The sequence below is a fragment of the Psychrobacter sp. ASPA161_9 genome, from assembly GCF_051970275.1.
Lineage (GTDB): Bacteria > Pseudomonadota > Gammaproteobacteria > Pseudomonadales > Moraxellaceae > Psychrobacter.
Genome location: NZ_JBEFNI010000007.1, coordinates 115343 through 173013, shown reverse-complemented (window position 1 = coordinate 173013; position 57671 = coordinate 115343). Strand labels below are relative to the sequence as shown.

The 57671-nt window shown below is 42.2% G+C and carries 43 protein-coding genes and 1 pseudogene (1 of these 44 cut by a window edge); 14 read left to right on the top strand and 30 right to left on the bottom strand.

Annotated features, from left to right (window positions below; all coding sequences use genetic code 11):
• Nucleotides 1–1371, top strand: the 3' portion of a protein-coding gene (locus tag ACTQ9S_RS09745) for a formate--tetrahydrofolate ligase (protein ID WP_440454836.1). 339 nt of this gene lie to the left of the window's left edge; only the last 1371 of its 1710 coding nucleotides appear in the window; its start codon lies beyond the left edge, outside the window; its stop codon occupies nucleotides 1369–1371.
• Between the two features lie 12 nt (nucleotides 1372–1383).
• Here ACTQ9S_RS09745 and ACTQ9S_RS09740 read toward each other — a convergent pair whose 3' ends face one another.
• Both ACTQ9S_RS09740 and ACTQ9S_RS09735 read right to left on the bottom strand, forming a co-directional pair.
• Nucleotides 1384–2970 (bottom strand): YifB family Mg chelatase-like AAA ATPase, encoded by a 1587-nt coding sequence (locus ACTQ9S_RS09740; protein ID WP_440454835.1) that lies wholly within the window; start codon nucleotides 2968–2970, stop codon nucleotides 1384–1386.
• A gap of 359 nt (nucleotides 2971–3329) precedes the next feature.
• Entirely contained in the window at nucleotides 3330–3545 is a 216-nt protein-coding gene (locus ACTQ9S_RS09735) for a hypothetical protein (protein ID WP_440454834.1), read from the bottom strand.
• A gap of 68 nt (nucleotides 3546–3613) precedes the next feature.
• Between ACTQ9S_RS09735 and ACTQ9S_RS09730 the strand changes: the two genes are divergently transcribed.
• Both ACTQ9S_RS09730 and hemN read left to right on the top strand, forming a co-directional pair.
• A complete protein-coding gene (locus tag ACTQ9S_RS09730) occupies nucleotides 3614–6061 on the top strand; it encodes a penicillin acylase family protein (protein WP_440454833.1) in 2448 nt (815 codons plus the stop codon).
• 447 nt (nucleotides 6062–6508) lie between these two features.
• Nucleotides 6509–8047, top strand: a complete 1539-nt coding sequence (gene hemN, locus ACTQ9S_RS09725; RefSeq protein WP_440454832.1) for an oxygen-independent coproporphyrinogen III oxidase — start codon at nucleotides 6509–6511, stop codon at nucleotides 8045–8047.
• A gap of 88 nt (nucleotides 8048–8135) precedes the next feature.
• Here the strand turns inward: hemN and ACTQ9S_RS09720 are convergent, their stop codons facing one another.
• The 3 genes and pseudogenes from ACTQ9S_RS09720 to ACTQ9S_RS09710 all read right to left on the bottom strand — a co-directional run bounded on the left by ACTQ9S_RS09720 (nucleotide 8136) and on the right by ACTQ9S_RS09710 (nucleotide 10551).
• Nucleotides 8136–8996 (bottom strand): SPFH domain-containing protein, encoded by an 861-nt coding sequence (locus ACTQ9S_RS09720; RefSeq protein ID WP_068039533.1) that lies wholly within the window; start codon nucleotides 8994–8996, stop codon nucleotides 8136–8138.
• 341 nt (nucleotides 8997–9337) lie between these two features.
• Nucleotides 9338–9793, bottom strand: a pseudogene (locus ACTQ9S_RS09715) (NfeD family protein); the annotation flags it as partial.
• 227 nt (nucleotides 9794–10020) lie between these two features.
• Nucleotides 10021–10551 (bottom strand): porin family protein, encoded by a 531-nt coding sequence (locus tag ACTQ9S_RS09710; RefSeq protein ID WP_068038740.1) that lies wholly within the window; start codon nucleotides 10549–10551, stop codon nucleotides 10021–10023.
• Between the two features lie 292 nt (nucleotides 10552–10843).
• On the opposite strand from ACTQ9S_RS09710, the gene ACTQ9S_RS09705 reads away from it, so the two are divergent.
• Nucleotides 10844–12076, top strand: a complete 1233-nt coding sequence (locus ACTQ9S_RS09705; RefSeq protein ID WP_440454831.1) for an 8-amino-7-oxononanoate synthase — start codon at nucleotides 10844–10846, stop codon at nucleotides 12074–12076.
• A gap of 175 nt (nucleotides 12077–12251) precedes the next feature.
• The gene (locus tag ACTQ9S_RS09700) at nucleotides 12252–13061 is read left to right on the top strand and encodes a methyltransferase domain-containing protein (protein ID WP_440454830.1); all 810 of its coding nucleotides are present in this window, start codon (nucleotides 12252–12254) and stop codon (nucleotides 13059–13061) included.
• A gap of 98 nt (nucleotides 13062–13159) precedes the next feature.
• On the opposite strand, the gene dnaK is transcribed toward ACTQ9S_RS09700, so the two are convergent.
• Nucleotides 13160–15100 carry a molecular chaperone DnaK gene (dnaK, locus tag ACTQ9S_RS09695; protein WP_350657230.1) on the bottom strand — a complete coding sequence of 647 codons (1941 nt, stop codon included), beginning with the start codon at nucleotides 15098–15100 and terminating at the stop codon, nucleotides 13160–13162.
• Between the two features lie 300 nt (nucleotides 15101–15400).
• Nucleotides 15401–16006: a nucleotide exchange factor GrpE gene (grpE, locus tag ACTQ9S_RS09690; protein ID WP_068038751.1), complete on the bottom strand. Its 606-nt coding sequence runs from the start codon at nucleotides 16004–16006 to the stop codon at nucleotides 15401–15403.
• Nucleotides 16007–16251: 245 nt separating this feature from the next.
• On the opposite strand from grpE, the gene ACTQ9S_RS09685 reads away from it, so the two are divergent.
• The gene (locus ACTQ9S_RS09685) at nucleotides 16252–17799 is read left to right on the top strand and encodes an alpha/beta hydrolase (protein ID WP_440454829.1); all 1548 of its coding nucleotides are present in this window, start codon (nucleotides 16252–16254) and stop codon (nucleotides 17797–17799) included.
• Here ACTQ9S_RS09685 and ACTQ9S_RS09680 read toward each other — a convergent pair.
• From ACTQ9S_RS09680 to fmt, 12 genes are all read right to left on the bottom strand, one after another.
• Nucleotides 17776–18903: a metallophosphoesterase gene (locus ACTQ9S_RS09680; RefSeq protein WP_440454828.1), complete on the bottom strand. Its 1128-nt coding sequence runs from the start codon at nucleotides 18901–18903 to the stop codon at nucleotides 17776–17778. The genes ACTQ9S_RS09685 and ACTQ9S_RS09680 overlap by 24 nt on opposite strands.
• Before the next feature lie 148 nt (nucleotides 18904–19051).
• Nucleotides 19052–20146 carry a metallophosphoesterase gene (locus tag ACTQ9S_RS09675; RefSeq protein WP_351118961.1) on the bottom strand — a complete coding sequence of 365 codons (1095 nt, stop codon included), beginning with the start codon at nucleotides 20144–20146 and terminating at the stop codon, nucleotides 19052–19054.
• A 294-nt stretch (nucleotides 20147–20440) separates the two neighbouring features.
• On the bottom strand, nucleotides 20441–21403 hold the full coding sequence (locus ACTQ9S_RS09670; RefSeq protein WP_068038758.1) for a TIGR01777 family oxidoreductase: 963 nt from the start codon (nucleotides 21401–21403) through the stop codon (nucleotides 20441–20443).
• Between the two features lie 23 nt (nucleotides 21404–21426).
• Nucleotides 21427–21675, bottom strand: a complete 249-nt coding sequence (locus ACTQ9S_RS09665) for a hypothetical protein (protein WP_440454827.1) — start codon at nucleotides 21673–21675, stop codon at nucleotides 21427–21429.
• A 175-nt stretch (nucleotides 21676–21850) separates the two neighbouring features.
• Nucleotides 21851–22801, bottom strand: a complete 951-nt coding sequence (locus ACTQ9S_RS09660) for a fatty acid desaturase family protein (protein ID WP_440454826.1) — start codon at nucleotides 22799–22801, stop codon at nucleotides 21851–21853.
• Between the two features lie 121 nt (nucleotides 22802–22922).
• Nucleotides 22923–23441 carry a GbsR/MarR family transcriptional regulator gene (locus ACTQ9S_RS09655; protein ID WP_440454825.1) on the bottom strand — a complete coding sequence of 173 codons (519 nt, stop codon included), beginning with the start codon at nucleotides 23439–23441 and terminating at the stop codon, nucleotides 22923–22925.
• Nucleotides 23442–23568: 127 nt separating this feature from the next.
• On the bottom strand, nucleotides 23569–24198 hold the full coding sequence (locus ACTQ9S_RS09650) for an L-threonylcarbamoyladenylate synthase (RefSeq protein WP_440454824.1): 630 nt from the start codon (nucleotides 24196–24198) through the stop codon (nucleotides 23569–23571).
• Between the two features lie 159 nt (nucleotides 24199–24357).
• Nucleotides 24358–25608 (bottom strand): DNA-processing protein DprA, encoded by a 1251-nt coding sequence (dprA, locus tag ACTQ9S_RS09645; protein ID WP_440454823.1) that lies wholly within the window; start codon nucleotides 25606–25608, stop codon nucleotides 24358–24360.
• 35 nt (nucleotides 25609–25643) lie between these two features.
• The gene (locus ACTQ9S_RS09640; protein WP_068038776.1) at nucleotides 25644–26741 is read right to left on the bottom strand and encodes a LysM peptidoglycan-binding domain-containing protein; all 1098 of its coding nucleotides are present in this window, start codon (nucleotides 26739–26741) and stop codon (nucleotides 25644–25646) included.
• A 466-nt stretch (nucleotides 26742–27207) separates the two neighbouring features.
• On the bottom strand, nucleotides 27208–28629 hold the full coding sequence (thrC, locus tag ACTQ9S_RS09635; protein ID WP_440454822.1) for a threonine synthase: 1422 nt from the start codon (nucleotides 28627–28629) through the stop codon (nucleotides 27208–27210).
• Between the two features lie 200 nt (nucleotides 28630–28829).
• Nucleotides 28830–30404, bottom strand: coding sequence for a transcription antitermination factor NusB (locus ACTQ9S_RS09630; protein ID WP_440454821.1), 1575 nt, complete (start codon nucleotides 30402–30404; stop codon nucleotides 28830–28832).
• A gap of 85 nt (nucleotides 30405–30489) precedes the next feature.
• Entirely contained in the window at nucleotides 30490–31545 is a 1056-nt protein-coding gene (gene fmt / locus ACTQ9S_RS09625) for a methionyl-tRNA formyltransferase (RefSeq protein WP_440454820.1), read from the bottom strand.
• 462 nt (nucleotides 31546–32007) lie between these two features.
• On the opposite strand from fmt, the gene ACTQ9S_RS09620 reads away from it, so the two are divergent.
• Complete coding sequence (locus tag ACTQ9S_RS09620; RefSeq protein ID WP_440454819.1) at nucleotides 32008–34869, top strand: response regulator; 2862 nt, start codon at nucleotides 32008–32010, stop codon at nucleotides 34867–34869.
• Between the two features lie 143 nt (nucleotides 34870–35012).
• Here ACTQ9S_RS09620 and ACTQ9S_RS09615 read toward each other — a convergent pair whose 3' ends face one another.
• The 8 genes from ACTQ9S_RS09615 to rpmH all read right to left on the bottom strand — a co-directional run bounded on the left by ACTQ9S_RS09615 (nucleotide 35013) and on the right by rpmH (nucleotide 42557).
• Nucleotides 35013–35687, bottom strand: coding sequence for a riboflavin synthase (locus ACTQ9S_RS09615; RefSeq protein ID WP_440454818.1), 675 nt, complete (start codon nucleotides 35685–35687; stop codon nucleotides 35013–35015).
• A gap of 416 nt (nucleotides 35688–36103) precedes the next feature.
• A complete protein-coding gene (gene ribD, locus ACTQ9S_RS09610) occupies nucleotides 36104–37159 on the bottom strand; it encodes a bifunctional diaminohydroxyphosphoribosylaminopyrimidine deaminase/5-amino-6-(5-phosphoribosylamino)uracil reductase RibD (protein ID WP_440454817.1) in 1056 nt (351 codons plus the stop codon).
• Nucleotides 37160–37346: 187 nt separating this feature from the next.
• Nucleotides 37347–37805, bottom strand: coding sequence for a transcriptional regulator NrdR (nrdR, locus tag ACTQ9S_RS09605; protein WP_068329968.1), 459 nt, complete (start codon nucleotides 37803–37805; stop codon nucleotides 37347–37349).
• A gap of 107 nt (nucleotides 37806–37912) precedes the next feature.
• A complete protein-coding gene (mnmE, locus tag ACTQ9S_RS09600; protein WP_440454816.1) occupies nucleotides 37913–39376 on the bottom strand; it encodes a tRNA uridine-5-carboxymethylaminomethyl(34) synthesis GTPase MnmE in 1464 nt (487 codons plus the stop codon).
• Between the two features lie 184 nt (nucleotides 39377–39560).
• Nucleotides 39561–41243: a membrane protein insertase YidC gene (gene yidC, locus ACTQ9S_RS09595; protein WP_068329975.1), complete on the bottom strand. Its 1683-nt coding sequence runs from the start codon at nucleotides 41241–41243 to the stop codon at nucleotides 39561–39563.
• 242 nt (nucleotides 41244–41485) lie between these two features.
• Nucleotides 41486–41863 carry a membrane protein insertion efficiency factor YidD gene (gene yidD, locus ACTQ9S_RS09590; protein WP_440454815.1) on the bottom strand — a complete coding sequence of 126 codons (378 nt, stop codon included), beginning with the start codon at nucleotides 41861–41863 and terminating at the stop codon, nucleotides 41486–41488.
• A 1-nt stretch (nucleotide 41864) separates the two neighbouring features.
• A complete protein-coding gene (rnpA, locus tag ACTQ9S_RS09585; protein WP_068038808.1) occupies nucleotides 41865–42236 on the bottom strand; it encodes a ribonuclease P protein component in 372 nt (123 codons plus the stop codon).
• Nucleotides 42237–42422: 186 nt separating this feature from the next.
• Entirely contained in the window at nucleotides 42423–42557 is a 135-nt protein-coding gene (rpmH, locus tag ACTQ9S_RS09580) for a 50S ribosomal protein L34 (protein ID WP_007394757.1), read from the bottom strand.
• A 591-nt stretch (nucleotides 42558–43148) separates the two neighbouring features.
• On the opposite strand from rpmH, the gene dnaA reads away from it, so the two are divergent.
• The 5 genes from dnaA to ACTQ9S_RS09555 all read left to right on the top strand — a co-directional run bounded on the left by dnaA (nucleotide 43149) and on the right by ACTQ9S_RS09555 (nucleotide 51441).
• A complete protein-coding gene (dnaA, locus tag ACTQ9S_RS09575; protein WP_068038810.1) occupies nucleotides 43149–44594 on the top strand; it encodes a chromosomal replication initiator protein DnaA in 1446 nt (481 codons plus the stop codon).
• A gap of 149 nt (nucleotides 44595–44743) precedes the next feature.
• A complete protein-coding gene (dnaN, locus tag ACTQ9S_RS09570) occupies nucleotides 44744–45919 on the top strand; it encodes a DNA polymerase III subunit beta (RefSeq protein ID WP_068033534.1) in 1176 nt (391 codons plus the stop codon).
• Between the two features lie 186 nt (nucleotides 45920–46105).
• Nucleotides 46106–47326, top strand: coding sequence for a DNA replication/repair protein RecF (gene recF, locus ACTQ9S_RS09565; RefSeq protein ID WP_440454814.1), 1221 nt, complete (start codon nucleotides 46106–46108; stop codon nucleotides 47324–47326).
• Between the two features lie 583 nt (nucleotides 47327–47909).
• Nucleotides 47910–50537 carry a DNA topoisomerase (ATP-hydrolyzing) subunit B gene (gene gyrB / locus ACTQ9S_RS09560; RefSeq protein ID WP_440454813.1) on the top strand — a complete coding sequence of 876 codons (2628 nt, stop codon included), beginning with the start codon at nucleotides 47910–47912 and terminating at the stop codon, nucleotides 50535–50537.
• A gap of 277 nt (nucleotides 50538–50814) precedes the next feature.
• Nucleotides 50815–51441 (top strand): manganese efflux pump MntP, encoded by a 627-nt coding sequence (locus tag ACTQ9S_RS09555; RefSeq protein WP_440454812.1) that lies wholly within the window; start codon nucleotides 50815–50817, stop codon nucleotides 51439–51441.
• A 97-nt stretch (nucleotides 51442–51538) separates the two neighbouring features.
• Here the strand turns inward: ACTQ9S_RS09555 and rlmF are convergent, their stop codons facing one another.
• Both rlmF and ACTQ9S_RS09545 read right to left on the bottom strand, forming a co-directional pair.
• The gene (gene rlmF, locus ACTQ9S_RS09550; RefSeq protein WP_440454811.1) at nucleotides 51539–52597 is read right to left on the bottom strand and encodes a 23S rRNA (adenine(1618)-N(6))-methyltransferase RlmF; all 1059 of its coding nucleotides are present in this window, start codon (nucleotides 52595–52597) and stop codon (nucleotides 51539–51541) included.
• A 29-nt stretch (nucleotides 52598–52626) separates the two neighbouring features.
• Complete coding sequence (locus tag ACTQ9S_RS09545) at nucleotides 52627–53400, bottom strand: LysE family translocator (protein ID WP_440454810.1); 774 nt, start codon at nucleotides 53398–53400, stop codon at nucleotides 52627–52629.
• A gap of 340 nt (nucleotides 53401–53740) precedes the next feature.
• Between ACTQ9S_RS09545 and ACTQ9S_RS09540 the strand changes: the two genes are divergently transcribed.
• Both ACTQ9S_RS09540 and ACTQ9S_RS09535 read left to right on the top strand, forming a co-directional pair.
• A complete protein-coding gene (locus ACTQ9S_RS09540) occupies nucleotides 53741–54544 on the top strand; it encodes a crotonase/enoyl-CoA hydratase family protein (protein ID WP_440454809.1) in 804 nt (267 codons plus the stop codon).
• Between the two features lie 96 nt (nucleotides 54545–54640).
• Nucleotides 54641–55588, top strand: a complete 948-nt coding sequence (locus tag ACTQ9S_RS09535) for an AEC family transporter (RefSeq protein WP_440454808.1) — start codon at nucleotides 54641–54643, stop codon at nucleotides 55586–55588.
• Between the two features lie 239 nt (nucleotides 55589–55827).
• Here ACTQ9S_RS09535 and ACTQ9S_RS09530 read toward each other — a convergent pair whose 3' ends face one another.
• Nucleotides 55828–57453, bottom strand: a complete 1626-nt coding sequence (locus ACTQ9S_RS09530; RefSeq protein ID WP_440454807.1) for a hypothetical protein — start codon at nucleotides 57451–57453, stop codon at nucleotides 55828–55830.
• Between the last annotated feature and the right edge of the window lie 218 nt (nucleotides 57454–57671).

Here is a 57671-nt window from a genome sequence, read left to right as displayed (position 1 = left end):
AAAGGTGGCGCAGCTGGTGGCGGTTACGCGCAAGTACTGCCCATGGAAGATATCAACCTGCACTTTACCGGTGACTTTCATGCGATTGGGGCGGCAAATAACCTGCTAGCAGCGCTATTAGACAACCATATCTATCAAGGTAACGAGCTGAATATCGACCCCAAACAAGTCTTTTGGCGTCGTGCGGTAGATATGAATGATCGTCAACTGCGCAATATTATCAGCGGCATTGGCAAGACCACAGATGGCGTGATGCGTGAGGATGGTTTTGATATTACTGTCGCCTCTGAAGTGATGGCTATCTTGTGCTTGGCGACAGACTTAAACGATTTAAAACAGCGCCTAGGTAATATCTTAATAGCTTATAACAAAGACAAACAGCCAATCTACGCCAAAAACCTCAATGCTCATGGTGCAATGGCGGTACTGTTAAAAGAAGCCATTAAACCCAATTTAGTCCAAACGATTGAGGGTACGCCTGCCATCGTCCACGGCGGTCCATTTGCCAATATCGCCCACGGCTGTAACTCCGTTATTGCAACCCGCGTTGCCATGCATTTGGCAGACTATACGCTTACTGAGGCGGGTTTTGGTGCCGACCTTGGTGCGCAAAAGTTCTGTGATATCAAGTGTCGATTGTCAGGATTGAAACCTGATGCAGCCGTTATCGTCGCCACCATTCGAGCGTTAAAATACAATGGTTGTGTCGCCAAAGAAAATCTAACCATTGAAAACTTAGCAGCGCTTGAGCAAGGCCTGCCAAATCTAATGAAGCATATCGAAAATATGCAAGAAGTCTATGGACTGCCCGTAGTCGTCGCCATTAACCAGTTTGTCAGTGATACTGACTCTGAGATTGAGTTGGTACGACAAGCTTGCCTAGAAAAAGGCGTGGAAGTTGCCCTAACGCAAGTATGGGAGAAAGGTGGCGCTGGCGGTGAAGATTTAGCAAATACTTTACTAAATTTGCTCAATGACAACAGTCATAAACCCAGCCAATTTCGTTTAGCTTATGACAGTGACAACAGTATTGCGGATAAAATTCGCACGATTGCGCAGCGAATCTATGGGGCAGATGATATTGATATCAGCAGCGCAGCTCAGTCCAAAATACGACGCCTAGAAGAACTCAATCTCGATAAGATGCCAGTTTGTATCGCCAAAACCCAGTATTCGCTTAGTGATAATGCCAAACTACTGGGTCGGCCTACTGGTTTTGATATTCATGTGCGCGATATCAGCATTTCCTCTGGCGCAGGGTTTATCGTGGTGATTTGCGGCCCTATTATGAAAATGCCTGGATTGCCTAAACGCCCTTCAGCGGAGCATATTGATTTAGACGATGCTGGTAATATTACTGGGTTATTTTAATTTAAAAATAAACTACTTGCTCCGATAACTCAGCGCTTCAGACACATGGGCGCTCGTAATATCAATACTATCGGCAAGATCGGCAATGGTGCGTGCCACTCGTAATACGCGATGGTAACCACGCGCAGATAGATTCAAGCGTTGCTGAGCTAGCTGTAATAGCTGCTGCTCACCCTCGCCCAACTGAATATATTTATCAATCTCGCTAGGGCTCAGCTCATTATTTACTTTCTGTTGTCGCTTTAATTGATTTTTATGCGCGGCAGCGACTCGAGTGCGTACCTGCTCAGATGTTTCGCCAGCCTGAGCATCTTGCAGGTCTGCAATCGGTAACGCTGGCACGGTAATATGCAAATCAAGACGATCAAGTAGCGGGCCTGATAGTTTGTCTTGATAGCGTTTAATCTGTTCAGGTCGACAACGACAACGGCCTGATGTATCGCCATCATAGCCGCAAGGGCAAGGATTCATCGCCGCCACCAGTTGAAAGTTTGCTGGAAAGGTCATCTGCGAGTTGGCACGACTAATGGTGATTTGCTTGGCTTCTAACGGCTGACGCAATACTTCTAATACGGTACGATCAAATTCAGGTAATTCATCGAGAAACAAAACGCCCTTATTCGCAAGGGTAATCTCACCAGGTTTCGGACGTGAGCCACCACCAACCAATGCCACGGCTGAGATGGTATGATGCACTTGTCTAAATGGCCGCGTACCATAATCATAATCACTGTCTGCCACTGAATAGGTACTAGCAACCTCTAACGCGTCCTCATCACTTAGATCCGGCAGGATAGTCGGTAGCCGCGATGCCATCAACGTCTTGCCCGAACCAGGTGGCCCTGTAAACAATAATGAATGACCACCTGCAGCGGCGATTTCTAAAGCACGTCTAGCATGATGTTGACCTTTGACATCTGCCAAATCTACTTTATAACCTGCATGTTGCTGTGTCGGACTGGGCTGAACGACCTCTAAACGCTCATAAGTAGCATTTGGATTTGTTAGTGATTGCAAATGATCGCAAACGGCTTTTAGACTATCCGCCGCCAATATCTCTACCCCTTCGACACGGCTAGCCTCAGCACCATTATCCATCGGTACTATTAACTGCGCTGCTTGTGTTTCTTGCAGTTGCTCATTCAGTTGTTGTCCATTGCTCTTTAACGCCTTTGATATTTTTGACGCTTTTAATGCTAATGCTTCCGCTTTTATGGCTCGAGCGACAGCCAAGCTTCCTGTTACTTGCCGAAGATTTCCATTTAGCGCAAGCTCACCGATAAACTCAAACCCTGACAATACTTCTGGATCCAATTGATCGCTGGCTGCCAAAATACCGATGGCAATCGGCAAATCTAGCCTCGCACCATCTTTTGGTAAGTCTGCTGGCGCTAAATTAATCGTCAGGCGGCGATTGGGAAATTGAAAACCTGAATTAAGAATCGCCGAGCGCACTCTATCTTTGCTCTCGCGTACGGCGGCTTCTGGTAGACCCACAATCGTTAACGCTGGCAGGCCTTGCGACAAATGAACTTCAATGATGACCTTTGGGGCATGCAAACCGACGACTGAACGGGTATAGACTTGGGCAAACGACATCAGCGTTTCCTAATATAGAGAGCTATTGATAATAGAGCATTATTTATCAACGCGCAAATGTCGTGTTTTATTGTTTATAAACGTATCAAGTTGCAATGGTCTGAAATTACGAGTTTGGAATTAAGATAATTCATTAGTTACTGTATGAAATGCGTGATAGCAGTCTAAGTTTTTGTTGTTTAACATTTTAGAAAAGAAACTCGCTTCTAGATATAAGCCAAACGATAGAAAATTTATACCCTAAATAGCTTCATTAATTTGCTAGCAAAGACAATTAAAGTTGGTATATGATAAACAAGTGCTCTTATGCTTAATCTTATTTAACAAAGACTTACGGCTTACACTTCATTGATAACTTCTTATGACTGTTGGTACTGGTATAAGGACATTCTAAAACCTGAACCTGAACCTGAACCTGAACCTGAACCTGAACCTGAACCTGAACCTGAACCTGAACCTGAACCTGAACCTGAACCTGAACCTGAACCTGAACCTGAACCTGAACCTGAACCTGAACCTGAAATATTGAAGACCAGCAAGAGCATTATTGGCAATAAAAGGAATGTATTGATCATGTAAAGCTTAATGGTTAGCTTTTGCCACAGCTTTACATAACACCAATTAACCATGGATGGGTAAGCTTATGAGCATCAAAGTGCCTAATCAGCGTGTATGCACACTCACGCTATTGACGGTAGCAGTATCATTAGGATTGTCCGGCTGTTTCGGAGATGACGATGATAACTCTTACATTCCTTCTGTGACGTATTCAGCAGATATCCAGCGTACTGAATTCGGCATACCACATATCACTGCTAAGAATTATAAAGGTCTAGGCTACGGTGTAGGCTATGCTTTTGCTGAAGATAATATCTGCTCGTTGGCGCGTGAAATTGTGATTGCCAATGGTCAGAGCATGCTTTATTTAGAAGATGACGGTAACGTCGCTAGTGACATCTTTTATACGTGGTATAACTCCCAAACCCGACGTGCTGAATTCTTAGCGGCTCAAGACCCAGAAGTAATCGACGCTGTCAAAGGCTATGCTGCTGGCTATAGTCGCTATTTACGCGATAAAGGCGTGGCGAATCTTGACCCTGATTGTGCCGGAGCTAAATGGGTACGTGAAATCAGTGTCGATGATTTGCTAGCTCTTTATGGTAAAGCCAACTTGCGCGGTGGATTATCCAACTTTGTCGGTCCAATCGTTGCAGCAACGCCACCAGCACAGAACAGCATAATGAGTAGCTCTAGAATGCGTTCTATTGGCCCAGAACCCGAAGTTGAATTTGATATGACCACCATCAATGTACTAGATGGCGGCAGTAATGCTTATGCGTTAGGCAAAGATGTGACCGATACCAAAAGCGGTATACTATATGGCAATCCACACGAGCCGTGGAATGGAGTCCAGCGCTTTTATCAATTCCATCTTACCTTACCCGGTGAGCTTGATGTCATGGGTGCTGCCCAACAAGGTCAACCGTTCCCCAATATCGGCTTTAACAAAGATGTCGCTTGGAGTCATACTGTTTCTACCGCCAAACGCTTTACTCTTTATCAGTTGAGCCTAGTGAACGGCGACCCCATGAAGTACAACTATAAAAATAGTGACGGTAGTGTCGAACAACGTGACATCGAGAAGGTCGATGTGACTATCCAATTGCCTAATAATGAAACGTTGGTGCAGCCCATCTATCTTTCGCATTTTGGTCCTATGCTAGCGGTTGATAAGGTTAACGGTGGCTTGCCAGCTTGGGGTGCTAATAATTTGGCATTTACGATTCGTGATGCAGCATCGGAGAACCCACGATCACTTAATCAATGGCTGGGCATGAACAAAGCCACCAGTGTTGAAGATTTAAAAGATAGTATGCAAGATATCGTGGGCTTAGGGTTTGTTAATACCATTGCCACTGACAGAAATGGCAAAGCACTTTACGCTGATATCTCGACAGTACCTCATGTTACGGCACAAAAATTAAATACCTGTATTACCAATCAACCATATCTACAAGCGTTGGTTAGCTTCGACTTGCCAGCACTAAACGGCAGCACGGCTGACTGTGAATGGGGTAATGATGCAGACTCACCACAAGCGGGCATCTTTGGACGCTCAAACTTGCCATTCTTAATTCGTAATGACTATGTCGCCAACTCAAATGACAGTTATTGGTTGAGCAACCCTGAAGAGCCACTAACTGGTTTTTCACCACTGCTACGTCGACGCTTGCAGCCATTTGTAGGGCCTAATCCTGTAAACGGTGTGCCGCTGCTGATGCGTACTCGCATGGCATTTGAGCAGATACTAGATCGACTCGACAATTCGGACGGTCTTGGTGGTACTAAATTTACTGTAGACAACCTTCAAGATGTCGTTTATGGCAATCGCAGTTATGTTGCCGAGTTGGTACTTGACGATGTATTAGCGGATTGTAATGCCAATCCAATCATGCCGTTAACTAGTGGTGCAACCATCGATGCTACTCAAGCTTGTAACGTGCTAACCAACTGGGATCGTCGTGACAACCTTGATAGCAAAGGCGCTCACGTATTTAGAGAGTTTTGGCGTAATGTCAACTTCACTGAAACAACTGATGCTGCGTTTAATGTTAAATTTGATATGAATGATCCGCTCAATACGCCTCGCGATTTAATCATCGATAGTGATACGCGTAAAGCTTTAGGTGATTCAATCGCGTTTTTTAATGGCAAAAACATAGCCCTTGATGCCAAGTTAGCGGATCTACAATATGTAATCGATGCAGGCATGAACAACGCAAAAATCCCTATGCATGGCGGGCTGGGACGTGAAGGAATATTCAACGTTGCACAAGGTCAAGGTTTAAATGAGGATGGTACCTATAAACCAATTAGTAACGGTCCAACTTATATGCAGACAGTGACCTTTGATGATAAAGGGCCTGTTGTAGAAGCGTTGCTGGCCTACTCGCAATCGGCGGATACCACAAGACCGTATCACCGTGACCAAACGCGTCGCTACTCGAATAAAGAGTGGATTCGCCTACCTTTTAGCGCTAGTGAAATCTCCAATCAAGCGGTTGGTAATAAGATTAAATTAAGAGAATAGCTCTAGAGTAAATTGAAGTAAGTATTATAAAGACATACATAAGACCTCAGATAAACTCTGGGGTTCTTTGCTTATTATCGAAAAATTATATCTAATAACTGATCAACAACGTCCGTAGTTTTCTAAAAACTAAATAGACTATTAGCCCTTATTCTATGCTATGAGGTTAAATCAGAGTGGCAGAAGACGAATTGACAATCAGTGAGCGCCAACATTTACAGTCTTTTTTGGACAATAATTTTTTAAACAATTAATTCATAGCTATCGAGTCAAGTGTGGGGGTACAAAAACCAATCAACCACCACAATAATAGTAAGGATTTGCTATAATAGTCGCTATATATTTAGCCATTAATACCCTATCAAAAACTTTGATAGACCATGTTTTAGCCTTTAAAGTATGGCTATTTTTATCTTAGATAGATGGATTTGGTATAAGGAATGCCCCATGAGTGAAGTGAACATTAACACCCAGCAGCCTTACAACCATGCTAATGAGCAGCCGACTACGGTACGCCCTGTCATGCAGCCTGACAATCCGTATGCCAGTACGCGCGGCAGCATCATGACTAAGCAGCTACCCGCATTCGATGAAGCGATTATAAATAAATACAACCGCTCAGGGCCGCGTTATACTTCTTACCCGACCGCTTTAGAGTTCTCACCGATGCCAGAGGGACTTGAGACAAAAATCCTGCAGAATCGTGAAGCTCGTGCCCCACTATCACTATATTTCCATATTCCATTCTGTCGTCATCTTTGCTACTACTGCGCCTGTAATAAAATTATCACCAAAAAAAATAGCGACTCAGGCGATTATCTGCAGTATTTAATCGCTGAGATTAAGCACAAACGTCGCTTATTAGCTACGCCAGATGATAGTGATAAACCACTCGTCAAGCAGCTACATTTAGGCGGTGGTACGCCAACGTTTTTGCGTGATGCAGAGATGGTACAGCTGTGGGAGTTTTTGCAGACGCAGTTTGAGTTTTTACCTGAAGATGAAGGCGACTACTCTATTGAGATTGATCCACGTGAGCTAAGTGGTGAGACCTTAAAAGTATTACGCAACCTCGGTTTTAACCGAGTAAGTTTAGGGGTGCAGGACTTAGATGAGATGGTACAAATCGCGGTCAATCGCGTGCATTCAGCAGAGTTGATTGAAAACGTGCTCACTGAAGCGCGCGAATTGGGCTTTCACTCTATTAATATTGACCTGATTTATGGTCTGCCGCATCAAACGCCTGCTACCTTGGATAAAACGGTACGCCGCATTATCGAGATGTCGCCAGATCGTCTGTCGGTATTTAATTATGCACATCTGCCTGAGCGCTTTAAAGCCCAACGTCAAATTAAAGATGATGATTTGCCAGATCCAGCTGCGAAGCTCGCTATGCTTGGCAACACCATCAATACGCTGACCGAAGCTGGTTATCAATATATCGGTATTGACCACTTTGCTAAGCCTGATGACGAGCTGGCTGTCGCACAGCGTGAAGGCAAATTACATCGTAACTTCCAAGGTTATACCATCATGGGCGACTGTGATTTGCTAGGTTTTGGCGTCTCATCCATCAGTCAAATTGCCAATACCAACACCCGCTATATCCTACAAAACGATACGGATCTACAAGCTTATCAAGCCAGTATCGATGCGGCGCAAAACAACCCTGCTATCATGCCGGCGGTAAAAGTTATTAAAACGTCAATAAAGGATCGCTTACGTGAATATGTGATTATGAACTTACTCTGTCACGACTATATCGACTTTAGAGACGTCAATCAAAAATTCGGTATCGATGCTATTACTTACTTTATTGATGAAATTCAACAGTTGGGCGAGATGCAAGAAGATAAGCTCATCGATATGGATGCCGCCGGTATTCGCGTATTACCAAAAGGTCGTCTGCTTGGTCGTAACGTGGCCATGGTGTTTGATGAATATCTTGATAAGAAGCATAAAAATCGCTTTTCTAAAGTTATTTGATTTTATTATCTTCTAAATTAAAAAGTAGCCATAAAAAAGACCTCAACTGAGGTCTTTTTCGTGTACGTTTATAGTCGTCTATCGTCTGTTAAACTTTCAATTTATCACCAACCATACCCTTAACCGTACTTAGGATATCAGCGGGTAATACTACCATTTTCGAATTATTAGATTCAGCCAACTGACGAATCGACTTGATATACTGCTCACCAAGCAAGTAGACAATCGGCATCTCTTCATCTCCCATGGCAGCGGTAATAAGACGAATCGACTCTTCAGACCCTTTAGCCAGTACGACTTGCGCTTCCGCATCACGACGTGAAGCCTCTAGGCGACCATCCGCTTCCAAGATAGCAGCCTGCTTTTGACCATCGGCACGCGTCACTGTCGCACGACGTAGACGCTCTGCCGCCGCTTGCTCTTCCATAGATGCTTGCATGGTTTGTGAAGGGTTAATATCTTGAATCTCTACCGTTTTTAGCGTGATGCCCCAGTCAGCGATATCTTCTGAAATCGCATGCTTGAGCAATGCTTTGATCTCATCACGACTAGATAATGCGCTGTCCAAATCCATCTCACCGATGATTGAACGCAATGAGGTTTGTACTAGATTGCGAATACCATATTCATAATCTTCGATACCATAAACTGCTTTATCAGGACGTACGATATTAATATAAGCAACCGCGTTAGCAATAATTACCACGTTGTCGCGGGTAATCACTTCTTGTGACGGAATATCTAATACAATATCTTTTGTCGTTACTTTATAGGACACCGTATCAATAAAAGGAATAATCAGCGTTAAACCAGGCTCTAGCGTTTGATTATATTTGCCTAAACGCTGCACGATCCATTTATAGCCTTGCGGTACGATACGCACTCCCTTAAAGACGGTCAGGGCAATTAAAGCAACTAATACCAGCATAACGATACTAATACTATTCATGCTACTCACGATGCTATTCATAATGCTCTCCTTGAACCATTGCCATAAATGGTGCAGCAATGTCTTATTTATTTAATCTCTACAACTCCGATGTATCTTACGATCTTGCAAGTAATTGCTATGCTGAAAAGAAAACAATATCTCATGCTACTAAATAAACGTTGCCAATAAAGTGCTGAGACCGCTTACTTATCTGTAAACTTTTTTTTAAGACGATCTCTATCAAGACCAGGTTTATTAAGATTTAACCTATTAACCTGAGCTTTACTTGCGACAGGACGACTGCCAACAACAGGGGCAATATTAGGCTGATTAACGATAGGTGCTTCTATACGCTTAGTTGGCGCGACGATCAACTCATTACCACTGATATCAGTGACAATAACTCGATCACCTACTTCGACCGTTTCATCATGTGTCCGGCATGGCCATTCATCTGCACCCACAATAGGTACATTGAAACGTACCATTCCAAGTTTACCCGCTTGCGGCTTAACGACAATCATACCAGTTTCACCGATAATCACACTGCCACCCAATCCAGCTTTTGTACGGTCTATCGATAATGGCTTAATATATTTAACCCAAGCAAACATGAACAATACCGACAAAGCTAGCCAAATAATAACTTGTAATATTAAGGGGACAGGTAATAACCATGACAGAGCAGCAACGATAATAGCAGCAGCGCCAAACCAAAGGCTTGCAAAGGTAGGGATAAATATCTCAGCAATCATTAATAAAAAGCCCAATACCAGCCAGTGCCAAGGTTCAATCATCCAAATAGTCTCAATCATCAGCGTACCCTCCTTTGCAGTTCTAGCTTTTAATGTAGCACATTTTGTCGCTTAATAATGTCTTAAAAATCAATACAGTATTGTCATTCATGGGAATGATGTAGCTTGGTTTATGAAGATATAGTTTTCAAATAAATTTAAACAAAAAAAACGACCACATTGAGTGATCGTTTTTTTGTTTTACTAAATCTTGAAGCTTATACTTTTTGGTTTATTCGCTAACAAGCTTAGAATTTCAATTGAGCGCCGACTGTCATAAGGTCTGCATCATTACCTAGCATGTCGTATTCAGCTTCGACACTAAAGTCTGAGTTAACTGAGTAACCAAGACCTACACCACCAGCAATACTGGTATCACTATCAGAGAAATTACGTGTCAAAGTACCTTTGCCTTCTACTTCAGTTTTAGCGACACCTAATTTACCTTTGGCATATAAGCCGGTATTTGGGAAAGCATAACGATAAGTACCATATGCGCCATAAGTTTTGGCATCAACTTCACCGTTATAGTAATCAGCATCATCTGAACCTACATATTCAGCTTCAATACCGAAGTTAGGGTCAAAGTTATAACCGCCATAAACACCGTATGCTGTTGGATCATCTGTACCAGAACGATCTAAGTCGAACTGACCAACTTTCACACCAACGTATGGTTGACCAGTGTAGCCATTACCATAAGATACAGCGGCTTGTGCGCTCACGCTTAATAAAGAACCAGCTGCTAACGCAAGTAGAGTTTTTTGTAGAGTTTTCATTGTTATCTCCTTGAAACGAAATTTGACAAACAAGTTAGTTATTAGTGTTGGCTGTTATAGCCATATCGCCTTGTTTGCTAACGATGAGTACATAGTAACAAACTATTTCAAAGACTCTGTCAGTGTTTAATAGTATGAGGGTTAAGATTTGCAAGTGTTTATCATCACTCTGGTTACAAACACCAAGATATGAAATTTTTTGTTACAAGTAGCTATTTTGTGCAATACTTCCCACTTATTAGTTAGATAATTAATGCCAAAAATTATAAGTAAGGTAAAGGAATATATAAATATGGCAAGTTTTATAGTGGCGCAATTGCAAGAATCATTGACACACTTGAAATCCCAGCAGCAATATCGTCGTTTACCAAGCCTAGAACATCAGGGACGTTACGTAATTAACCAAGGCAACACTCTACTTAATATTGCCAGTAACGACTATCTAGGCCTAGGCTGCGACATTGAGTTGCAAACTGAGTTCCTCAATAAAGTAGAAAAGTTGCCATTGGCACAGCTACCTAAGATGAGTGCCACTTCCTCACGGTTGCTCACAGGGAATGATACACAGTTGCAAGCACTAGAATCTGAGTTGCAGAATTGGTATCAGGCAGCCGTCCGCAAACAAAATGCAGATAAGTTAAAATCGGTGTTGGTATTGAACAGCGGCTATCATGCTAATATTGGTATCTTGCCAGCACTAACGGCGCTACCAATCAAGACCCTTATTTTGGCAGACAAACTGGTACATGCCAGTATCATCGATGGACTACGTTTGAGCCAAAGCAAGATGGTCACTTATCGTCGCTACCGTCATAATGATTATGAGCATTTAGCTAAATTTATTGCGCAAGCAGATCCAACTGTTGAGCGCATTATTATTGTCACTGAAAGTATTTTTAGTATGGATGGTGACCGTGCTGATTTGCTTCGGTTAGTGCAATTAAAAGCCAAAGATTCTCGCATTGAGCTTTATGTCGATGAAGCACATGCTGTTGGAGTATTGGGCGATACAGGTCTAGGATTGGCAGAAGAAACACATACCTTGGCTGATATTGATTATTTGGTCGGTACCTTTGGTAAAGCATTTGCTTCAGTTGGTGCTTATATAATGTGTGATGATGTCGTCAAGCAATGGCTGATTAACACCATGCGCCCGCTGATTTTTAGTACTGCGCTCCCTCCTATCAATCATGCATGGACACGCTTTATCTTGGCAAAGATGCCAAAACTAAATGATCAACGCACACATCTAGCACAGTTATCTATGAAACTTAGTCAAGCCATCAATCACCTACATCCTGTGTCGTCAACTACCCAAAATATAAGCTATGATTCACCTATTGTTCCCTATATATTGGGCGATAATGGGCGTGCTCTGGCCAAAGCGCAACAACTGCAAGCGGCGGGATTTTACGCATTGCCTATCAGACCGCCTACCGTTCCTGCAAACACAGCTCGTATTCGTTTAGTCATGAATGCCAAACTGACGAATGAAGACTGCGATCGGTTGATACAACAATTATGATTCTATTATGCAGTAGAAGGCTAACTATATAGAGTCGCTCAAAGATAATTTGAATACTAGGAAGGCGAGTACAAGTACTGCTAATAGTAGACTGAGAGCGCCTGACACCGTATCCGATTTAGATAGGATTGACTATATCAAGCGACAATTGACTTACTTGGATGTGATAAACAATATGGAAATGCTCGCCACACCTTATAACTTCAGCGCCAGAAAACAGACCATCGCTCGTCATTTTTCTAATGCCAGCGACTATGACCAACATGCCAATATTCAGCAGCAAGTCTGTCAGTATTTATTGGCCAGTATTGCTCATAACAGACAAGATAGTGTGTTAGAAATTGGTGCAGGCACCGGTCAAATGACACGCCTACTAGCGGCATGTATTCAAAGTCAGCATTGGCTTATCAATGAGTTGTGCACGGAACAAGCTACTACATTGCAATCAATTTTACCAACCGCCAAAATAGCGATTGGTGATGCTGAGACGATGGATTTCGAGAGACTACATAGCTTGATCATTAGTGCCAATGCGATACAGTGGTTTGATAACCCTTTAAGTTTTGTAGTGCAATCAGCATTGTGCTTACAAGCTAAAGGTCAATTGTTATTTAATACCTTTACTTCAAATAACTTTCTCCAAGTTAAAGCATTAACTGGTCAAGGACTACACTATCCAGATATTGATGAATGGCGATTTGCACTGGCTGATGCCGGCTTTGAGAAAATTCAGCTATCGACTCAGCGCTTTGATTTACCGTTTGCTAATCCATACGCTATATTGAAACATATGAAACTGACAGGAGTGTCGACCAATCTAACGCAGACCCAATCTACTAACTCCCAACCTTTTATATGGACAAAAGCACGTTTAAAACAATTTGAGCTGGATTATTGGCAGCATTTTTCAGCACAAGATGAAGATGGTCAGGCTTACGTTAATTTGACTTATGAGGTACTGACAGTGAATGCTTTTAAACCATAAAAACACGACGTATCGTGTAGTAATGATAATAACCATAAAAAAAACGCACCCCGAAGGATGCGTTTTTTTAATTTAATTACTTATGATTATATAAGTTCTTATTTTTTGTCTTCGTTTACTTCAGTAAACTCAGCATCGACCACGTCATCATCAGCTTGGTTACTATCAGCTGATTCAGCTCCTTGTTGGAACTGACTTGGATCCATACCTTCAGCGCCAGCACCGGCTTCAGCATAAATCTTCTGACTGACTGGCAAGAAAGCATTGTCTAACGCTTCAAGCTTCGCTTTGATGTCATCATGATCATCTTCTTTAGCAGCTGTTTCAAGCTCAGAGATAGCGGTTTCTACTGTTGATTTTTCTTCATCAGTCACTTTGTCTTCAGCTTCTTTCAATGCTTTTTGAACCGCATGGATACGACCATCAGCTTCGTTACGAACTTGCGCTAAGTTAGCAAATTTCTCGTCTTCTTCAGCGTTGGCTTCAGCGTCACGCACCATTTGTTCAACTTCTTCATCCGTCAAGCCAGAGTCTGCTTTGATCTGGATGCTTTGTGCTTTACCAGTACCTTTGTCAGTTGCTGAGATGTTCATGATACCGTCAGCGTTGATATCAAAAGTTACTTCGATCTGTGGTAAACCGCGTGGCGCTGGTGGAATCTCAGTCAAATCAAAACGTCCAAGCTGTTTGTTTTGATTGGCGATTTTACGCTCACCTTGATACACCTGAATCGTTACTGCTGGCTGGTTGTCTTCTGCCGTTGAGAATACCTGTGATTTCTTGGTAGGAATCATGGTGTTTTTCTCAATAACAGGCGTCATTACACCGCCCATCGTTTCGATACCTAGTGTCAATGGCGTAACATCAAGCAATAGTACGTCAGTTTTGTCACCAGACAATACCGCACCTTGAATCGCTGCACCAGCGGCTACTGCTTCGTCAGGGTTCACGTCTTTACGTGGCTCTTGACCGAAAAATTCTTGTACTTTTTTCTGTACTAGTGGCATACGAGTCTGACCACCGACTAAGATAACATCGTCGATATCGCTGAGTTTAATACCAGCATCTTCAAGAGAAATCTTACAAGGACCCATCGTGCGCTGAACTAGCTCTTCAGTGAGGCTCTCTAGTTTTGAGCGACTGATAGTGACGACTAAATGCTTAGGACCACTGCTATCAGCAGTAATATATGGCAAGTTCACTTCAGTGCTTTGCGCGCTTGATAACTCAATTTTAGCTTTCTCTGCCGCTTCTTTTAGACGCTGCATCGCAAGAGAGTCACCTTTAAGGTTCACGTCTTGCTCTTTTTTGAATTCAGCAACTAAATATTCAATCAAAGCTGAGTCAAAGTCTTCACCACCAAGGAATGTATCACCATTGGTTGCTAGTACTTCAAACTGCTGCTCGCCATCAACGTCAGCGATTTCGATGATTGATACGTCAAACGTACCGCCACCTAAGTCATAAACAGCAACCGTGCTATCGCCTTGCTTTTTGTCCATACCATAAGCAAGTGCAGCCGCTGTTGGCTCGTTGATAATACGCTTTACATCAAGACCAGCGATTTTACCCGCATCTTTAGTTGCTTGGCGCTGTGAATCGTTAAAGTAAGCTGGTACGGTAATAACCGCTTCAGTCACACTTTCACCAAGATAGTCTTCGGCGGTCTTTTTCATTTTTTTCAAGATTTCAGCAGAAACTTGTGGTGGTGCTAATTTCTTACCGTTAACTTCGACCCAAGCATCGCCATTATCAGCTTTAGCGATTTTGTATGGCACCATGCCGATGTCTTTTTGCACAACTTTGTCATCAAAACGACGACCGATCAGACGTTTGATTGCAAACAAAGTGTTGTTTGGGTTGGTGACTGCTTGACGCTTGGCTGACTGACCAACAAGCGTTTCGTCATCTTTATAAGCGACGATAGATGGTGTAGTACGTGTACCTTCAGCGTTTTCGATGATTTTAACTTTATCACCTTCCATTACGGCTACACACGAGTTAGTTGTACCTAAATCAATACCAATTACTTTACCCATAATTAATTACTCCAAATTTATTCTAGATTACTGTTTATAAGATTGCTGCTTATCTAAGCTACTTTATATATAAGCTACTTTGCATATTGGTTGCTAGGCGCATTTATTGTTCATACTATTGAGCTGTACTGAATAAATGCGACTAGACTTGGTATATCAGACCTTAAGTGGTCACTTGTTGCTTTATATCGGTTTACGTTTATGGTTTTTCAAGTCGATGACAGTACATTAACTCGGTTTTGTGTGAAGTTTTGTGAATATCCCTACTTTTGCTAAGGCTTACCTTCATTCCCACTTCGATTACTGACCGACACGTACCATAGCGGGACGCAATAGGCGACCATTTAAGTTATAGCCTTTTTGCAACACAGTGCCAACGATATCCGCTTCTGCTTCTGGGTCAATACCTACTGCTTCATGGAAATCAGCATTAAACTTCTCGCCTTGTGGATCAACCACTTCTACGCCATGCTTATTGAGTACGGTTAGCAGCGCTTTATGAGTCAATTTAACACCTTCAGCGACTGGATCTTCAGGATCAGCCATCTCGACAGCACGCTCTAGGTTATCGACGACCTCTAACAATTCTTTAGCAAATTTTTGCAAAGCGAATTTTTTGCTTTTATCCGCTTCTTGCTCCATACGCTTTTGCGCATTGTAAGCTTCAGCATTGGCTCGAGCGGTACCTTCTTTAGCTTGTTTGACCTCACCTTCAAGCTCAGCGATACGCGTGTGAAAAGCATCGATATCGATATCGTTTTCGATAGTATTGTCTTCGCCAGAGTTATTTCCTGGATTAAACTCTTTCATAGTTTCCTCTAAAATGCTTTCATCACGGTCGATATTGCTCTGTGCCGCTTTTGGGTCATTTGCGTCAAACTCGTGGTTGGGTGCTTGTTCAGTCATGATAGCTCCTTATGATTTTATTAATGAGTCTTAAACTTAATGTAAAATAAAACCGCTAAGCGCGGATTTGTTATAAATGGATTTGTTGGAAATAACCGCTTGGTATAATTATGTTCTGATAGCTGCTTGATAAAGGCCATAGGGGCAAATTTCAAGCCTAAACAAGATGAATTTTTAGCTTTTGATGAAATAATGAGCTTTAATAGACAACGATGGACTTAAAAGATACTAAAAGCTGAGAGTAAGTGGCTCAACAACATGATAATTTTATTATCTGTCATAGGCTGCTAACCTTTATATATTTTCGAACTCATTCTCTCACTTGGTTGAATTTACTAAGGAATATTACGCCAGTCCTACCAATTCCATCCATAAATGTACTGGTAAGTAAAATTGCTAATACAATAAAAGCGCTACGCAGTCGAGCAAGCAGTGATGCATCAGAGCGTAGTCCATCAAAAGGCAGTTCAGCAAAAGATAGTAAACTGCTAATTAATCATCTAAACAATAGCCTTTCTAGTGATATTCACCACTCAAAAGCGCGCTATCAAAAGCATGCATTTCACTATGTGCTAAAAGGTCTCGGCTATCTGCCTACGCCCCTACTTGAAAGGCTTAATACCTCTTTACAGGGTTCTAACACTAAGCAATACCCACATGCTGATGCCCACTTGCGTTTGATTATAGCGCTAAATAATAAGCTTAAGCGCCCGCTACGTATCGATAAACTGACTACGTTACGACATAAATTTGCAGCTGACGCAGTCGCTATGCAAGCGCCAAACGTCTGGCAACAACTGGATAATGATTTAAAGCTGCCGATTAAAGATAATGCAGAAATCAACGCAAAAAATAACGCGAAAACTAGCACACAACGTAAGGCAGAAACTGGCGCAACGGTTCGCTGGCAAGATGAAATAATAGCTAACGCTGACGGCGATGATATGACGGTGCGCTGTTATCAGCAGCATGGGCAAAGTGTTGATGAAACTAACCGCGATAAAACAGTCATGTTGTTCTTTCATGGCGGCGGGTTTTGTATTGGCGACCTTGATACTCATCATGAGTTTTGTCACGCAGTCTGCAGACAAACAGGCTGGTCGGTGGTCAGTGTTGACTATCGATTGGCGCCAGAGTATGTTGCCCCAACCGCTCTTAGAGACTGTCTAGCTGCTTATGAATGGTTAGCTAAGCGCTGCCATACTTTGGGTGCATTGCCATCGCGTATTGTATTATCAGGTGACAGTGCCGGTGGTTGCTTAGCAATCTTGCTCGCTCAACAAATCACTGCGCCAGACGCTACGCAATGGTTAAATTTAGGGTTAGATGAAGAAGACATGATTAATAAGTTGCAAGACTTGCCTCGTCCACTAGCCCAACTGCCTCTCTATCCTGTCACCGATATTGAAGCGAATTATCCTAGCTGGACGCTATACGGTAAAGGGTTATTGCTCGATTACAATGATGTGGAAGTGTTTGACACAGCCTACATGCAACATAGTACTTTGTCAGGCTCACACCCGCTTACATCGCCTATGCACGGCAATAACACGCGCATGTGTCCAAGCTATATTGTGGCGGCTGAATTAGATATCTTACGTGATGAGGCTTTGATTTATGCTGACCAATTACAAGATAGTCGTATCGCGACTAAGACCTACACTGTGCTAGGCGCGCCGCATGGCTTCATTCATTTAATGAGTATTCATAAAGGTCTTGGTCATGAGACGGCTGGTATTATTGACAAGTTTGCCAGCTTTGTCCGTCAATTACTTACCACTAAGAGTGATTAACCAAATCTCTGAGCGCGAACCCAAGCGAAATGGAATACCCCAAAAACCATAGCCGGATGACACCACAAAGTGTCCTTTGCCAATGGCTTCATAACCATAACCTAGACGGTTAATAGCACTGACGATAAAATTAGCGGGAAATATTTGACCATTATGAGTATGTCCTGATACTTGTAAATCAATGGGTAGCTGGCTATGTTCAACGATATCACTAGGACGATGGTCTAGTAATATGATGGGCTCATCTACATTTACTTGCGCCAGTAATTCTGTCGTCGCTACGCGCTCACGTTTGTGATTATCAAAACGGCCAACCAACCAAATCGGTTGACCTTGATGCGTCAGGCAGACTACATCATCGTTCAATAAATGCACGCCAGCACTACGCAGTGAGTGACTAATAGGCTGTTCATGCCCGTATAAATCATGATTGCCTAATGTCGCATAGACCCCGTAAGGCAGGCTAGCACATAGTTCAGTTAAGTTTGCCTGCATATCATAGGCTGTAAATGCTTCGGTATTATCATCCATAATATCGCCCGGCATTAACAGTATATCCGCTTCAGACTGGACGACAAGGCGACGTAGCCTATCTATCGCATCGCCACCAAATAGCCGACCAATATGTAAATCACTAGCTACCGCAATACGTAATTGCCTTACCATCGGTTTATTAATACTAATAGTTTTTTTACGTACAACAGGTACGTAGGCGCTATATAAAGCATAAATGAACAGACCAATAAAAATAACCAGAGCAAGTACTCGCAACCCCGTTGCCACTACCGAAGGATTAAGAACACGGTAGTCAGTAAAGGTTACTATTAGCCCATAACCTCCGTATAACAAGCTGGTGAGCAACGCGGTTAGTACCATGAAATGCATAATCAACATCCAACTACTCACCCAGCGATAGCTGTTTGCAAACACTCTTTTTACACTCAGTAGCAGCAAGCTATTGGTAATAGCAAATATAGCAATCCATATTAAAATTTGTAGCGCGATATCAATCCAAGGCTGTAACCACCATTGTAAGCTTAGCGCAGCTCCTAAACTAAAAAGCTGCAACAGTACAAAAATGGTGATAAAAAATGCGTAGCGCATGAGTAATTCCAGAGTGATTTTGGTATTTAAAGAAATTTAGACAAGACAAAAAAGTTTAAGCGGAAGTTTGGTAACGTATAAAAAGCCTCTACTATGCTTATATAGTAGAGGCTTTTAGCATGGGCATTAGGTCATTTATTTAAACAGTTTATGGAGCAGATTGTAACCTAATCATCCATATCTCAGAGCGCGTTCCTAGCCTAAATGGTACAGGACCAAAACCATAGCCTGAAGATACTAGAAACTGCGTATTTTCTATATTTTTGGTACCGTGTACCAGTGGTTGAAACCACTGTTTTAGCATCGTCAATGGAAATATCTGTCCGCCATGCGTATGTCCCGATAAGTGCAAATCTACGGGTAAATCGCTGATCTCTTCTAGCGCTGTAGGACGATGCTCTAAAAATATAGTCGGCTTATCGGTATCAACCTTCGACAGTAATTCTGATGCTGATAAGCGTGTAGAATCTACATCGTCTGAACGCCCGACTAACCACACTGACTCGTTAAGCAATACACTCTCATTATCCAGTACTGTGATACCTGCATCTGTTACCGCTTCAGCGATTGCTTCTTCGTACCCTAAATAATCATGATTTCCTAATACAGCATACACGCCAAGCGGCGCTCGCAGTTTTGACAATCGCTCATGCATATTGGTTTTGTCGTAATAGATAGTAGTATCATTCATAATGTCACCTGCCAGCACTACCATGTCAGCATCCTGAGCATCGATGAGATTGACCAACCTATCTATCTGTCGATTGCCAAACCATCTACCTAAGTGCGTATCGGATACTAAGGCAATATCTATTGGCTCATTCAATGGCTTGGTTGTCGTAACAGTTAACTGATGTACCACTGGCGAGTAGGCATTAAACACAGCTAAACTTACGATGCCAATATATATCATTACCCCGAAACTACGTATGAGCTTAGGTCGGCGCTGACCTTTCAATAACTTATAATATATCAGAGCAATAGCGGCGGTAATCAGCGCAGCATAGATCATAAAGCCTTGCAAAATACCCACGACTAAATAGATATGAAAAGGTGCGAGCCAAAAATCACTAAGCCCATAAACGAGCGCCACATTATTAATGATGAAAATGGATGGTAAAATTGCTTTTTTTATAATCGAACGTTTTGGCTTAATGAGCCACCATAAGATAACGCTTGTGGTTAACGCCAGCAGTTGGGTAATGATAATAAAGAAAAACCACATAATAATATCTGATTGCATAAAGATGGCGTCATCTTATAACAAATTTATGCGAATCTGTATTGCTGAAACTTTTTTCATAGATATTCCACTTTCTGCCTACTAATATTAGAGCGTGTCATCAATTAGCACATTTATAAAATTAGTAGTCTTAAAATCTAAATGATGACATGCCCCAGTTTTATCAAAAACTTTGTTCGAGCCTTTATTCTTATCATCCTTACCTTACAAAATCTAATGACTTATTAGGATATATATCTACTGTATAGGTTTCACGTGAAACAGTATTACCTTCTATAATTTTTGCTATCTTCACTACTTCTGATCTTCTAACGCCTGCTTAAACGTTGGTTGCTTAAACTCATATCCTGCGTCCTGTAATGCTTGTGGCAATACCCTTTGCCCATCAATCAGTAGCGTCGACATCTCACCGAACATCAGCTTAAGCAAAAACTCTGGCAAAGTGAAAAACGTTGGACGATTTAGCCATGATCCAAGTGCTTTGGTAAAAGTATGATTGGTTACTGGGTTAGGCGCAGTGAGGTTATAGACCAGCGCTGGCGTATCATTTGTGGTTTTTAGCGAGTTATCCTGCGTGGTCTGACCGTTCGTATAATCAGTACAATGCTTTTCAATGATAAATATCGCAGCCCCTACCCAGTCTTCACGACTGACCCAGCTCATAATTTGATTGCCATCACCCAATTGTCCACCGACGCCCATCTTAAACGGTGTTAAAAGCTTACCCAGCATACCGCCATCAGGATGAATCACCACACCAGTGCGCACAATAGCCACAGGTACGCCATGTTCAGTGGCCTTGAGCGCTAACTGCTCCCAATCATCACATAATTTATGAGCAAAATCCGTCTCAAAACTACTACTTTCAGTCAATGGCTTATCACCTTGCACTCCATACCAGCCAATCGCTGAACCGCTAACTAGCAGTTTAGGCTTGGCGCTACTGCGTGCAATAAATGCTAATATTGACTCGGTAGGCTTAACGCGGCTCGCCATTAGCTGCTCTTTACGGGTATCGCTCCAACGCGAGTCTGCAATCCCAGCACCTGCTAGATTTAGAACGACATCGAAGCTTTTATCAGTCTTTGCAAGCTCATCATAAGTCATCATAGCGATATCGTCAGGGTGTGCTTGGCTGCTATCACGAGTCAACCAAGTAATATGCAGCTCTTTATTCTGTGCGCGGTAACGTGTCATCAGCTCACGACTAAATGCACTACCTAAGAATCCTGAGCCACCACTGATTAGAATATTCATGCCTTACTCCCTATATCTTTTGCTTAGCATTCAGTTGAAATTAATCCTTTGTAACTATCCTCTTCCTTTTCGGATGTTATATCAAAACCACTTTTACATACTTTTGGTAAAGCAAGGCAACTAGCGATAACAGCATTTACAGCGCCGAACAGACCTACGATAAACATAAAAGCCAACAACACTCCCATTTCTATCCATGAATTTATACCTAAATAGATGACGATTGAACCCATATAAAATGCAGATGTCATAAATCCAATTAAAAAAGACATACATATACTTTTATGATCACCAAGCCATATCTTTTTGCTGGCGATAATAACACCCGTCAATAGCGCTGGAAGGAAACTGAGTAACCCAACATAAAGTATAGAGCGTCGGTAGTGGTTAGTGAATTCATCGTGAATAATTAATAGATAAGTATCTCAGTTTTATCCAGCCTACCTACTATGCAAAGCGCTTACGAATAGGACACTCACCATCATCGTTACTATGATGATAGCTATCTTTTATTTTGTTCCATCGATTATTTATAAAGTCCATAACAACAGATATATTGGGCAATACATGCTGATCGGTCAGGTGTGGCGCTACTGCATCCAAACGCTTGGCTAACTCAGGTAAATGATTGGATGGCACAGCAGGAAATAGATGATGCTCTACGTGATAGAGTAAGTTAAAAGTTAGTATGTTGACCAATGGGTTACGCTCAGTGCGGGCTATCGTTTCATCGCAATCATGATGCACACCCCACACAGCAATGATTCCGACACTAGCATTTGCCAACGTCATGGTCAGTAGGTGATACATCAACACTTGCGCTAACATGGCAAGAGTTGAGATAGTAAGCGTGGTCAATACAAGGGCAACTAAGATGACTAAAGCAATTAAGCCAAACTCTAACCAAGCCAAGTTTTGATTGCGGCGATTGCTTAGACGCAGTCCTTGACGATAGATATCGAACCGATAGGTTATGCCACCCAACATCGCTTGCCACCATGACACTTTTGCTAGACTGCCCTCAATATCACTATCGCCTAGGGGGTCACGATGATGCGCCATATGAGTAGCTCGAATGCTATGCAAGCTGGTCATCAATAGCACACTAAGCAACAGTAATATGGCGGTAGTCATGCGTTTACCTGTACCTAAGCTATGGTGATAACCATCGTGAGCTTGGCGAAAGGCCGCAGCAAAAAACAGATACGACGCGCCGCACGCTAGTACATACCAAGATTGACTGGCAAACCACCATGACAGCAATAAAAACGGATAAGGCAAAATAAGGTTATAAGCAATTTGGCCGCGAGTCAGCTGGTGCAAGTCTTTCCACTCTACTGAGCTAACAGCATCTTTGATCGCTTGCTCTTTATTACCATGTGTTTTATTTGCTTTCATTTCACACATCCATTTGTCATTACTGCTAATGAAGGGAGTCTATATAAGCGCTACATCATTACATTAATTTCTGTTAAAACAGAAATATGTACTCAAAATTTTTTATTTTTACATAGTTAGATTATCCTAGAACCTTTTTAATACTCGCACCTAGTTTCAAAACTTTTTTAAGGGCGCTAGTCGGTAGTCTAAGCATCTCAGATGACCAAGTGGTGACTGTATCAACGAATTCTTGGGTATCACGAATACGTGCTTTTACTTCGCTATTTTCATGTTCAAACTCAGGGCTATTCATCAGTTCTTGTAAAAACTGTACTGTTGGATCCAGCTCACGCTTTTGGCGTTCAACTACAATGATACGTGCGAGCTCCCAAACATCAGTATTGGTCGTAAAATGATCTCGCCTGTCACCTAATATCGAAACCTTTTGTACCAACCCCCAATTTTGCAATTCTTTAATACTGTTTGAAACATTAGAGCGAGCAACCCCAAGAGTTTCGGTGATTTCTTCAGCATCTAACGGCTTACCAATGATATATAACAATGCATGAATTTGTGACATGGTGCGATTGACACCCCACTGCGAACCCATTTCGCCCCAATGTAAAATAAATTTTTCGGTCACAGGATTTAGTTTCATGATTGATATCTACTCACTATTTTCTAGAATTTATAACTGCCTTCTTGACTCATAGTGCGCCATTCTTTTATTTCTGTCAATAGTGAAATTAAGTAATCATACTGACTGTTTGAATGATTGCTACCCCCTAACGAACGATGAGACCTGTGGTTGCATCACAAATTTGGCTTGGTAAGGTATAACCTAGGGTCTCAGCTTTTAAGTAGCTGATTTGCTCGCCGAAATAAGCATAGGCATCAGTAAAGCTCATAGCAGGGGGCTGCCCTGATGGATTACAGCTTGTGGAAACTAATAGCCCAAACGGATTATGAGCACTTACCATCTGTTGGCATAACTGACGGATAATAGGGTGAGCGATAACTCTAACAGCGACAGTTTGGTGCTGACCCCTTATCCAAGGAGGTATGCTTGTAGCAAGTGTGCTCGGAATAGGCAATAACCAAGTATGCGCTTGCTGCTCTTGAGTATAATCAGTATTGTTATCTGTCTGCCAGCTTTTCACGACTTGCTCACGTTGAGCATCTTCTAATACCTCTAATAAAGGTGTTAATCGCTCTATGCTATCGGTAATGACGATCATGCCCTTTGCTTGTGGACGCTGTTTGATAGCTAAAATACGCTGAACTGCCGCTTTGTCATAAGCATCGCAGCCGATACCCCAAACGCTTTCAGTTGGATAAGCAAGTAGCTGCCCTTTTTTGAGCCACTTAGCAGCTTGAACGATAGAGTCGGTAATGAATGGTGCGGATTGTTTCATGACTTGAATACTTCAGGATAATAGAAGATTAAGCACTAATAATAACACAGGATAAAGAAAGACTAGGACGACAGAATTTGAAAACTGCCAAAACTGTACCCAGCTCAACGACTTAGAAATTGATAAACAGAAAAGTTTGAAGGTAAATAAAACATGACTTTAGACGCGTAAATAACGCCCACCCAGTACGTTGATGATACCTAGCAATTCAAGTTCCATCAACTGCCCAATGAGCTGCGGCGGTGCAAACCCGGTGGTGACTAAGAGCGCATCTAAATCTTGTCCATGCCAATCAAGCTGATCATAAACAACCTTTAAGTGCTCAGGTACGACTATTGCGCTACGAGGAGATTTGATATTAGACGATGCCGGTAGGCTAGCATTTGCGACAAGATTTTCGCTAGTGTCTATAGAGCTAGAGGACGGGACGCTCTGCAATTGATTACTGTTAGATTTGAGTATATTTACTGACTGATAGGTTTTACTATCATAATCCAGCTGACCATTAACATCTTCTAGCACTTGCTTAGGATGATAAATCAAAGTCGCGCCTTCACGTATCAGGTGATGGCAGCCTTCAGCATTACTATTATCAATATGACTTGGAATCGCAAAGACTTGTTTGCCTTGCTCAGAGGTTAGACGCGCAGTAATTAGCGAACCGCTTTGAACAGTAGCCTCTGTTACAATCGTCGCCAAGCTCAGTCCAGCAACTAAACGGTTACGACGCGGAAAAGTATGTTTGTGCGGCTGCGTGTGTGGTAATAGCTCACTGATAATACAGCCACCTTGCTCGATAATCTGAGCAAATAATTGATCATGATGATTGGGATAGTAAACATCAATACCCGTACCCATGACACCAACGGTACGACCTTGATATTCACGATCGGTTTGAGCTAACGCACCTAAATGCGCCCGCTTATCGACGCCCATTGCAAGGCCGCTTGTGACGACGTAACCTGCCTGCGCTAAGTACTGTGCTATATCAAAAGTGATTTTTTGCGCATGGGCGGTGGGTTTTCGGCTACCCACGATAGCGATTTGTGCTTGCTGCAAGCGCGCGCTATTACCACGATAAAATAGCAATGGTGGCGGATCATAAATCTGTAGGAGCTGAACAGGATAATCGGGTTGATCGGCAAATAGCAGGCTATAACGTTTCTCTATCAGCGCTTGCTGAATTTTATCGATACTGGCGAGCGTTTGCTCTGGCTGTTCATGACGTTTGAGGTGAGTGTGGTGAATACCTAACTGTCGCCATGCTTCTACCGTAGCCTGCCAAGCAAGCTGTGCATCATCAAAAGAGGTAATAAGCTTATGATAAGCAGACAATGATGCATTTACCTCATACCACAATGCCAATATAGCGCGCTGTTCAACTGATAAAGGAGGTAAATGTACCGTCATGACTGTTTTACTCGTAGATAATTGCTATAGAAGCTTTATAGATAAGGCGGTGGTAACAGTTGATCGCCAACATTCAGTGGTAGCTCTGAGCTTAAAACATAAGCGTAACTGATATCATCAAAAGTGTTGAATACCATCACCATACCAGACAGCTCGCTTGGCAAGCGTACAGGCGTGTCGTTATCTTTAGTATCACGTACTAAAGGCCCTTTTTGGTAGACAGACAGCACATCACCAGGTTTGGCGCCTTGCGTGCTACCTAAATTGATAGCTACCACACTACCCTTTGCCGCTGAGCTGATTGAATCCATAACCCGAACAATCAAACCACCACGATTTACAGTTGCAGGCTCAGGATAGAACACTGGTGGAATAGAATTATCCAGCTCTACAAACACGCGATCGCCTTCACGTACTTCTTTGCCATAAGAGTCGGTAAGTTGCAAACTACTTACGCCGTTCTCTTCAACGCTAGTTACCAAGCCAGTTGCTACTTGGGTGACTTCAAGACCAATAACTTTTTGGGTTCTGGGGTCGACATACAGCTCACCTTCACGATATACGCCATAACGTTGTCCAACGATAAGCGGAATTCCTTTGGTATAAATCTTATCGCCACTAGCAGTAATCAGGTTGCGCTTTTTGGACGCCAAGACATAAGGGGTAGTGTTGAAATCTTTTGGATTCACAATAATCGTTTTATCTAACCAGTGCTGGATCGCTGCCCGTGGAATCGGTGGAATACTATTGGCTACTGAAGTAACCGCAACCGTGCTAACGACTACATTGCCTGTTATTTGCTTTTCGATACCAGCACAACCTTCGCCTGTATCGACCCCAATTAACGTCTTACCTTGAATGACGCATAAAATGAGTACGTCATTAGGATAAATAAGGTTAGGGTTTTTAATTTGCTTATTGGTGGCCCAAATCTCTTTCCAGCGCCATGGGCTGTCTAAATAACGCCCTGAGATATCCCATAAAGTATCGCCTTTTTTGACAATATAGCGGTTGGGCGCATCTGCTTTAATGGTTGGGGCTGGGTTATTAGCTTGAGCAGTATTCATCAACATTACACTACTGAAAGCTGTGATAAGCAGCGCTTTTGCTATAGAGTTTAGGCTCATTTTCATGGTTGTATCCACAAGTTTTAAGGTACCGCGTAAATAGGGTTTTTGTTGTTTTATTACTTATCCTTGCAAGATTGAATCCAACAAGTTACCTAGTTGGTGGATTAATCGCCAAGACAGTTAAAATTACAATTATATACACATTAGCATATAATTAGACATCTGTTTACATAAAGTTAACCTGCAGAATATTTTATTGATTCTTGAATAGATAAGAGGTATGTATGAGACCTATATCACTCATAATACCAATCAATGATTCATTTGAAAAAATCTGTTTTACCGATGCCGAAAGAGAATACGTGACTTTTTTTCCTACTATTTTCAACCAGTAATACTGGTTTTTGAGTGGTGCTATTCATGGTTTATTCATTATTATTAAGCAAGCATTAAAAAGCCCCGCTACCTAGATTATTTAGGTAATGAGGCTTTTGGTTAACTATTCAAAGTTTCACGTGAAACGGATTATTTAGGCTGGAGTTGGTTGTACATGTTGACGAATCTGCTCAGCGACCAACTCTGCTTTATTATCCAAGATAACCACATGCTGCGGTAAGTCTTCTAAGCCTTCAGTATGAGCAGGACGAGCAATGTCTATCTGACCTACAGCCTCAACGATAGTCTCTGCAAATTTGACTGGCAACGCAGTCTCTGCGCAAATAATAACTTCGCCCTCTTGCTGAAGCTCTTTGGCGACTTTGATACCATCAGCCGTATGTGGGTCGACCAATTCGCCATATTGTTCATATAAAGATTTGATTGTTTGTAAACGGTCGGCGTGGGTAGACTTGCCCGCAGCAAAGCCATAACGGGTATTAACGGCTTCTAGCACATCAGATAAATCAAAACCTTGACCTGATTTTACACCCTCAAACAATTCATGAACACGCGCACTGTCTTTTTCTAGTAATAGATAAACAAAGCGCTCAAAGTTAGAAGCTTTGGAGATATCCATTGAAGGGCTAGAGGTCACGTAGGTTTTGTCGGTCGCACGTGGCTGGTAAGCACCTTGATTAAAGAAGTCATTGAGCACATCGTTCTCATTGGTCGCGACGATTAAACGCCCTATGGGTAACCCCATTTCACGAGCAATGTGACCTGCGCAAACATTACCAAAGTTACCTGAAGGAATACTAAAGCTGATTTGTTCATCATTGCTATTTGTCACTGCAAAGTAAGCTTTAAAGTAGTAAACAATCTGCGCCAAGATACGACCCCAGTTAATGGAGTTGACCGTGCCTAAATTATAAGCGGCTTTAAACTCTGCATCTTGTTGTAAGGCTTTGACGATGTCTTGGCAATCATCAAACATACCGTCGATAGCGATATTATGAATATTGTCATCCGTTAAGCTATACATTTGCGCGCGCTGGAATTCGCTCATTTTGCCATGTGGTGACAGCATAAAGACTTCGATGTTTTCCTTACCGCGCAGTGCATATTCAGCCGCACTACCCGTGTCACCGCTGGTCGCACCAATGATGGTAATGCGTGCCTCTTTTTGCTTAAGTACATACTCAAAAGCATTGCCCAAAAACTGCATCGCCACATCTTTGAACGCTAGCGTTGGACCGTTGGACAATCCTAAAATGTAGAGATTATCTTCAAGCTTACGTACTGGCGTAATCTCTGCACTACCAAATACCTCAGTCGTATAAGTACGCTCTACAATATCTTTTAGATCAGCATAAGGAATATCGGTAGCAAAGCGCTGCATGATAGCTAGCGCTAACGCTGGATAGCTGAGCGTACGCCATTCATCAAGCGTCGCATTATCGATATTTGGATAGTGTTCAGGCAACATCAAGCCACCGTCAGGTGCAAGCCCCATTAAGAGCACATCACTAAAATCCATCGGCGCTGTCTGACCACGGGTACTGATATATTTCATGGTTATTCCCTACTTAAAACGTCTAAAGTTAGTCTTTAGTACCTGAATTAGTACCTGAGTCTCAACATCGTATAAACTATCGTAGACTAGTGTTTTTAGCCTAGCATTTTGCTTGCGCAAAGGTTTATGCTTGGCTAGTAAGCACCAGCCTATATCAATGAATTTAGAAGGCTGAGAGTGAGGTTCTATAATATTGTATTTTATTGAGCCGTCTTTTGCAGCAAAGCATAATAAAAACCATCGCCACCCATATTATCAATCGGTAAGCACTGACGACCGATAGCTTGCGCGATGCCCCAGTTGCAATCCTCGGTAAACTCAATGGCAGTCGCATTGTTATAGTGAGTGAGGAACTCTTGCATTTGTTCGACGTTTTCTTGCTTTAAGATAGAGCAAGTCACATATAATAGATAGCCACCGACTTTAAGTTGTGGCCACAGATTATGCAAGATATCCGCTTGTAACAGTGCGGTTTGCTCGACGTCTTCTTCCGTACGCAAGATACTGATATCAGGATGACGACGAATCACCCCAGTAGCTGTACAAGGTGAGTCTAGTAATATAGCGTCAAATACGAGCTTGCTCTTTTTCTTACCAGCCCCTTGCCATGTCGTGGCGTCCGCACAAACAATATTGAGCGCGATGTTTTTTTCAGCTTGCTCTAAGTCTTGCTGTGTTAAATTTAGGCGCTGTAAGTTTTCATAAATACGCTCGATACGCGGTGCTTCATTATCGATAGCCGTTACCTTGATGTTATTAATCACAGGTGACGTTTCAGCATCTTCTTGTTTCACGTGAAACGACAACGACTCATCTAAGCTCAATAGTTCTAACCAATGAGCCAGTTTACCGCCGGGTGCAGCGCAAGCATCTAAAATGTGTAGCTGGTTATTATCAGCGTCTGAATCAATGTCTGTATTAGACTTATCAGCACTAACTTTATTCATTAAAGCGGTATGAATGAGTGGCGCAGCAAGTTGAGCATGCATATCTTGTACGCTGGCAGCACCTTCAGCGAAATGAGGCAAAGCGTTCACTGCAGTGCTTTGATGTAACCTAAGACCTTTGGTTGATAATGTTGTAGGCGTGGCTGTATCTGACGAACTCATTAAGTTAAAACCACTGGTTAGCTCAACCAAATCCGCTTCTATCTCTGCACCATCCAATGCTTGCTGATAATCCTCTACTGAGCTAACCCCTGAGTTTACCCGTAAAAACATCGGCGCAGCTTGGCGTAAACCTTGGGTCAGCTCATCATACTGCTCGCTCCAGTCTTGCTTAAGCTGATAGGCTAGCCAATTCGGTAGACTATGCTTTTTGTCGCACTTCTTACGGAACTTGCTTGGGTTCTTAGCTACTTTACGTAAGATGGCATTGATAAGACCTGTCGCATGCGCAAACTCGATTTCTTTCGCCGCTTCGACCGTTTCATGAATGGCCGCATGGTCAGCGACTTCTAAATAAAGCAGTTGTACTAGGCCCACTTGAATGGTGGTGCGCACCTCAATCTCATCGATAGGATTATCTGCCAAGCTATCGAGCAATCGTGCAAGTGCATGCCATTGACGTAGAGTGGTTAGCAATAGGGCGTGTGCAAAGCCTTTATCGCCATCATGCAAACTGTTTAACAATGGGTCAAGAACGCTTGAGAGCGACTGACCATTTTGAATAGCCAGTAAGGTGCGAATTACTCGTACGCGTACGCTGCCATTCATAATGAGATTGCTTGAACGTTTGAGCTTATTATTTCTTGGCGCAGTGCTGGTTTGTCTCATTAAATTTGATTTCCTTGACGCATGATCGATAGCGTCTTGTGCAAGTGGGATTGCTTATAATTAAAGTACATTAAGCTTAATTGAATTATTTCGAATCAGTCGTAAACTGGTCACCATCATCAAGCTGATTGCCATGACAGACTTGCTCAGCGGTAACGGGTTTGCTACCAGCAAACTGTAATTTGGTTATGGCGAGCGTGCTAGCAGGTTGTTCTTTATCGTCGGTTTGCTGATTGTTACCACAGGCTATTAAAATGGCTTTACGTCCAACACTAATAACTTTGCCTGCTGGCTCTGTCGTTTGCTGCGACGGATTAACTGCTAAGCTTTCTAATATCTTTACACGTGCACCATCTAAAAAAGTATAAGCACCAGGCCACGGTGTTAAACCACGAATTTGACGCTCAATAACGCTAGCAGATTGCGTCCAATCAATTTCGCCCTCAGTTTTTACCAGCTTTTCAGCGTAATTGGCTTGATTGTCATCTTGGGCAATTGCTTTTGCTTGGTAGCTTGGCAAATCTTGTAGGACAGTGCTTATAGCAGTTGCCCCTAAGTCGGCTAACTTATCATGTAAGCTTGCCGCCGTATCATTATCAGCGATAGTACAGCTTACTTTATGGAGCATATCGCCGGTATCCAGCCCCTTATCCATCTGCATGATGGTAATGCCGGTCTCAGAATCTCCTGCTAATAGCGCGCGATGGATAGGTGCAGCACCGCGCCAACGTGGCAGTAGTGAGGCATGAATATTTAGACAACCATAGGTAGGTGTGGTCAACACACCAATGGGCAAAATAAGACCATATGCTGCAACGATCATCACGTCAGGCTGATAGCTTGATAACGTTTGCCTTGCGGCCATACCTTCTGCGCTGGATTTTTTGAAGGTAGCAGGCTGTTCAACAGGAATGTCATGAGTGAGCGCTACTTGCTTGACCGCAGACGCAGCCAGCTTTTGGCCACGTCCCGCTTTCCGATCAGGCTGCGTATATACCGCGACCACATCTATATTAAGCCGCTCTTGCTGAGCAATTAATGACTCAAGACTAGAAGCGGCAAATTCCGGCGTGCCTGCAAACACTATGCGCAAGCGATTGGGTCGTACAATACTGTCAGAAGCAGAGTTAATTGTGGTCATAACACCCATATTACATATTAGATTAGTAGTCGTGACATTATAGGTGAGTTTACAGTGTAGTGCTATGATTGTGGTTCAAGACCATAGCAGTCTATTTTGGGTTATATTTGCAATCTATATTACTGATGTATTCTATATCGACATAAGTTTATCAAAACTAACTATTAACCCATACTTATCACATTATGTTTAAATATTTGACTAGATAAACCTCTTTTTTCTGACCTAAAAGTTCGCTAAGCTGCTAAATTAGTACGATTGCCATAACCATGCTGGTAGTAAATTTGTTACTATAAGTAATCTATATTACTGCTTATCACAATAACCTAAAAAAATTTAACAATAAAATCCAAGAATTATAGGTGAAAACTAGCGGTTAAAACGTACCATCCAATTATTAGAGTAGATTATTTTAGCTTACCATCGCACTACCTTGTCGCGCAGGTATAGGATAATATCCCCATGCAACAGTTTCAGTCATTAAAACGTCTGCTTTTCTTTTACATCTTGACGCTGCTGATAATGCTGGTCTTATACTATGCCATGATGTTTTCGGCACTCAAAACCCAAAGCCAAGAACATAGCCAAGTTGTTTTTACGGCGCTGAAACATGAAACGACTGATCATGCCGTACCGACAGAGGCTGATATCGAAAAAATACTCACCAAACCTTTTTTTCAGGATATCAGTTATCAGCTAATTCTCATGATGCCTTCTGGGCAGACATACGTCTATCGTCACACTCAGCCTTTTGAGCAACAATTTTCTAATATCAGTCTTCCTACACTTACGACTACATCTAAGACTGCAACAAGCTCATATCAGATAAATAATGATACCCTGACAGGTAAAATTAAGGTTGAAAGTGGTCATCAGATATATGTAGTACTGCGCCATCAACCTCTTGATATAAACTGGATATCTTACCGGTTTTGGTTGCCTTTGATGGCAGCAATTATGTTGTTTAGTCTAGCACTACTTTATATGCTCAAACGCCGGACTAATTGGGACCAGTTAGTACAGTATACAGAAAGCCTGACGATGTCATCTAAGGAAGCCTATTTACCGCCACCGTTTGTAAAGGAAACAACCACCCCTGAATTCTTGCGCTTAGGTCATTCTCTAAGCCGGGTCAGCTATCAGCTACACGATCATCATCGACGCATCAAAACGCTTAGCCAGCGTTTGGAACATTTGGTTAATCAAGCTCCTTTACCGATGCTTATGGTCATGCGCCAAGGTCACATAAGTTTTTTTAATCAGCGCTTTGAACAAGTTTTTACTACCGCTTTCCAGCGTGATTCTAATTATAGCTTAACGGATTTTTTGACTGGCAGTGATAAAGCGACCCAACAACTATTACAGAAACTATCTACTCTACGCGTTACTCGTAATCTGTTAGTTTATGGCTTAGAAGATAAACAAGCTTATCAGTTACATATCACTCCATGGTTTGGGGCACACGGACAAGTTCATGGCTTTACCGTATTACTCAATAACGTCGATAAGCTCGTTAAACAAGTAGATGACCTACAGCTTCAAAACCAGCAAGCGCAATTACAAATAAAAGAATTTGCTAAACTTAGATCTATTATTGGTCATGAGTTACGTACCCCGCTAAACGCAATTATTGGTACGTTAGAGTTGATAGAGGCGAATCGCTTAACGCCAGGTCAGCAAGAAGTGCTATCCATGTTGAGTCAGTCTAGTCAGTCAATGCTAGCGATGCTGAACGATATGCTCGACATGGCAAAAATAAAAGCAGGTAAGGCTGATATCGTCAATGAGCCTACTGATATTTTTAAACTTGGGCAACATATTAGTGATTTGATGGTCGGTAGCGCGCGCAGGCAAGGCATTAATTTATTGTACTTCTTTGCCCCTGACTGTCCGCGCTATGTCAGCACTGATGGCAACCGCCTACGCCAAATTCTGCTTAACTTACTAGATAATGCGATCAAATTCACCCCAGCAGGTTATGTGGCGTTAATTGTTGAACCCATTACTTATGAGCAGATGTGTTTTATCACTAGTCTTAACAGTAAGCGCACCTTAACCAGTGCTGCACGTAACCAAAACTTAGCGCCTGATAACCGCCTACCTAATACGGTCGTTAATACTGGGGCTAACCATCAATGGATGCGCTTTAGCGTCAAAGACACAGGTATTGGCATTGCAGATTCTGAGCAACACAGACTTTTTTCATACTTCAATCAAGCAAATAAGCAAATTAGCCAAAAATTTGGTGGTACAGGACTCGGTCTTGCTATCTCCAATAGCTTCGCACAGTTATTAGGTGGCTTTATTCAACTAGATAGTGAGCTTGGCATAGGCAGTAACTTCTCTCTGTACTTACCTTGTCATACGCCAACTTATCAGCCGATATATCATTTCCACAGCAGCCTAACCCATATTCGCCTCATTGCTGTTGTTGAACAAGAAATTTGCGCAACATTTCTACAGCAGGTGTGCTCACATCTATCGTTGCCTGTCAGTATCTATACCAATTTAGACAGTGCTGCTGCGCAACAGTTATATGAGCAGCTAGAAAAGGAAGCACAAATACTAAAACCAGTATTGCTACTAGATTATGAATATTATGAGACTCACAGCCTTTTACCAGCTCATCTTTCAGTGGCTACTGAAAGCTCAAAAACAGGTAGCCCAGCGAAACCCAATGACAATGAAAAAAGTAAGATTATTAATAACTTACTGAATAATACTTCCTTACCAAAACTCTTATTAAGCATGAAGCCCGAACGCAGTATTACTTCTTCGTTATTGGACAAATTTGACGGATTTTTGAATAAACCTTTAGATATTGCATTGTTACTATCTGAGCTAATACGTTTAGCACAGCCAGCAACCATTACTCAGAAAAATAAAGATACTATTGACGATTTTGAGAGTAAGAAGGAATTCACTGTAGAGATTAATACTAAGGAAGCATCTACAGCTCCTTTGGTTTTAGTTGTCGATGATAACTCGACCAATCAAAAGATTACTTGTAAGCTATTGGACAAACTAGGCTATTCTTGTTTGGTTGCAGATAATGGCCGACAAGCCTTAGAGCAACTTGATGTTCAGAGACAACAAATTGCCCTAATTCTTATGGATTGCCGTATGCCAGTTATGGATGGCTTGCAAGCTACCCAAATCATACGATCACAAGGAGATAGTATTCCTATCGTCGCATTAACTGCCAATAATACAGAAGATGATCGTGAGGCTTGTCGCTTAGCAGGAATGGATGATTTTTTGGCCAAACCTATCAACAAAGATAAATTGCAGACGGTTTTGCAAAGCCTAATGACAACCGAATAAGCTATCTATCACTTATTATCGACTATCACTTCATTCTGCTTTCGTTATTTTCAATAGCTCTGATAACTGTCTTAGGGCGCGCCCTCAATCTGAATGAACAAACTCTTAATAAGGACACGCCCTAGTATTTAACAAAATATTTGTTATTTCATAAAGCCATTATCCGCTAAAAAAGCTTCTGTAATCTGGCTTTGCGGACTTGGCGCATTCATGCCACTAGTTTGCGACTTGTTTATTAAACGTTCTAAGTAGCGCGCAACGATATCCACTTCGATATTAACTTTGCTGCCAACCAGCCAGTGCTTAGCGATATTGGTCACTTGCGCGGTATGAGGAATGATATTTAAAGAGACAATGTTGTCACGTACAAGGTTGGTCGTCAGGCTAATACCATCAACCGTGATAGAACCTTTAGTCGCCGTATAGTGAGCCAATTCTTGTGGTATCTCAATTTCGATATAGATAGAGCGCGCATCTTGTTGTAGCTTACTGACCACCCCTACTCCGTCAACGTGACCGGCAACGATATGTCCCCCAAAACGAGTCGTTGGGAGCATCGCCTTTTCTAAGTTGACAATATGACCTGCTTTTAGCTCTTCAAGCGCTGTACGAGCAATCGTTTCACGTGAGACATCAACAGAATAATGATTACTACCAAACTCTACGACGGTCAAACAAATACCGTTTGAAGCAATAGAATCCCCTAACTTTACATCACCAAAATCTAAATCATCAGACTCTATCGTCAAACGTATGTCACCGCCTGTAGGCTGCATGGATTTAACCTTTCCAACACTTTCTATAATTCCGGTAAACATATAGACCTCATCTCATTATTATATTGCCGTTATCGACAACGTATTTTGATTTATTGATAGCATTTGTCTGAGCTAGATTTTTAGTGAAACACGATCTCATTTTAAGCTCACTAGGGGATAAGTTGTGGATAAGTAACCATAAATCAACCTAGGGCACATTAAAAACCTTTGTTTCCGTCAAGTTATCCACAGAAAACCAAACTTTGACCAAAATTAGGAATTTGTTGAACTATAAACCCAAGCCATTGATTAATATGTACTTTTATTTATTTTTCAATAAAAATTTCGATCTATTAGTTTCATGTGAAACAAAGTTATACACAGTTTCATGTGAAACCCGATGTAAAACCAGCTACTTATCCACACTTAGTACATGTTTAGCACAGATTGTGGATAAGCTGTTTATAAATAACAAGTTATAGAGGGTGCAAGGTCAGTTTAAGATCAGGAGTTAGTTGTTCATGTCTATGAATATCAAACCGTAGCTGCTGAGCTAAAGTTAAGGGATTGAAATCGACCATCGGTCGTGCTTGCGCTCCTAATAAACAAGGTGCTTGATAGACAATTAACTCATCTACCAATTGTTGGCTTAAAAAGCTACCAGCGACGCTAGCGCCCGCTTCTACCAATACGTCATAGCATTGATGCTCACTGACTAAATTTTTAAGTAATGCCGTTAAGTTATCTTCACGCCAATAAAGCGTATCTGCTTGGCGGCATAACTGATAATCAGCTTGTGGATTGTGTTCTAAACGCTGACGCCTATCGAGTATCACTATCTTTGGTGCCGGAACATGGTCAGCTGGCATACCTAATTGAGTAGAGCGCACGTTAAGCTGTGGATTATCAGCAATAACGGTCTCACTGCCCGTTATAATCGCGCTACTTTGAGCGCGTAGTTTTTGTACATCTTCACGAGCAGCTGTCGAAGTAATCCATTTCGACTCCCCAGACGCCATCGCTGTACGACCGTCAAGGCTAGTGGCGATTTTGAGACGTACATAAGGCATTTGGGTACGCATCGCCTTTAAAAACCCACGGTTCAATGCCTCTGCTTGCTCTGTTAGTACACCAACCGTGACTGCAATGCCGGCCTGCTCTAAAAGTCTCACACCGCGTCCAGCAACTTGTGGATTAGGATCAAGACCGGCAATCACGACACGTTTTACACCAGCCTTAATAAGACCCAAAGCGCATGGTGGCGTACGCCCTGTATGACTACAAGGCTCTAAAGTCACATAAGCGGTTGCTCCTATTGCCTGCGCACCAGCATCTTTGAGCGCAAATACTTCCGCATGGGGCTCACCAGCTTTGGGATGGAATCCTTGACCAACTATCGTCTCTGCTTGAACGATGACACAGCCTACGGCTGGATTAGGCCTAGTGGTATATAAACCTTGCTTAGCTTGCTCAATAGCGAGCATCATAAAGTAGCGGTCTTGCGCATCTTGAGCGTGATTTGGAATCGACATAGAGGTAGACTTAATTTATAAGAGAAAATTGAAGCAAGTTATAGTAAATTCGCTATAAAAACGATACAGCGAGACTGGTATAAATTTTTTGCAGCCTCTGTCAGCGTAGACACAGCAAGCAAGAAAAATTTATACCAGTTGCGCATCACATTACAACGTATTGATTTTATTTGGTATCGACTATAGCTTATTTTTCATTAGGACGGATATTGGCAATCTCTTGATGAAAAGCATCAATATCTTGAAAGTCACGATAGACACTGGCAAAGCGTACATAAGCGACATCGTCTAAGGCTTTGAGCTCACTCATGATAATTTCGCCCAAGACTTTACTGCTAATCTCCCGCTCTCCCATCTGTCTGACACGCTTCTCAATACGACTAATCATCGCCTCTTGCTCGTCAATCGTGATAGGGCGCTTTTGTAAAGGTAACAAAATAGAGCGACGCAGTTTCTCATTATCATAGGGCTCAATCTTGCCACTTGATTTGATAATTCTTGGCATCACGACTTCTACCATCTCAAAGGTCGTAAACCGCTCTTGACAGCTACTACAGGAACGGCGACGGCGCACTTGCGCACCTTCCGCAGCAAGACGCGAGTCGATAACTTTGGTCTCTGACGCGTTACAATACGGGCAGTGCATAGTATTTTCCTTGTTTTAATATTGAAAACCAGAGTAGTTATTCATAAGACCAAGCTTTTCAAAAAATAATTTGTCTCAGTTGACCGGAGAGAAAAATTATTTGCTAGCTACTTACCAATACAAAAACTGCCAAATATCTTGCCCAATAGGTCATCAGCACTAAATTCACCAGTGATCTCACCCAAACTGTACTGAGCTTGACGTAAGCTTTCAGCAACGAGCTCCCCTGCTTGAAAAACAGTTAGCTGTTCGTGCGCCTCTGCTAAATAATCAGCCGTCCGCCTCAGCGCATCTAAGTGCCGTGTACGGGCAATGAGGCTGTTTTCTGGTGGATGAAAGCCTACCTTAGCACACAATACTTCAACTAGCGTATCGATGCCAGCGCCTGTTTCACATGAAACATTGACTTGTTCATAACCTCGGTCTTTTACTTCATTTTGCGACACAGAGATTGTTTTTTCACTATTAGTATCGCTTAATAAATCACTTTTATTAGCAATAATCAATAAGCGTTTGGCCTCTGGTAGCTCACCAAATAGCTGTTCTGCAAGCTGTAATGGTGTACTCTCTTCTTCAAGATCACGAGTAACGTCGTAGACCATCAGCAACATGTCAGCCTGTGTAATGGCAGTACGCGCACGCTCAATACCTATACGCTCTACGGTATCTTCTGTGTCACGTAGACCTGCCGTATCGGTGAGATGCAATGTTAGACCATTAAGCACGACGGTCTCTTGCAGCGTATCACGAGTCGTACCTGCTACATCAGTGACGATAGCACGCTCTTGTCCGGCCAGACGATTGAGCAAGCTTGATTTGCCTGCGTTTGGTCTGCCCGCTAAAACCACATGAATACCATCGCGTAAGAGCTGACCTTGTTTTGCCGTCGCCAATACTTGCTGGATTTTGTCTTGTGTTTGCTCAAGTTTATTTTGTATAACGCCGTCAGATAAGAAGTCTACGTCCTCTTCATCAGGGAAATCAATGGCAGCTTCAACGTGCAAACGCAGATGAATAAGTTGCTCTAATAGCTGATTAATCTTTTGTGAAAATTCACCGCTGAGTGAACGAATAGCACTACTAGCAGCAGCAGCACTGGTCGCGTCAATAGCATCTGCGATAGCTTCTGCTTGCACCAAATCCAATTTATCATTATCAAAAGCACGATAAGAGAATTCGCCTGCACTGGCTTGTTTTGCGCCTAGTTCAAATACTCGAGCTAGCAACTGATTTTGCAAAATCATGCCACCATGCCCTTGTAGCTCAAGCACATCTTCACCTGTGAATGAATGCGGACCTTTAAAGTACAGCACTAACCCTTCATCAATGACCGTGCCATCAGCCTGATAAAAACGGCAAAAACTGGCCATACGTGGCGTAAAAGCAGACTTACCAGTTAGCACACAGGCAATATCATAAGCACGCGCACCTGACAGACGTATAACGCCCACACCACCACGTCCAAGCGGTGTGGCGATGGCGGCAATCGTGGCCAATCCAGATGAGTTAGACTTTCCAGATGAATCAGGTACGGCTAATGCCAACTCTAAGGAATCCACAATTACTCTCATTAACTAAAAACTCCATTATAGACGGCTGAAGACAGACTGACAAAGCAAACTTTAAATAGCGATATTCTGATGTTGTTTTACTCTTTTTTATTCAGTGTCAATTGAATGCGATATAAGGTTGTCACGTATAAAAAAACCACCGCTTGCGCGATGGTCCTTATTATTTACGTGTACTAATTAGCTATCAATCAAGAACTTTAACAGTACGTTGTTTTTGCTCTTCTTCTACTTTTTTGTTCACAATGTATTGATGCGTCATACTAAATAAGTTGTTCACCGTCCAGTACAATACTAGACCTGCTGGGAAGAACAGCATGAAAGCGGTAAAGATAATCGGTAAAAACTTCATGACTTTCGCTTGCATTGGATCAGCTGGCTGCGGGTTTAGCTGCTGCTGTACAAACATTGACGCACCCATCAGTAATGGCAATATAAACCACGGATCCATCGCTGATAAATCCTGAATCCACAAGATCCATGGTGCATGACGCAGCTCAACACTTTCGACCAATACCCAATATAACGCTAAGAAAATCGGCATCTGCATCAATATTGGCAAACAACCTGCCATTGGATTGACTTTTTCTTCTTTATAAATGCCCATCATTTCTTGCGACATTTTCATTCTATCGTCGCCATGCTCTTCTTTAAGCGCCGCCAATCTCGGTGCAATAGCTCGCATCTTTGCCATCGAATAGTAGCTCTTATTAGAGAACCACATTAAGGCAAATTTAACCAAGATAGTCAGAACAATAATTGACCAACCCCAGTTACCAATGATTTTGTGGATACCATCAAGTATGGCGAATAAGATTTTTGATATTGGCCATAATAGTCCATAATCAACGGTCTTGTTCAGACCTACAGCTACGTCTTTAAGCTCAGACTGTACTTTTGGTCCTGCATATAATGTTGCATTTAACGTTACTTGCTTGTTAGGCGCAACATTGACAGGCTGACTATTAAAGCCAATAAAATAATCACTACCAGTTTCACGACTAAAGAATTTACCTGTAAAGTTTTCAGGGGTCCATGCAGATACAAAATAATGCTGCACTATTCCAACCCAACCTTTGTCACTGGTAGTAGTCAACTCACCATCGCTAAACTTGCCAAACTTCAGCTTATTATAGGGATCGTCAGGTGTACCCCAAGCGCCGCCCAAATAGGTCGCCATGCTCAGCGCACCTTTATCAGACATACCAGGATCTTTACTATCGTCGCGTTTTAACTGTGCAAACATTTGACCTTGCCAAGCATTCGCAGAAGCGTTTTGGATCTGATAACTAATATCAATAGGATATTTATCTTGGGTGAAGGTAAAAGTCTTGGTAATTGTCACGCCATCTTTTTTATAAGTTAGCGGTACTGACAACGTTTTTTGCCCTTCCTTCATCGCATAATTGCTAGCAGTATGGCTGTAATTAGCACGGCCTTCTGCTGTATCAATACCATCTTGACCAATTAGACCAGATTGAGCGACGTAAACACGATTGCTGTTATTCTCTAACAATACGAAAGGCTCATCGCTATCGAGCGTAGCGTCATACTGCTTAAGAGCAGCATAGACGATGTCGCCGCCTTCTGGATTGATTTTGATGTCATAGCGATCAGTCGTTACCGTGATTAGACCTGAATTTTTAGCAGGTGTCGTAGTCACAGCACCAGTATCGACAGGTGATGTCTGCACTGGAATATCACCTGCTGCACCGGTAGTAGATGGAATGTCAGCACCTACTGACGTTGCAGCTTCTGGCGCAGTGTCTACAGCTGGTGCATCGGCATAATCATCTCGCCATGCCAAAATCAGCAGATAAGCGGTGATTAGCATCGCAATGATGATCATCACCCGAAATATCTTTTGCATAAACCTTTCCTAGATTAAAAAATTAGGGAATGAAAAATTAGGGCATGTGTCCTGACTTTACAGCACAGCTATATTCATAACTGACAACTGTATTGGTAGTCATTTACATAAAATGTGCATCATTTTACTAAAATTTCGTCTCGAATGATACCAAGAGTGTGGATAACTTGTGGGTAACTAAATAGAAGTGATGAAATAATATGCCAACAGCAAACATAATAAGGAGTCTATTGTGGCGCACCTTAAGAGATTGACTTCATCAAGTAGTTTAAACGTGAAACATAACTCTGGCTATCTTTGTACACCCCAAACCCTTGTGCCCTGACATTAACTAATGTAGTAGAGGGTAGATATTGATAACTATAAGACGCTAAAGGTAAGGGTACAAAATCAATACCATGCCCACCTAAAGGATGACAGCTTCCAATACGTTTTAACAGCAGCCAGCTCCCTGCCCGAACCCCATGCCATGCCAAAGCCTGTTTGCCATAGTTCGAACACGTTGGATAATAACGACAACGGGCAGGTAATATTGGACTTATTACCTTTTGATAAAAAATAATTAAGATATATAAAAACTTATAAATAAATTTTTTTTTATTTTTAAAAAAATAATTCATTTTATTTTTTTTCTATTTTTTTAAATATATTATTTATTTGATTTTTTAATTCTTTATTATCTATACCTTTTATAGATTTTTTAACAATAAATACAATATCTTTATTTTCTAATATAAAAGACTTTGTTCGAAACTGCTCACGTATTTGACGTTTAATTAAATTCCTAGCAACAGCAGTAGGTACTTTGCGTTTAGTAATAGCCATGCCCACACGTGGTTGCTCATGAGTATTAGTGCGTACGAAAGCCATTAAATGACTCTGATGGAGCTTACGCTCAGGTGCATCAAATACCTCACGAAAGGCAGCAGGCGTCAGTAGACGTTGCTCTTTAGTGAAGCGGGCGGTAGGTGTAGCTGAGTTAGTATTGGGCATAGTACAACCTAAAATAGAAGCTAATGACAACATCAGATGTAATAGTAAAATGTAGAAACAAAAAAAGCGCCGATGTGGGCGCTTTTAATATATGGCTACGTGTCAGTTGTGATGATTGACTATCGCAATCTATAATTAATAAATACACAACAAGCACTATTAGCCATGCTTATCGCAATCTACTGATTATACAGTAAGGCGATGACGTCCTTTAGCGCGGCGACGAGCTAAGACCTGACGGCCTTTTTTAGTTGCCATACGAGCACGGAAACCGTGAGTACGTTTACGCTTGATCACGCTTGGTTGGAATGTACGTTTCATAACTCACCTATCAAAATAATGGACTAAATTCGTAATAACGGAGGATTATACCATTCCATTATATTTTGGTCAATAAACTAATTTACTGTGTTATTAACCCATCATTTTTATTCAAGTGATGACCAGTTTTTACTCACTTATTATTTGTTAAATTGAATGGTTAAATATCTATTTGATAGGTATCTTGTGCGAAAGTTACCCACAGAATTAGTCGAACTTTATAATAACTAATTAATTAATATATATAAGTATTGTTGTTATTGGGGACCATATTATCTGTGGTTAAGTCGAATTTATTGTTTGTTATCAAGATACTAAGCTATGGGTAAACTTGTGGATAACCTGTGGGTGAAATATGGATAACTTGGCTTATTGACTTATCCACAAAACTGTCCACAGTCTTATCCACAAAAAACAGGATGTTATCCACAGGCTATCTGTGTTAAATTAGCCCCCAGCTTGATGTGCGGTTTTGGCTTGTTCAACGCTATTACTTTTATGCAGTACGCATAAGTTATAGCGACTAAAGAGTTACAAGCAAAAGCGTTGATGCACACTTATTTATTTTAGGTTATGGGGTTCGTACTTTTCATGATAGATACAGCAGCTATTTGGGATAAATGCCTAAACGATTTACGTTATCACGTTAAAGATAATGTATTTACTATGTGGTTAAGACCACTATCAGCACATCAAGAAGCGCAGACACTTATTATTCTTGCCCCTAATGATTACTTTGTAACGTATATCAAAAAAAACCATTTGCATGATATTCAGCAGCTGGTAGCTAAGCATAGCCAAGGCAGTATTGAAGAAGTTATTGTGCGTGTTGATAACGCTGGCCGTGACATTGAAGATAATAATCAGCTTGAGTCAGGTTCCTTATTTGCAGAAGATAAGCCCTCCCCTACCCTTACAGATCACAATTTTGAAACGACGCATAATAATATTGCTAGAGCAGATATTGATGCCAACACGCGTCATGCAGAATTGGTCGACTCAGCCGATGCTAAGTCATTAAGTTATCTTAACCCTGATTTTACCTTCGAAACCTTTGTCACCGGTAAGTCTAATAATTTAGCTTACAAGGCATGTTATGAGCTTAGTAAGCGCCAATCAAAGAATCGTCACAATCCTTTATTTATATACGGTCCTTCAGGATTGGGAAAAACGCATTTAATGCATTCTGTAGCACATCGCTATTTAAAAAATAATAGAAGTTTTTATTATTTCACTTCTGAAAAATTTATTAATCAATTAGTTTATTCATTAAGAAATAATAAAATAGAAGATTTTAAAAAGAAAATAAAAAAAGTAGATTTATTAATTGTAGATGATATTCACGTATTAGCTGGAAAGACTAAAAGCAGCAATGAGTTTTTGACTTTATTTGCTGATTTTACTAGTGGTGATAAGCAGTTGATTTTGGCTTCTGATCGTCACCCATCGCAGATGACTGAATTCGACGAACGTTTTAGATCGCGTTTTTCTTGGGGATTGACGGTAGCTGTTGATCCTCCAGAAATCGACACTCGCATGCAAATCTTACAAAAGAAAGCGGCATCTTATGGAATGGCACTTCCTAAAGAATGCGCGTTATTTATTGCTCAAAATGTCGTTTCAAATGTTAGGCGTTTGGAAGGTGCATTGAATCAGGTGTTTGCAAACGCTAATTTGACTGGAGCGCCGATTACTCTTGAGATGGTGCAATATGCGCTAAAAGATATCGTCGCTATGCGCGTACAAGCGGTCAATATGGACAATATTCGTAAAGTTGTCGCTGAGTACTATGATGTAACAGTTAAAGATATCATGGGGCGTAAACGTACTCGTAGTATTGCAAGACCCCGTCAAATAGCGATGGCATTAGCACGTGAGTTAACAGGTGATAGCTTTCCAGAGATTGGACAGTCATTTGGTGGACGTGACCATACAACGGTGATGCATGCTTGTGATAAAGTTAATCAACTACGAGCAGCGGATCCTGCATTCGATAAGGACTATAAGACGCTAGCGCTGATGTTACAAGCGGCTTAGAGGAGCCTAGGATCACTATGTTTTAGTAGGGTGATATGGTTTATAATAGTCTCAGCATCTATCTACTATATGGATTATATTAGGTGGACAGTATCGAACCATTATCTATATCATTATAAAAAGAATCATTCAAATAAGAGTAACTAAGCATGCAATTATCGATTAATCGAGAGTCGTTACTAAAAGCTATTAACTTGATCGCCAAGGCTGCTGACAAGCGCCATAATATGGTTATCTTGGGTAATATTAAGCTGCAGTTGTCTGAATCTGAGCTTATTTTAACCGCCTCTGATTTAGAAGTAGAGCTGACATCGACATTGAAATTGCCGGTTGGTGCTTGTGTTGAAGCAGGTACAACGACTTTACCAGCTACTAAGTTAAGAGATATCTGTAAATCACTACCTAACCAAGCACAAGTTAACCTTGCCACTCAAGAAAACGAGCGCTGCTTGCTGACTAGTGGTAAGAGTCGCTTTACTTTAGGTACGTTGCCTAGCGAAGATTATCCAAGCTTGGGTAATCCAGAAAATATTACACCGTTGACCATCAGCCGTAGTCGTCTTACTGATCTGATTCATAAAACCCAGTTTGCGATGGCAATTCAGGATGTACGCTATTATCTAACGGGTATGCTATTTGATGTTTCACAGCAGCAACTAACTACGGTTGCTACCGATGGGCACAGACTAGCGTTGGCGCGTAGTGTCATCGATGTAAGTGCTGATCTTAATATGCAGGCTATCTTGCCACGTAAAGCAGTGATTGAGCTTGAGCGTTTGGCGTCTGAGCTTGGTAAGATGCTTGGCGATCAAGATAATCCGGTTACTTTAAGCTTCGGTCGTGAATTCTTGCAAGTTAGCCTACCATTTGGTGAAGTTGATAGTGCAGGACAGGTGAGTCAAAACTTAATGGTTACTTTTACCGCGCGTTTGATTGATGGCAAGTTCCCTGATTATCGCCGCGTTATGCCAAGTAATACCGATAAGCTGGCCTTATTCAATCAAGAAAAAATGACTGATGTGCTACGCCGTGTCGCGATTTTAAGTAACGAAAAATCACGTGGTGTAGTCTTTAATTTTGCCAGCGACGGTATGGTAGAAGTCCGTGCTAATAACGCTGAGCAAGATGAAGCCGTCGAGATGATACAAGCTAAGTATCAAGGTGAGCCGATGGAGCTGTCATTTAATGCAGCTTATCTACAAGATGTTTTAGGCGTGATCCAAGGTGATCTACAAATGCATATGAGCCAATCAAATGCCTCAGTGCTGGTCAATCAGCTTAATGATGAGTTCCATCAATATGTCATCATGCCAATGCGTATATAGTATTTTGCGTATAGCATTTTTGGTTTTTAAAAAGACGGTGAGTTAGGCTGTAAAACTTTCTTCGTATAACGGTTTTTAGCAAGTTTCTACGTTTAAAGTCTAACTCTAAATCACTAAGAAAATTGCTATTGAATTAAACTTTTGCCTGCTATTAAGCAAGTTATAAAATAGGCGGCTGTCGGTACTATGATTGAACGTCTACAAGTTTCACATCTGCGTAATTTAACTCAGGTCGATCTAGAGTGTGCTGCTTGCAACGTCATCATCGGTGCAAATGGTAGTGGCAAAACATCATTACTTGAAGCTATATTTTTACTTTCAAGAGGTAAAAGCTTTCGCCACCATCAGCCTAAACGTTATATTCAGCACCATCAGAATACTACCATCGTACATGCTAAGCTCAACGATAACAGTACATTAGCTATCCAGAAACAAGCCGATGCTACAACACTTCTACGTCTTAATCAAAACACCGTTTATAATCAAAGTATCTTAACTGAACAGCTACCAACGTTACTGATAGATCCATCCACGATGGATATGTTAGAGCAGGGTAGTGCTAGCCGTCGACAATTATTAGACTGGCTAGTGTTTCACATGAAACAGGGCTTTCATCCACAATGGGTTGCTTATCAACGACTATTAAAACAGCGCAATAGTTTGCTAAAAAAGACGCGTCATTTGACTCAAGTACAGCTTGCTGAGCTAAAGTCATGGGACAAAGGTCTTAGTAATCATGCCGCACTTATCCATCATTATCGTGAACGGATATTTACTGAATGGCAGCCTTATTTTGCTCAAAGTATCGCTCAGTTATTGCCTGCTTATGCGGATCAATTGAGCCTGAGTTATAACGCTGGCTATGATACTAATGTTGGGCTAGACGTACAGCTCAATGAGCGGCTAGAGCAGGATTTACAGTTAGGATATACTCGTATTGGTAACCACCGTGCCGATATTCACGTGCATTGGCGTTCTATCGATTCAGTAGAAAAGACAAGTTTCAGTGAAGATGAAAATATAGGAAAAGTATCAAAAGTTGAAGCGAATCCTAAACTGCCTGTCTTAAAAGAGCAGGCAGCTAATGTGTTATCTCGCGGTGAAAAAAAGCTGTTGATTACTGCTTTGCGTTTGTCTCAGTTACCACTGTTGCTCGAAACTGAAAAAGGCGTCTCTTCATCTAACAGCGATTTTCAATCAAGAGTGACACCAGTAGTACTGCTAGATGATATTACTGCAGAGCTAGATAGCAGAGCAATAGAGATATTACTGTTGACTTTAGCGCAGCTACCATGTCAGGTGTTTATGACCAGTTTGATGGATGATATTTTACCCTTAGTGCATCAGTACTGGTCAGAACCTAAAGTGTTTCATGTGAAACAGGGTGAAATTACTCGTTTTAGGTAATGTCTTATTTTTTGAGTAGCGTATTATCTTTTTTAACCTGATTTTCGATAGATATCTTTACTTATATCTTTACTTATATCTTTATTTTTCACTCTCAATTATCTTCTTTTAAACCCTATCTACCTCCCAAACTGTTCGTTATTTATCCTACCGTCTTCTTATAATCATTATTATCTTCAGAGACCAAGGGGTAGTGATAAAACTCTCAGTAAACAGTGACTTAGAAGCAAAAAAATGCTAAAATGGGGCTTTATTTTTGTCCTATTCTCAGCAAGTTATTTTGTGAATTTATATAGATGTTTTTTATTATCTATAAGCTTTTAAGTGTTTGATAACTATACGTTTCGTTTTTTATCGAGCTTCAATAATGTTTAAAACAAAACGGAAGCTTTGACTTAAAACTGAGGTACTAGTTTTAAGTCTATATTACATGTTACAAAGCTTTAGCTAACAGTGTTTTAGCTAATAATACGCATTAAAGATTTCGACCGTAAAACGTTAAGTCTAAGATAACGTCATAAGGTGTCACCGTAGTGGTGAGCTGATGATATATGGCTGATTATGGCTAGATTAAGGAATGCACATGAGTGATTCATTACCTACCGATTACGAACAACTGACGTCAGATACTATGGTGTCAGATATTGTCATTGAGACTGTTGCCTCCGCTGTTGTTCCTGAAGGACTTCCATCTGATTATAGCTCCAAAGATATTCGTGTATTGCGCGGGTTAGAAGCGGTGCGCGTGCGTCCTGGTATGTATATCGGTGATACCGATGATGGCACAGGCTTGCATCATATGGTCTTTGAGGTAGTGGATAACTCTATCGATGAGGCACTTGCTGGTCATTGTGATCAGATTGATATCATCATTCATGAAGATGAGTCAGTGAGTGTTAGCGATAATGGTCGCGGCGTCCCTGTCGATATCCATCCAGAAGAAGGCGTATCGGCAGCACAGGTTATTATGACAGTACTGCATGCTGGCGGTAAGTTCGATGATAACAGCTATAAAGTCTCAGGCGGTCTACACGGTGTAGGTGTCTCCGTGGTTAACGCTTTGTCTAAAAAGCTTGAAATGAATATTTGGCGTGAAGGTTATCACTATCATCAGACTTATACCGATGGCGTGCCTGATGCTGACATTCAACAAATGGAAGCAACTGATAGAACGGGTACTCAGATCCGCTTTTATCCTAGTACCGATGTCTTTACGGGTACCATCTTTGAATATGACATCTTAGCTAAGCGTTTACGTGAATTATCTTTTCTTAATTCGGGCGTGCGCATCGTCTTAACGGATGAGCGTATTGATAAGCGTCATGAGTTTGAACACAAAGGCGGATTGTCGGAGTTTGTCAGCTATATCAATGCGGGCAAAGACAGCGTCAATGAGATATTTCACTTTAACAGTGAGCAGGCCGACGGTATCAGTGTCGAAGTCGCGCTACAGTGGACAGATACTTATAACGAAAAAGTATTGTGCTTTACCAATAATATTCCACAGCGTGATGGCGGTACGCATTTGTCAGGTTTTCGCTCGGCATTAACTCGTTGTCTAAACAGTTATATGGACCGTGAAAACTTATTCAAAAAAGAAAAAGTAACTGCTACGGGTGATGATGCTCGTGAAGGCTTGACTGCAATTGTATCGGTTAAAGTGCCTGATCCAAAATTCTCAAGTCAGACCAAAGATAAGCTGGTATCGAGCGAAGTTAAATCTGCTGTTGAATCAGCGATGCATGATAAGTTCAATGACTATCTGCAAGAGAACCCAAGTGCTGGTAAAGCGATTGCTGGTAAGATCATCGATGCAGCTCGTGCACGTGATGCAGCTCGTAAAGCACGTGAAATGACGCGTCGTAAGACTACTTTGGATATCGCAGGTCTGCCTGGTAAATTGGCTGACTGCCAAGAAAAAGATCCAGCCTTATCAGAACTTTATATTGTGGAGGGTGACTCTGCAGGTGGTTCAGCTAAGCAAGGTCGTAGCCGTAAGACCCAAGCAATTTTGCCATTAAAAGGTAAAATTTTAAACGTTGAGCGTGCACGTTTTGACAAGATGTTATCATCTGCTGAAGTAGGCAACCTAATCACTGCGCTTGGTTGCGGTATTGGCCCTGATGAGTATAACCCTGATAAAGTACGTTATCATAAAATTATCATCATGACCGATGCGGACGTCGATGGGTCGCACATTCGTACGTTGCTGTTGACCTTCTTCTTCCGTCAAACGCCTGAGCTGATTGAGCGTGGTTATATTTATATTGCTCAACCACCGTTATATAAAGTGAAAAAAGGTCGTCAAGAGTTATATCTCAAAGATGACGAAGCACTCAAAGCCTATCTATTGTCATCGACGATTGATAATACTAAGCTACATATCAGTGCTGATGCGCCTGCCATTACTGGTCAAGCGTTAGAGACGCTACTGAATGACTATAACCAAACGCAGCTGATCAAAGCACGTTTGCAGATTCGTTTTCCAGCAGTTATTTTGGACGCCTTGACGCATACGCCAAAGCTTAGCACCGATATGACTTATGATAAGTCTGCTATGCAAACATGGAAAGAAGCCATGCAAACTCAGCTTAATAACTTTGGTAGTGATTTGAGCCCTGAGATTGAGTTGGTCAATATTCATGCACCGCAACCGAAAAATATGGATGCAGCGGCAGCAGATTTATTGGGTATGAAGCCAGTAGTAGAAGCTGAAGCAGGCGAAGCGTCTAATAATGAAGCGTTATCTACTAAAGCACAATGGTTGCCACGGATAACCGTCTATGTGCATCAGTTGGCACATCATTATCTGCTCGACTCTAGCTTTATTAACTCGGGCGAATATAGCAAGCTGCTACGCTTATCAAGCGAGTGGAATACTTTGTTAGAGGACAGCGCATTTATCCGTCGCGATAGTACTAGCGCTAGTAAGGACATTCCAATACGTGACTTTGATTATCTGTGGCAACAGATGATGTTAGATGCGCGTCGTGGTCTATCGGTTCAGCGCTATAAAGGGCTAGGTGAGATGAACGCCGATCAGCTTTGGGACACTACGATGGATCCTGAAAACCGTCGTATGCTACGTGTCACGATTGAAGATGCTATCGCTGCCGACCATATGTTCACTTGTTTAATGGGTGATCATGTTGAGCCGCGTCGTATCTTCATTGAAGAGAATGCGTTGACAGTCTCTAATTTAGATATTTAAATTGGCTATGAAAGTTGCTTAATAACTGTTAAATAATAAAAACCACCGCTTTGACACTCAAGGCGGTGGTTTTTTGATATTAGAGTTGTTTCACGTGAAACTTAATTAAGAATTGCGTTCTGCTGGAATAAATTTTTCTTGCTTGCTGTGCGCTTCGCACTCCAGAGGCTTCGCAAGATTTATTCCAGCAGCGCTGAATTCTTTTTAAATTGAATCGACTATAGACCTTTTCTAAAGTGTCCCAATTATAAATTATTAGTATAAGCGAAAAAATAAAATGATCGAAGTCGTGTTACTTGCCGTTGCTCTAGCAATGGACGCATTTGCAGTCGCGATTGGACTGGGTGCTAAGTCGCAAAAACAGAGTAAGCAATATTTATGGCGTTTAGCTGTCTATGCTGCGTTATATTTTGGGATCGCGCAGGGCGTGATGCCACTTATCGGCTATTTATTAGGTGCGGCACTCTTAGGTTGGTTGGCTGCTGCTGCGCCTTGGATAGGGGGCATTATACTTATCGGTCTTGGTAGTAAAATGCTTTATGAGGTTTTTGCTGGCGATGGGGAGGATGCGGTAGACAGTGCGCTTCATCTAAAAGCCGATGCTAATAATGCAGTTACGACTATTGAGGCCATTAATAAAGGTCATCAAACTATCAATCAACGCACCATGTTTACGCTCGCGATTGCGACTAGCATTGATGCGATGGCAGCAGGCTTTACCCTTAATTTATTGGCGCTTAATGCGTGGTTAGCTTGTTTAATTATTGCGCTAGTAACCGCTGGATTTGGGTTGTTTGGTGTTTATCTGGGTTGGCGCTCAGGTACATGGCTAGAGGATAAAGCGGAAGCGTTGGGCGGCTTGGTGCTTATCGCAATTGGGCTAAAAGTTATGTTTTTCGCCTAAAAAAACATTTTATTTTCTCAATAAAAAGCACCGTTCTGGACTCCAGAGCGGTGCTTTTTTGGTTTCACGTGAAACTTTTCATTTATATGACCAACGATTATTCTTCGTCAGTGTTAAAACGCCATGCTAATATACGGGTGTTTTTTTGCCCTTGACTCATCTCAATAATGCGCATTTGAGCGACATCGAGTTGCTTTAACAATAACTGTAGTGGCTTAACGTTTTCAGACTTTGAGACGAGGGTAGTAAACCAGCCGACATGCTCGGCGAAGTCCTGACTCTCTTTTGCCATCTTGGTCAAAAAGGCAATCTCACCGCCCTCACTCCACAGCTCTTTATGCTGACCACCGAAGTTTAGGTTTTGCGCGGCATTACCAGCCTTCGTTGAGTGTCGGCTTATTTGCTCATTTTCATTCTTACCGCGATGTCTTTGTAAATTGTGCTGCTTGCGAGTATTGGCTTCCATCGCTTCCTCTAATGAGGCATGAAATGGAGGGTTGCAAACGACCACATCAAAGTAATCTTGGCGACCGATAATATTCTTAAAAATACGTTTAGGCTCAGGTTGTAGTTTTACTTTAACCGCACCTTTTAACTTCGCATTGGCTTCGCAAATAAGCGCTGCGGTATTGACCGAAATAGGGTCGATATCGCTAGCCGTAAAACGCCAACCGTAGCTTTGGCTACCAATAATTGGATAAATGGCACTGGCACCCGTACCAATATCGAGGGCGTGGATTTCTTTACCAGTAGGTGGTGTATTGTCGTCATTAATGTGCGTGGTTTGAGCCAATAAGTCAGCGATGTAATGAATATAATCGGCACGACCAGGAATAGGCGGACAGAGATAGCCTTCTGGAATGTCCCAAAACTTGACGCCATAATAATGAGCCAATAGCGCCTGATTGAGCATTCGTACGGCCTGATGGTCGGAGAAGTTAATCGTCGGCTCGCCATTAGGGTTGGTAATAGTATGCTTGGCAAGCTCAGGTAAGGCACGAGTCAATACGGCAAAGTCGTAGCGACCTTGATGTGGATTGCGCGGATGCAATTGGCCGAGTTTCTTCGCGGTCGCTGGAGATCTATTTCTGTGTTTACTGTTTGAAGGGGTGCTGGTCATAGTGTGGGGCTTTGATGTTTGAATATAACCGACCATTTTAGCAGATTTCGCGGGTAACTAATGTGTTATCGGCTGCGTAAAATAAGGTTTAATCCCAATACTATCATCGCTGTACCCAATGTGCGGTCTATCCAATGCTCAAAACGCTGAAAGCGACGATGAATCGCAGGGACGGAGAGTAACATTACCACGGTGCTAAACCATGCCATCTGCAATACCATCATCCATACGCCATAAATGGCTAACTGCCATAGCGGTATGTCAGGTGATAATACAAGGGTAAATATCGCTACGAAATATACTGGTGCTTTTGGATTGAACACATTACAAAAAAAGCCACGACGCAAAATAGCGAAAGTTGAGTCGGTATTGGTAGAAGGTTCTTTCTTAGACAGGTTCTTAGACAAGTTTTTAGCAGTAGGGTTTTTTGTTAATAATTTTTCGTTACTAAATGGCGGTACTTGCTTGGCAGGTGCAAATTGTGAAACATCAATGTCTACATTTTCTGAGTCTACCGAATTTGTTGATGCTGCTAAATCTGACGGCTTTTTAGGTTTGGCTTGAATACCTTGCCAACCAAGATAAATAAGATAACTACCACCCAACCATTTAATAGCGGTGAGTAATGGCTGCGAATGGGCGATTACTGTCGCTAGTCCTAGCACCGAATAGATAATATGTACGGCGAGACCTAAGGTAATACCAAGACTACAAATCAAACCAGTGCGGCGACCTTTTGCTAATGTCTGCTGTGAAACCAAAACAAAATCAGGGCCAGGGGAGGCAGCAGCGAGTAGATGGACGCTGGTGATAAGCAAAAAACCGTGCCAAAATTCCATAAAATGCTCTGAGTGAAGTCTTAATTTGGATAATAGTTGCACTTATCGCAAATCAGGTCAACTGATATTGATGGCAGCTATGAATAGCAATGCTAAAACGGTGCTTGCGTTGCAAGGGGTGTATGTCTATATTGAAAGTGAACGATGCTAAAAACACTCTACATAGATACAATCCAAAATGAATGTCTATATCTCCGTATAGCTGGAAGAAGTTTTTTTGCTTGCTGTGCGCTTTGCCAGACAGAGGCTGCAAAAATTTCTTCCAGCCATACTTTATCTATTGTGGGTTAGTCTAACTATGTCACTGACCTTACAAGAGTAAACTTTAAAAGGAAATACCATGACTACGGAAAGTAATAACAGTACAGACAATCGCATCACTTATGAAACGGACGGCTATATCTGCTTAATCGGACTAAATCGTGCCGATAAGCGCAACGCCTTTGACAGTCATATGATTCAGCAATTATCTGAAGCACTTACTCATTACGATAACGATGATAAGCTACGTTGTGCGCTGATATTTGCCCATGGTGAGCATTTTACCGCTGGTCTTGATCTGATGGAGTTACAAGATAAGTGGGATAAAGGCGCGTTTGAATTTAGCGATGACGAGATTGACCCGTGGGGTATCAGTGGTAAATTACGTACTAAGCCTGTCGTCGTCGCGGTACAAGGTACCTGCTTTACCGCTGGGATTGAGCTGATGCTAAACAGTGATGTGGTCATCGCTAGTGATAACTGCAACTTTGCACAGATGGAAGTGCAGCGCGGTATCATGCCATTTGGTGGGGCAACGGTACGTTTCATACAGGCAGCAGGCTGGCAAAAAGCCATGCCGTATCTACTCACAGGTAAGGCGTTCGACGCGCAAACCGCAGATAGACTTAATCTAGTCAGTGAAGTGGTGCCAAATGGCGAAGAATACGAGCGTGCAATGACTATCGCACAAGAGATTTGCAAAGCTGCACCACTGGGCGTACAAGGTCTACTGTCCTCAGCACAAGATGTCAGTCGTAGTGGAACTGCGGCCGCATTGGCTAATATTCATAGCTATTTGCCGCATTTATTCCACTCAGAAGATGCCCGTGAGGGTGCGATGGCGATGGTTGAGAGAAGGAATGCTGAGTTTAAAGGTCGCTAAAGAAGGACGTTAGATTTTGGGTTTATATTTATTCTAAAATCGATTGTTTATAACAGTGCTCATCTGTATCAATGCCTACAAGGGGCAATCACTACTATGTTAGATATTATTAACATCACTGCCCCTATTTTTATCATCATCGCGCTTGGCTACTTCTGTGTACGCTTCAAAGTCATTGACCCCAAGCATGCGAAAGGCATGGGTAGTCTGGTGATGAATATTGCGCTGCCAGCGCTGATGTTTAACGCTATTGCTAGCACGCCTTTTCAAGAAGTCATATTACCGCACTATCTGCTTACCTATGCATTAGGCTCAGTCATGGCTTTTATGGTTGGCATCGTGCTCACCAAAGTCATTTGGCGACAAGATAATATCTCCGCCGCTCTAAATTCCGCTGCGCTCTCGTTTTCTAACAGCGCCTTTATCGGCTTTGCTGTCGTTTCTATGGTTATAGGGTCTAGCAAGGCTGCCGCCTACTTATCGATGAACGTGCTTATCGAAAGCCTTTTAATCTTGCCGATGCTGTTTGTAATGGCTGAGATGAACCCTTCTTCAACTAGGTCGCTGGCAAGCGTCCTACTAGGTATTGGCAAAAACTTCACTCGTAACCCGCTTATTATTGCGATAGTGGTCAGTGTGATATTCTCGATCTTTAGTATTCCTGTACCGCAAGTGGTCGCCCAAACCACGCAGATACTCACTGGCGCTGCAGCACCCCTTGCCCTGTTTGTAATCGGTATGAGCCTTTATGGGTTGGAGTTAAAAGGCGATTTGCCAAAAATAACCACAATCGGCTTAGGTAAGCTGCTGCTGCACCCATTGCTGGTGCTGTTAGCCATAATATTAATATCTGGCGGCTCGCTACAAGATAAATATGTCGCTATGCTGTTTGCTTCAGCTCCAGTGTTTTCTACCATTGCTATCATCGGTCAGCACTATGGTTTGGTGAATCGTATGTCTGCTATCGTCATCGTCTCTACCATTGGCTCGTTTTTTAGTATGAGTGCTGTACTTATCTACTGGAAAATGACTGTCGGATTTTAGAAACTAGCTGTATTTTAATGCATGCTGGCGATGATTGAGACGAGAGAAACTGAATTTAAGGTGTTGAATCTTTATACTTACAGTAGTAACTAAGTATTATTTAAAAAGTTTAGAGCTATAAGATATGTAGCCAATCCTAAATAAATCTGAGTGCTAATTGAGCATTTTTAGTTATCAAAAAACCCCGCAATTGCGAGGCCTTCTTAATTTTAGTTAATTTAACTAAGGTTAATCATATCCTACCAAGCAAAGGTAACCCCGCCACGTGCGCCGACTTTGCCCGTATCTAGCCCAACCCCAGCACCTGCTGAGATGGTCATGCTGTCACTGAGTCTTCCTGCGAAAGACGTACTTAGTGCTGAGCTGCTGTTATAATAACCCGTGCCAAACGACATAGCGTAGCGCTTACCTGAAGGAATGACTGGGGTTTCTAGAGACAGGGCCATAGCGATACCGTCTTCTGCCTCATCCAAACGATCTTCTTGACGATCGTATTGGCGGCGTAAATCGTTAAATTGTCTAGATGTTGCTAATGAGTCTACACTGACGCTAGTACCCAAAGTGCCGTTGGCATCGGTGGTGACGATGTTGGTATTGCCTGATTGTGAGGTTGTACTTGCTTGCAGCTGACCTGCGCCGCCCAGCGCTATCTGGTTATCGCTTGCCGCGGAGGCTTGGTTACCGATAGCGATACTGTTTAAGCCGCCTGCGGTAGCTGCTTCACCGACTGCCGTAGAACGCACACCACTAGCATTGGCTAAATGACCAAAGGCCTGAGCTCGCTCGGCGCTAGCAGTTGATTGCCAACCTATCGCGGTAGCACCCGCTTGAGTTGCTTGGGCTTGCGCACCGACAGCCGTTGATGACGTGCCAGAGGCTGTTGTTTGCCGGACACCACTTCTGTCTCCGCCTATCGCAACGCCATCAAGACCTGAGGCTACTGAGTTGTTACCGATGGCAATCGCGTTGTCTGACTCGGCGCTGGCTGCTTCACCAACCGCAGTTGAGCGCAAACCAGTTGCTGATGCTAAGTGACCAAAGGCCTGAGCACGTTCTGCAGTAGCTTCTGACTGCCAACCGATAGAGGTAGAACCTAAGCCTGCTGCATTGGCTTGACCACCAACTGCGGTGGCAGAGTTAAGACCAGCGTTCGCCTGATTACCGATTGCGACCGTATCGTTAGTACCACCAGCGTTTGCTGCTTCGCCAACTGCCGTAGACCGTTCGCCACTAGCGTTCGCTAGATGACCAAAGGCTTGAGCACGTTCAGCTGTTGCGCTTGATTGCCAGCCGATAGACGTTGCGCCAGGACCAGTAGCAACTGATTCACCGCCAACTGCTGTGGTTGAGTTGCCCTGAGCACTGGCGCCAGCACCAATTGCCACAGCGTCATTACCATTGGCATTTGAACCGACACCGTCTTCGTCCAAAATTCCGTCATCATTTACGTCGTTGTTACCGCCAATAGCGATTGCACCATTGCCTGTGGCAGTTGCATCTTCACCGACGGCGACTGATTGAACACCGATTGCGGAGGTCTGGTGTCCTAGCGCTGTTGAGCGATTTCCTTGAGTGACAGCCTGCCAACCGACGGCAGTTGCACCAGGACCAGTAGCAGCTGATTCACCGCCCACAGCAGTGGTGGAATTGCCGGTTGCAGCCGAGTCTGTACCAACAGCAAGAGCATCTACGCCCGTTGCAGTAGCATTAACACCGCACTCTAGAGCAGTTGGATCGCCAGCATTTGCATTACAGTCTGCAGTTCCGTCAGCTGAGGCAGAAAATGATCCCAGTGTTGCCGCGGCAATTGCTAAGGCAAGGGTGCTGATTTTTAGCGTTGAGCATGGTAGAAAATCCGTTTTCATAATGCTATATCCTTTTAGAGAAGCCATCTTGGCTTAGTAGGTGGTTTGGATAGGTAGTAACAGAAGTTGTACTACTCGCAGTATTGAATCACTCCGATAATAAAGATAAGAAGGTATATTCATATTTTTCCATATAGATTTATTGTTAATTTATAGCAATAACTCAACTAATGCTAGTTTTATATTTCAAAAAATATCTAAGTTAATCAATAGTTAAC

Excerpts from the sequence above, each read along its gene's own strand:
- ACTQ9S_RS09740 (WP_440454835.1), bottom strand. The coding sequence starts at position 2,970 with ATGTCGTTTGCCCAAGTCTATACCCGTTCAGTCGTCGGTTTGCATGCC.
- ACTQ9S_RS09735 (WP_440454834.1), bottom strand. The coding sequence starts at position 3,545 with ATGATCAATACATTCCTTTTATTGCCAATAATGCTCTTGCTGGTCTTC.
- ACTQ9S_RS09730 (WP_440454833.1), top strand. The coding sequence starts at position 3,614 with ATGAGCATCAAAGTGCCTAATCAGCGTGTATGCACACTCACGCTATTG.
- hemN (WP_440454832.1), top strand. The coding sequence starts at position 6,509 with ATGAGTGAAGTGAACATTAACACCCAGCAGCCTTACAACCATGCTAAT.
- ACTQ9S_RS09720 (WP_068039533.1), bottom strand. The coding sequence starts at position 8,996 with ATGAATAGTATTAGTATCGTTATGCTGGTATTAGTTGCTTTAATTGCC.
- ACTQ9S_RS09710 (WP_068038740.1), bottom strand. The coding sequence starts at position 10,551 with ATGAAAACTCTACAAAAAACTCTACTTGCGTTAGCAGCTGGTTCTTTA.
- ACTQ9S_RS09705 (WP_440454831.1), top strand. The coding sequence starts at position 10,844 with ATGGCAAGTTTTATAGTGGCGCAATTGCAAGAATCATTGACACACTTG.
- ACTQ9S_RS09700 (WP_440454830.1), top strand. The coding sequence starts at position 12,252 with ATGGAAATGCTCGCCACACCTTATAACTTCAGCGCCAGAAAACAGACC.
- dnaK (WP_350657230.1), bottom strand. The coding sequence starts at position 15,100 with ATGGGTAAAGTAATTGGTATTGATTTAGGTACAACTAACTCGTGTGTA.
- grpE (WP_068038751.1), bottom strand. The coding sequence starts at position 16,006 with ATGACTGAACAAGCACCCAACCACGAGTTTGACGCAAATGACCCAAAA.
- ACTQ9S_RS09680 (WP_440454828.1), bottom strand. The coding sequence starts at position 18,903 with ATGCGCTACGCATTTTTTATCACCATTTTTGTACTGTTGCAGCTTTTT.
- ACTQ9S_RS09675 (WP_351118961.1), bottom strand. The coding sequence starts at position 20,146 with ATGCAATCAGATATTATTATGTGGTTTTTCTTTATTATCATTACCCAA.
- ACTQ9S_RS09670 (WP_068038758.1), bottom strand. The coding sequence starts at position 21,403 with ATGAATATTCTAATCAGTGGTGGCTCAGGATTCTTAGGTAGTGCATTT.
- ACTQ9S_RS09665 (WP_440454827.1), bottom strand. The coding sequence starts at position 21,675 with ATGTCTTTTTTAATTGGATTTATGACATCTGCATTTTATATGGGTTCA.
- ACTQ9S_RS09660 (WP_440454826.1), bottom strand. The coding sequence starts at position 22,801 with ATGAAAGCAAATAAAACACATGGTAATAAAGAGCAAGCGATCAAAGAT.
- ACTQ9S_RS09655 (WP_440454825.1), bottom strand. The coding sequence starts at position 23,441 with ATGAAACTAAATCCTGTGACCGAAAAATTTATTTTACATTGGGGCGAA.
- ACTQ9S_RS09650 (WP_440454824.1), bottom strand. The coding sequence starts at position 24,198 with ATGAAACAATCCGCACCATTCATTACCGACTCTATCGTTCAAGCTGCT.
- dprA (WP_440454823.1), bottom strand. The coding sequence starts at position 25,608 with ATGACGGTACATTTACCTCCTTTATCAGTTGAACAGCGCGCTATATTG.
- ACTQ9S_RS09640 (WP_068038776.1), bottom strand. The coding sequence starts at position 26,741 with ATGAAAATGAGCCTAAACTCTATAGCAAAAGCGCTGCTTATCACAGCT.
- thrC (WP_440454822.1), bottom strand. The coding sequence starts at position 28,629 with ATGAAATATATCAGTACCCGTGGTCAGACAGCGCCGATGGATTTTAGT.
- ACTQ9S_RS09630 (WP_440454821.1), bottom strand. The coding sequence starts at position 30,404 with ATGAGACAAACCAGCACTGCGCCAAGAAATAATAAGCTCAAACGTTCA.
- fmt (WP_440454820.1), bottom strand. The coding sequence starts at position 31,545 with ATGACCACAATTAACTCTGCTTCTGACAGTATTGTACGACCCAATCGC.
- ACTQ9S_RS09620 (WP_440454819.1), top strand. The coding sequence starts at position 32,008 with ATGCAACAGTTTCAGTCATTAAAACGTCTGCTTTTCTTTTACATCTTG.
- ACTQ9S_RS09615 (WP_440454818.1), bottom strand. The coding sequence starts at position 35,687 with ATGTTTACCGGAATTATAGAAAGTGTTGGAAAGGTTAAATCCATGCAG.
- ribD (WP_440454817.1), bottom strand. The coding sequence starts at position 37,159 with ATGTCGATTCCAAATCACGCTCAAGATGCGCAAGACCGCTACTTTATG.
- nrdR (WP_068329968.1), bottom strand. The coding sequence starts at position 37,805 with ATGCACTGCCCGTATTGTAACGCGTCAGAGACCAAAGTTATCGACTCG.
- mnmE (WP_440454816.1), bottom strand. The coding sequence starts at position 39,376 with ATGAGAGTAATTGTGGATTCCTTAGAGTTGGCATTAGCCGTACCTGAT.
- yidC (WP_068329975.1), bottom strand. The coding sequence starts at position 41,243 with ATGCAAAAGATATTTCGGGTGATGATCATCATTGCGATGCTAATCACC.
- yidD (WP_440454815.1), bottom strand. The coding sequence starts at position 41,863 with ATGAATTATTTTTTTAAAAATAAAAAAAAATTTATTTATAAGTTTTTA.
- rnpA (WP_068038808.1), bottom strand. The coding sequence starts at position 42,236 with ATGCCCAATACTAACTCAGCTACACCTACCGCCCGCTTCACTAAAGAG.
- rpmH (WP_007394757.1), bottom strand. The coding sequence starts at position 42,557 with ATGAAACGTACATTCCAACCAAGCGTGATCAAGCGTAAACGTACTCAC.
- dnaA (WP_068038810.1), top strand. The coding sequence starts at position 43,149 with ATGATAGATACAGCAGCTATTTGGGATAAATGCCTAAACGATTTACGT.
- dnaN (WP_068033534.1), top strand. The coding sequence starts at position 44,744 with ATGCAATTATCGATTAATCGAGAGTCGTTACTAAAAGCTATTAACTTG.
- recF (WP_440454814.1), top strand. The coding sequence starts at position 46,106 with ATGATTGAACGTCTACAAGTTTCACATCTGCGTAATTTAACTCAGGTC.
- gyrB (WP_440454813.1), top strand. The coding sequence starts at position 47,910 with ATGAGTGATTCATTACCTACCGATTACGAACAACTGACGTCAGATACT.
- ACTQ9S_RS09555 (WP_440454812.1), top strand. The coding sequence starts at position 50,815 with ATGATCGAAGTCGTGTTACTTGCCGTTGCTCTAGCAATGGACGCATTT.
- rlmF (WP_440454811.1), bottom strand. The coding sequence starts at position 52,597 with ATGGTCGGTTATATTCAAACATCAAAGCCCCACACTATGACCAGCACC.
- ACTQ9S_RS09545 (WP_440454810.1), bottom strand. The coding sequence starts at position 53,400 with ATGGAATTTTGGCACGGTTTTTTGCTTATCACCAGCGTCCATCTACTC.
- ACTQ9S_RS09540 (WP_440454809.1), top strand. The coding sequence starts at position 53,741 with ATGACTACGGAAAGTAATAACAGTACAGACAATCGCATCACTTATGAA.
- ACTQ9S_RS09535 (WP_440454808.1), top strand. The coding sequence starts at position 54,641 with ATGTTAGATATTATTAACATCACTGCCCCTATTTTTATCATCATCGCG.
- ACTQ9S_RS09530 (WP_440454807.1), bottom strand. The coding sequence starts at position 57,453 with ATGAAAACGGATTTTCTACCATGCTCAACGCTAAAAATCAGCACCCTT.